This window comes from Citrobacter sp. MGH103, from assembly GCF_001034475.2.
GTDB lineage: Bacteria > Pseudomonadota > Gammaproteobacteria > Enterobacterales > Enterobacteriaceae > Citrobacter > Citrobacter freundii.
Genome location: NZ_CP073043.1, coordinates 4491366 through 4549036, shown reverse-complemented (window position 1 = coordinate 4549036; position 57671 = coordinate 4491366). Strand labels below are relative to the sequence as shown.

The window sequence follows — 57671 nt, the reverse complement described above, 5'->3', positions numbered from 1 at the left end:
CGTCTCTTCCGGCTCGGCATCCCCGGTATCGCTGATGAATCCTTCGTCACGCAGCGTCAGCACCAGAGAGCTGAACACCGCTTTATCGAAGAATTCCGGCGCGTTAATGCCGTGCAGCACAGAGAGGCGTTGTGCCACGGTGCGGCTCTCTTTCTCCAGCGTGCCACGGTTGATGGACGGGTTGGCGCTCAGTAGCCAGAAGGTGATAGCGTAGCGTTGCAACGTCTCGCGAGCACCCGCAGCCAACAGCTGCAGCGTACGGGAGCGGGCAGGATTAATATGCAGCTCGCCATCCTGTAGAGTAATCAGTCCCTGGCGCTGCATTTCGCTGGCCAGTTCGTCAATCACTCCGGCAAGTTCATCGCGCTCCCAGCGCAGGAACAACTCGGCTTTTAGCATCGGGTACAACGCATCAATATGCTGCTGTAGCGCGACGCGTGAAATACGGCGGTGCTGAGTCACGATGGCTGCCATCAACGAAGGCAGAACTAGCATATGAGCAATGTTATTGCGGTAGTACGTCATCAAGACCGCCTGCTCGCGCGGCAGAATAATGATGTCACCGATGGTGTCTTTCTCGACCTCAAACTTGTTCATCTGCAAGGCGTGGTCGATCAGTTCACTGGCACTTTGCGCAGGAACGGTTGAGTCCGCCGCGTACGGCACGTTGCGCAGCAGGCTCAGGTAGCAGTCGAGCTGCTCGGTTAACTGTTCACGGGTCAGAGAGCGCTGGCGGGAAGCCAACAGCGCGGTACAACACAGGTTCATGGCGTTGGCCGCGCCAGCGTTGTTAATGCGCACCATCAAATCGGCGGCAATGTTATTCACCGTCGGCGTCAGCCAGGCCGGACGGATAGACTCGATAGGGTCAATAGATTCACGCCATTCTGGCACATGCTGGTTGAGGTAAGTCATCAATGGCATTGGTTCACCAAAGTTGACGTAGCCCTGACCCAGGTTACGCAGCTTGCTTAAGCCACGCAGCATTTGTGGCAGACTTTCTTTCTCTTTCGTCGCGCCACGCAGCTCTTTTGCGTAGGTGCCCACTTCCATTACGTGCTCGTAGCCGATGTAGATCGGTACGAGAGTAATAGGACGCGTACCGCCGCGCAGCATCGCCTGAATAGTCATCGACAGGGTGCCGGTTTTCGGGTCGAGCAAACGACCAGTACGTGAACGTCCACCCTCGACAAAATACTCAACCGAGTAGCCGCGGCTGAACAACTCGCCCAGGTATTCGCGGAATACGGTGGAGTAGAGCTTGTTGCCCTTGAAGGTACGACGAATAAAGAATGCGCCCAGACGACGGAAAATCGGACCCGCTGGCCAGAAATTCAGGTTGATACCGGCTGCGATGTGCGGCGGAACCAGACCCTGGTGGTACAGAACGTACGACAGCAGCATATAGTCCATATGGCTGCGGTGGCACGGAACGTACACGATTTCATGCCCATCGTGCGCCAACTGGCGTACACGTTCAGCATTGTGAACGTTAATCCCCTGATACAGACGGTTCCAGGTAAAGCCCAAAATACGGTCCGTCAAACGGATCATTTCGTAGGAGAAGTTGGCTGCAATCTCTTCCATCAGCGCAATGGCATTTTGCTGCGCTTTTTCGTGGGAGATTTTTTTACTGCGCGCTTCATCTTCTACCGCGCGAGCGATCGCTTTTGAAGCTAACAGCTTATTAAACAGATCCTGGCGGGCAGGGAGGCGCGGGCCGACAGCGGCCAGACGCTGGCGAGCAAAGTGCATACGCGCCACGCGTGCCAGCTTCTGGGCAATGATCTTATCCGTACCGTGTTCATCCGCCATACGACGCAGAGAGACCGATGGGGAGAAGCGGACAAAACTGTCGCGACCCAGCCAGGACACCGCAAAGAATTTCTGTACGCCGTTTAGCATACGTAACGGCGGATTAACTTCACCTTTTTCACGCCCTGGCGCACGGCCAAACATCACCGAAACCGGCACCATCTGCACATCCAGGTCTGGATTGCTGCGATGTAAGTCGAGATAGTTATGGAACAGCTTGATGGACTCTTCTTTTGGCGTGTAATAGGTGAACACACGCGGGCCGCCGTGAATAAACACGTAGCGCGGAAGTAAAGTCCCGTCTATCTCCAGCGGTTCCAGGGGATCGGGGAGGTCGTGCACCAGACATTGGGCACGCAGCGTCAGCAAGTCTGCTTTTGAATTGTACGGTAGGACGTACATAATGGGACGAGACGTATCGAGTCCCAATTCCGGGGCAGGTTCTGCCGGAATAGACTTGCTTTTTACCAGGACGCTTAATGGTAAATTCAGTAATTTGTAGTAAATTCGTGGCCAGCCGGACATAAACGATGTAAAGCCTCTGGTTAATAATGCAAATGCGCTGCAAGGATATCAGAAAGTTTAGTGAATTTCTGTGGTATCCGGTCATACTTCGCGCTGCTTTGCCACACCCTGAAAAAAACGGGGTAACGTTACAATGACATTGACGCTAATAATGTAAAAAGGTTCTTTTTGATGGCCAATAATACCACTGGATTTACCCGAATTATCAAAGCTGCAGGCTATTCCTGGAAAGGTTTTCGCGCCGCATGGATCAATGAGGCGGCATTCCGCCAGGAAAGCGTTGCCGTACTACTGGGCGTAGCCATCGCCTGCTGGCTGGACGTCGATGCGATTACCCGCGTGCTGTTGATTGGTTCCGTGATGCTGGTGATGATCGTTGAAATCCTCAACAGTGCGATTGAGGCGGTGGTTGACCGTGTTGGCTCTGAGTATCACGAACTTTCCGGTCGGGCGAAAGATATGGGGTCGGCGGCAGTGTTGCTGTCTATTTTCGTTGCTCTGATCACCTGGGGCATCCTGTTGTGGTCGCATTTGCGATAAGGATTCCACATCTTTATAAATCTCCTGTTTTTTGTGCAGTTTGCGGTTCCAAAATCGCCTTTAGCTGTATATACTCACAGCATAACTGTATATACACCCAGGGGGCGGAATGAAAGCGTTAACGGCCAGGCAGCAAGAGGTGTTTGATCTCATTAGAGATCACATCAGCCAGACAGGTATGCCACCGACGCGTGCGGAGATCGCGCAGCGTTTGGGGTTCCGTTCCCCAAACGCAGCTGAAGAACATCTGAAAGCGCTGGCGCGTAAAGGTGTGCTGGAAATTGTATCTGGCGCATCGCGCGGTATTCGACTGCTGCAGGAAGAAGAAGAAGGATTACCGCTTGTCGGCCGCGTGGCGGCAGGTGAGCCCCTTCTGGCGCAGCAGCACATCGAAGGCCATTATCAGGTCGATCCTTCACTGTTTAAACCGAACGCCGATTTTCTGCTGCGCGTTAGCGGTATGTCGATGAAAGATATCGGTATTATGGACGGCGATTTACTCGCTGTGCATAAAACTCAGGACGTGCGTAACGGTCAGGTTGTTGTTGCCCGTATTGATGACGAAGTTACGGTTAAACGCCTGAAAAAGCAGGGCAACAAGGTTGAACTTCTGCCAGAAAATAGCGAATTTAAACCTATCGTTGTCGACCTGCGTGAGCAAAGCTTCACCATTGAAGGGCTGGCGGTAGGTGTCATTCGTAACGGTGAATGGCTCTGATTTTCTGCTGAATCTCTGTAGGCCGGATAAGACGATTACGTTGCCATCCGGCAATGTGCCCGGTAGCGCTGCGCTTGCCGGGCCTGCATCACATTGTCCAGTACGTCTAACTTCTTCTCAGGCCCTCCTGTATGCCTTTCTTTACCTCTTCTGATAAAGCACTCTGGCACCTCGCCTTACCGATGATCTTCTCCAATATCACTGTTCCCCTGCTGGGACTGGTGGATACCGCGGTGATTGGTCATCTGGATAGCCCGGTCTATCTTGGCGGTGTTGCGGTTGGTGCTACGGCAACCAGTTTTCTCTTTATGCTGCTGCTTTTCCTGCGCATGAGCACCACGGGTCTTACTGCGCAGGCATTTGGTGCGAAAAATCCTCAGGCGCTGGCGCGCGCACTGGTGCAGCCGCTAATGCTGGCGCTGGGCGCGGGGTTGCTTATCGCACTGTTTCGTACGCCGATTATCGATGTAGCGCTGCATATTGTCGGGGGAAGTGAAGCGGTACTGGAACAAGCCCGGCGTTTCCTTGAAATCCGCTGGCTCAGCGCACCCGCCTCGCTGGCTAATCTGGTGCTGCTCGGCTGGCTGCTTGGCGTTCAGTATGCGCGTGCGCCGGTTATCCTGTTGATTGTTGGCAATATTCTTAACATTGTGCTCGATTTATGGCTGGTGATGGGTCTGCATATGAACGTGCAAGGTGCGGCACTGGCGACGGTGATTGCTGAATATACCACCTTACTGATCGGCCTGATGATGGTGCGCAAAGTCCTGCATATGCGCGGAATTTCGCTGGCAATGCTGAAGCAGGCGTGGCGTGGCAACTTCCGCCGTTTGTTGGCGCTTAACCGTGACATCATGTTGCGCTCGCTGCTGCTGCAGCTCTGTTTTGGCGCTATCACGGTGCTGGGTGCACGTCTGGGAGGCGATATTATTGCGGTTAATGCCGTTCTGATGACTCTGCTAACCTTTACCGCCTACGCGCTGGATGGATTTGCCTATGCCGTGGAAGCGCATTCGGGCCAGGCCTATGGGGCGCGAGATGGTAGCCAGTTACTGGACGTATGGCGGGCGGCCTGTCGGCAGTCCGGTATTGTGGCTATTCTGTTTTCGCTGGTTTATGCCCTGTTTGGCGAGCAGATTGTTGCGCTACTGACCTCGCTGCCGCAAATCCAACTACTGGCCGATCGCTATCTCTTCTGGCAGGTGGTGTTACCGCTGGTGGGTGTCTGGTGTTATCTGCTCGACGGAATGTTTATTGGCGCGACGCGCGCGGCAGAAATGCGCAACAGTATGGCCGTTGCCGCAGTGGGATTCGCCTTAACGCTGCTGACTTTACCGTGGCTGGGAAATCATGGCTTGTGGCTGGCGTTAACCGTTTTCCTCGCGCTGCGTGGGCTTTCACTGGCCTTTATCTGGCGACGCCACTGGCGTAATGGAACCTGGTTCGCCTGATCTGGATGGTTAAAAATTCCGAATAGTAAATAAAACCCAGAATCACTGACTACACTTATTCTCACGTCCAGCAAAAACAGCATGTGTCTGGACATGGCACTCTCGCTATTCACAACCTAACGATGAGGACTTGATGATGAATAAAGACGAAGTCGGCGGCAACTGGAAGCAGTTTAAAGGTAAAGTGAAAGAGCAATGGGGCAAACTGACCGATGATGATATGACGGTCATTGAAGGTAAACGTGACCAACTGGTCGGTAAAGTCCAGGAACGTTACGGTTACGCGAAAGATCAGGCGGAGAAAGAAGTTAACGATTGGGAAAAACGTAATGATTACCGCTGGTAATTAACCCCTCCCTCCTGAGAGTACAAGGATGTACGCTCTCCCGCTTACCTAGCGCCCAACTTTCTTCTTCACCTGAATCGTATGGTCATGCTGGCACTCGCCAGGATGGCGGCATGACTCAACTTCTACACAGGCCGGACACAGCCCGTGTGCTTCAATAACATTATGTCGCAGAGCAAAGCCCATTTTGGCCGCCAGCGTATGCATGATGTCTTCCACACCTTCTGCGCACTCTTCTTTTACCACACCACAGCGGTCACAAATGAACATCGCGGAACTGTGCGTTGGCTGATCGAACAGATGGCAAAGGACATAGCTGTTGGTGGATTCCACCTTATGCACAAACCCTTGTTCCAGCAGAAAATCGAGCGCACGATATACGGTTGGCGGCTTGGCCTGCGGCTCGGTTTCCCGCAACAGGTCGAGCAGGTCATAGGCGCTGATAGCCCCTTCCTGCAGGCTCATCAGGCGCAGCACTTCGAGACGCTGTGGCGTAAGCCGCACGTTGCGTTGCGCACAGAGTTTTTCAGCTTGAGCCAATAACTCTTGCGTAGTGGTTTTGTCCATTTGGCGCCTCGATTTGCGTGGAAGGTTAATCCCTTACTTTAACATGTTCTGCTTAAAACGCCGAGATCCACCGCGGTGTGCTATACCTGACGCATCGCAATACTGGAAAATAACCATGAAAAGACCCGATTGTATTCGCCACTGGCGTGAGGTTGAGGGGGCTGATGACTCCACTTATCCCGACAGCGATGAGCTATTTGCTATTGGCGCGCCGCTTGCCCGCAAGTTGGGGTTAGGACGACTCGGCATTCATCATGAACGCCTGCCGCCGGGTCGGCGCACGTCGTACCCGCACGCTGAAAGCGATGAGGAAGAGTTTATCTATGTACTGGAAGGTTATCCTGAGGCCTGGATTAACGGGTATTTATGGAAGCTAGAACCGGGCGACAGCGTCGGTTTCCCGGCAGGTACAGGCGTGTGCCATACCTTTATCAATAATACCAGTGAAGAGGTGCGTCTGTTAGTCGTGGGTGAGGCGAACAAAAAATATAACCGCATTTATTATCCGCTTAACCCGGTCTATGCCGCTACACGTGAGGATCGCTGGGTCGACCATCCGCCGCAGTTTTTCGGATCACATGACGGAAAACCGGGGCGTAAATAGCGTTTGTTGAGGGGCAGGGGGAGTGAGCCGCGAGGATGTGGCTCACTATCGTAACGGTCTATGCTATAGTAGCGCCCCTTTTTTAACCGGATGCTTGAATATTCGCCATGCTGCCTGAATCTCAGTCTACCGCTTTTCCCGCTCATCGTTTTTCTATCGCGCCGATGCTCGACTGGACGGACAGACACTGCCGCTACTTTTTGCGCTTACTGTCCAGCCAGACGTTGCTCTATACGGAGATGGTAACCACCGGCGCGATCATTCATGGTAAAGGCGATTATCTGGCGTATAGCGAAGAAGAGCATCCGGTCGCATTGCAACTGGGCGGGAGCGATCCTGCGGCGCTGGCGCAGTGCGCAAAGCTCGCTGAACAGCGGGGTTATGACGAAATCAATCTCAACGTGGGTTGTCCTTCCGACCGCGTGCAGAATGGCATGTTTGGCGCTTGCCTGATGGGGAATGCGCAACTGGTCGCCGATTGCGTCAAAGCAATGCGCGACGTGGTGTCGATTCCGGTAACGGTGAAAACGCGTATCGGCATTGATGACCAGGACAGTTACGAATTCCTCTGCGATTTCATTAACACGGTATCTGGCAACGGCGAGTGTGAGATGTTTATCATTCACGCCCGCAAGGCCTGGCTGTCCGGGTTAAGCCCGAAAGAAAACCGCGAAATTCCACCGCTGGATTATGACCGTGTTTATCAGCTAAAGCGTGATTTCCCGCATCTGACGATGTCGATCAACGGCGGCATTAAATCGTTGGAAGAAGCGAAAATTCATCTGCAACATATGGATGGCGTGATGGTGGGGCGCGAAGCTTATCAAAACCCAGGAATTCTGGCGTCCGTTGACCGCGAGATTTTTGCAGCTACCAGCGAAGATACCGATCCGGTTACCGTGGTGCGCGCCATGTACCCGTACATTGAGCGTGAACTGAGTAAGGGAACCTATTTGGGACATGTGACGCGCCATATGTTGGGTCTGTTTCAGGGGATCCCTGGGGCTCGTCAGTGGCGTCGCTATCTGAGCGAAAATGCGCATAAAGCCGGGGCAGATATTAACGTACTGGAGCACGCGCTGAAGCTGGTGGCAGACAAGCGTTAAGTTTTCACCAAAAGTTAGTTAATTTCACCACGCCCTGTGCTTTGTCGCGGGGCGTTTTCTTTATAAATCAATGCATTATTTTTGGCATGTTTCTTGTAAAGCAATGGAGAGAATTTCATTTCGGGAGAGAGCCATGCTGGAACTACTTTTTGTGATTGGATTTTTTATCATGCTGATGGTCACCGGCGTATCTTTGCTGGGCGTTCTGGCCGCATTGGTCGTAGCCACCGCAGTGATGTTTCTGGGCGGACTATTTGCCTTGATGATTAAACTGTTGCCCTGGCTGCTACTGGCTGTTGCCGTGGTGTGGGTTATCAAGGCGATAAAAGCGCCAAAAGTCCCACAGTATCAGCGCAATAACCGTCGATTTTACTAAGGTATTGAGCGGTGCGTCACAACCTGCAACATTGCCTTTAGAACCAAATAGGAATTGATTATCAAATCTGTCACTATTGCCAGGTTAACGAATTCATCGAGCTGTACCCTACATACAGCCGAACTAAAAAAAGAAAGGGCTTCCCACGGGAAGCCCTAATTCTTTACTTCCCCGTCATAATTCAAACCGCAGGTGTGTTGGCTGCTTTCATTCACCCCAGTCACTTACTCCAGTAAGCTCCTGGGGATTCATTCAATTGCCGCCTTCCTGCAATTTGAATTATTTAGGGGAAGTCGAAGCATTATGGGATTAGCAAACTCGATCCCTGCGTTGCCCGGCTTTCCAGTACTTCATGAGCACGCTGTGCATCGTGCAGTGCGAACGTCTGACCAGGCGCGACATCCACTTTGATTACTCCGCTGGCAATTAGCGAGAATAGCTCATTGCTGGCTTCGGTTAATTCGCGGTGATTGGTGATATACCCCTGGAGTGAAGGACGGGTCACGTACAGCGAACCTTTCTGGTTCAGAATACCTAAGTTCACGCCAGTCACCGGCCCGGAAGCATTACCAAAGCTGACCATTAGTCCCCGGCGCTGTAAACAATCCAGCGAGGCTTCCCAGGTATCTTTCCCCACCGAGTCATACACCACCCGTACTTTTTTTCCACCGGTTATCTCTTTCACTCGCTCAACTATACTTTCTTCACGATAGTTAATGACCTGCCATGCGCCGGCCTGCAGCGCAATTTGCGCTTTTTGCGCACTGCCGACGGTACCAATCAGCTTCGCGCCCAATGCTTTTGCCCACTGGCAGGCAATCATCCCGACGCCGCCCGCAGCCGCATGGAACAAAAACGGCTCATCAGGCTGAATTTCATAGGTTTTACGCAGCAGATAAAAAACGGTTAACCCTTTCAGGAATGAGGCTGCGGCTTGTTCAAATGAGATAGCGTTGGGTAGGATGGCGGCTTTATCGGCCGGAACGTTATGCACTGAGCTGTAGGCACCAAGGGCAGACTGGGCGTACACCACGCGATCGCCAGCTTTAATGTGTGTCACTTTGCTGCCGACTTTGCTGACTACGCCGGCAGCTTCGGTACCCAGGCCGCTGGGCAGAGATGGCGGCGGATAAAGACCACTGCGGATGTAGGTGTCGATATAGTTGATCCCAATAGCTTTGTTCTCGACCTGGATTTCATTTTCCGCCGGGTCTACGGGTGTAAACTCCACCGCCTTGAGTACATCAGGGCCACCATGCTTGTGAAATTCAATACGTGTTGCCATGCTTCCTCCAAAAGAAATGTGGTAATCTTTCGACCCAATCATTATCTCGGTAACTCCATTCACTATGGCAGGAAATAAACCCTTCAACAAACAACAGACTGATGCTCGTGAGCGCGATCCCCAGGTCGCCGGGCTGAAAGTACCGCCGCACTCGATTGAAGCGGAACAGTCGGTGTTGGGCGGTTTAATGCTGGATAACGAACGCTGGGACGATGTCGCCGAGCGTGTGGTGGCGGAAGATTTTTATACCCGGCCGCACCGGCATATCTTCACGGAAATGCATCGCCTGCAGGAGATGGGGAAACCCATCGATCTGATCACGCTGGCAGAGTCGCTGGAGGTTCAGGGACAACTGGACAGCGTCGGCGGTTTTGCTTACCTGGCTGAGTTATCTAAAAATACGCCAAGTGCAGCGAATATTAGCGCTTATGCGGATATCGTCCGCGAACGTGCCGTTGTTCGTGACATGATTTCGGTTGCGAACGAAATCGCGGAAGCCGGGTTTGATCCGCAAGGCCGTTCCAGTGAAGATCTGTTGGATCTTGCTGAATCCCGTGTCTTTAAAATCGCGGAAAGCCGCGCAAATAAAGACGAAGGGCCGAAAAATATTACTGATGTGCTCGACGCCACCGTCGCGCGTATCGAGCAGTTGTTCCAGCAGCCGCACGACGGTGTCACCGGGGTGAACACCGGTTATGACGACCTCAATAAAAAGACGGCTGGTTTGCAGCCGTCAGACTTAATTATCGTCGCCGCGCGTCCGTCGATGGGTAAAACGACATTTGCGATGAACCTCGTCGAAAATGCAGCGATGTTGCAGGATAAGCCGGTTCTTATCTTTAGTCTTGAAATGCCCTCGGAACAGATCATGATGCGTACCCTGGCCTCGCTCTCACGCGTAGACCAAACCAAAATCCGTACCGGTCAACTGGATGATGAAGACTGGGCACGAATTTCCGGAACAATGGGTATTTTGCTGGAGAAACGAAACATCTATATTGATGACTCCTCCGGCCTGACGCCAACGGAAGTGCGCTCGCGTGCCCGTCGTATCGCCCGTGAACATGGCGGTATCGGACTTATCATGATCGACTACCTGCAGCTGATGCGCGTGCCGTCGCTCTCCGACAACCGTACGCTGGAAATTGCAGAAATCTCCCGCTCGCTGAAAGCGTTAGCGAAAGAATTGCATGTGCCGGTGGTGGCGCTGTCGCAGCTTAACCGCTCTCTGGAACAACGCGCCGACAAGCGTCCGGTTAACTCGGATCTGCGTGAATCCGGCTCCATCGAACAGGATGCCGACTTAATCATGTTTATCTATCGTGATGAGGTTTATCACGAAAACAGTGACTTAAAAGGCATCGCCGAAATTATTATTGGTAAGCAGCGTAACGGTCCGATCGGTACGGTGCGCCTGACGTTTAACGGACAGTGGTCCCGCTTCGACAATTATGCCGGTCCTCAATATGATGATGAGTAATTTCTAAGGAATACAAATGCAAGCGGCAACTGTAGTCATTAACCGCCGCGCTCTGCGACACAACCTGCAACGTCTGCGTGAACTGGCTCCTGCCAGTAAACTGGTTGCGGTCGTGAAAGCGAACGCCTACGGCCATGGTCTGTTAGAGACCGCGCGAACGCTCCCCGATGCGGACGCTTTTGGTGTCGCTCGTCTTGAAGAAGCCCTGCGGTTGCGAGCGGGAGGGATCACGCAGCCCATCCTGCTGCTGGAGGGATTTTTTGATGCCTCCGATCTGCCGACTATTTCCGCGCAGCGTCTGCATACAGCCGTCCATAACCAGGAGCAGCTCGAAGCCCTGGAAGCCGCTAATCTGGTTGAACCCGTTACCGTCTGGATGAAGCTCGACACCGGTATGCACCGCCTGGGCGTACGCCCTGAGCAGGCCGAGGCGTTTTATCAGCGCCTAACTCAATGTGAAAATGTGCGCCAGCCGGTCAATATCGTCAGCCATTTTGCGCGCGCAGACGAACCTGAATGCGGCGCGACCGAAAAACAGCTCGATATCTTCAACAGCTTTTGCGAGGGCAAACCTGGGCAGCGTTCGATTGCCGCATCGGGCGGTATTCTGCTGTGGCCACAGTCTCACTTCGACTGGGCGCGTCCGGGACTGATTCTGTATGGTGTGTCGCCACTGGAAAACCACTCTATCGGCGCCGATTTTGGCTGTCAGCCGGTGATGTCGTTGACCTCCAGCCTGATTGCGGTGCGTGAGCACAAAGCGGGCGAGCCGGTTGGTTATGGTGGTACTTGGTTGAGCGAGCGCGACACGCGTCTGGGCGTGGTGGCAATGGGCTATGGTGATGGTTATCCGCGCGCGGCGCCGTCTGGGACGCCGGTACTGGTCAATGGCCGTGAAGTGCCGATCGTCGGTCGCGTTGCGATGGATATGATCTGCGTCGATTTAGGCCCCGAAGCGCAGGATAAAGCCGGCGATTCGGTGATTCTGTGGGGGGAGGGACTGCCCGTTGAACGCATTGCTGAAATGACGAAAGTAAGTGCTTACGAACTTATTACGCGCCTGACCTCAAGGGTGGCGATGAAGTATATCGATTAGCAGAATGATTTGCTGGACAGGCGGTTACGCCGCCTTCCGGCAATATTACCCTCAACATCCTCTCGATCTTCTCCCGCTTCCGGTTTATTGTGTTCTTAACCCTTGCCTGTAAACCTGGAGAACCACACGTGTTTCAGAAAGTTGACGCCTACGCCGGCGACCCGATTTTATCGCTCATGGAGCGCTTCAAAGAAGATTCACGTAGCGACAAAGTGAACCTCAGCATCGGCCTGTATTACAACGAAGACGGAATTATTCCTCAGCTTAAAGCGGTGGCGGAAGCGGAAGCTCGACTTAATGCCAAACCGCATGGTGCTTCGCTGTATCTGCCGATGGAAGGTCTGAACACGTATCGTCATACTATTGCGCAGCTGCTGTTTGGCGCAGATCATCCGGTTCTCCAGCAGCAGCGCGTCGCAACTATTCAGACGCTGGGCGGCTCCGGTGCGTTAAAGGTTGGCGCAGACTTCCTGAAACGCTATTTCCCTGATTCTGGCGTATGGGTCAGCGATCCGACCTGGGAAAACCATATCGCGATTTTTGAGGGGGCTGGATTCGAGGTAAGCACTTACCCCTGGTATGACGACACGACTAACGGCGTGCGTTTCAACGACCTGCTGGCAGCGCTGAATACTTTACCGGCGCGCAGCATCGTGCTGCTGCATCCGTGCTGCCATAACCCGACGGGTGCGGATTTAACTCCTGCGCAGTGGGATAGCGTTATTGAGATCCTGAAAGCACGCGATTTGATTCCGTTCCTGGACATTGCTTACCAGGGCTTCGGTGGTGGAATAGAAGACGACGCCTATGCGATTCGCGCCATTGCCAGCGCCGGATTGCCCGCTCTGGTCAGTAACTCATTCTCGAAGATTTTCTCCTTGTACGGCGAGCGTGTCGGCGGACTGTCTGTAGTATGTGAAGATGCTGATACCGCCAGCCGCGTTCTGGGGCAGCTAAAAGCGACGGTGCGTCGTAACTACTCCAGCCCGCCAAACTTTGGTGCGCAGGTAGTTGCCGCGGTACTGGGTGATGACGCGCTGAAAGCCAGCTGGCTGGCGGAAGTCGAAGAGATGCGTACCCGCATTCTGGCGATGCGTCAGGAGCTGGTTAACGTATTGAATGCAGAGATCCCGGGCCGTAACTTTGACTACCTGCTGCAACAGCGCGGTATGTTCAGCTATACCGGGCTTAGCGCAGCCCAGGTTGATCGCCTGCGCGATGAGTTCGGTGTGTACCTGATCACCAGCGGTCGCATGTGCGTAGCTGGGTTGAATCACGGTAACGTGCAGCGCGTGGCAAAGGCATTTGCCGCCGTCATGTAACCGGCTTTGTATGTTGCCGGATGGCGGCGTAAATGCCTTATCCGGCCTACAAAGGTATATGGATTTTCGTTTGTAGGTCTGATAAGCGTCGTGCCATCAGGCACGCTTTCCTGTGTGATCGTGCTCCTTTTCCAGGGCAAAACCAGAGAAAATCCTTCCTTTCCCTCCCCCTAAGGGGTAAGGTCAGATAGTTTTTTGACCAGTTGTTAATAAAAAATGATAACTAACTGACTACTTAGGGAAAAATATGCGCAAGTTTACGTTGGCACTGAGTGCCGTTTGTTTATTGTTCACGCTAAATCAGCCAGCCCAGGCACTCGTTTCTTCTCCCTCTCAGCTCAATCCAGGCACCAATGTTGCAAAGCTCGCTGAGCAGGCTCCCATTCACTGGGTCTCCGTGGCACAAATTGAAAACAGCCTGACCGGACGTCCGCCGATGGCGGTCGGGTTTGATATTGATGACACAGTCCTCTTTTCCAGCCCAGGCTTCTGGCGCGGTAAAAAAACGTATTCTCCGGACAGTGAGGATTACCTGAAGAATCCGGCCTTCTGGGAAAAAATGAATAACGGCTGGGACGAGTTCAGTATTCCAAAAGAAGTCGCGCGCCAGCTAATTGATATGCACGTGCGTCGTGGTGACAGCATCTTTTTCGTGACCGGGCGTAGCCAGACGAAGACTGAAACGGTGTCGAAAACGTTGTCTGATAACTTTCACATCCCGGCTGGCAATATGAATTCGGTCATTTTTGCCGGCGATAAGCCGGGCCAGAACACCAAAACGCAGTGGTTGCAGGATAAAAATATCCGCATGTTTTACGGTGACTCCGATAATGACATCACTGCCGCTCGCGACGTGGGTATTCGTGGTATTCGCATTTTGCGCGCTTCTAACTCCACTTATAAGCCGCTGCCACAGGCCGGTGCGTTTGGTGAAGAGGTGATCGTCAACTCGGAATATTGAGGACACTGGCTGCGGATTGCTGTTTTTTTAAACAAATTTACATTGCTGGCTTTTACCTTTTGCGGACTTGCTGCACACTGAATAAATGATGTTCTCATTAGGCAATATGCTGGTAAGGGGAATAAAGATGACGAATTCGGAGTTGCTGCAATACTGCATGGCAAAAATGGGCGCGGAGCAGAGCGTTCACAGTGACTGGAAGGCCACGCAAATCAAAGTCGAAGATGTGCTTTTTGCCATGGTAAAAGAGGTGGAAGAACGCCCGGCAGTGTCTCTGAAAACCAGCCCAGAACTGGCAGAGTTGTTGCGCCAGCAGCATAGCGATGTTCGGCCAAGCAGGCATCTCAATAAGGCGCACTGGAGTACGGTGTATCTGGACGGCTCGCTGCCGGATTCACAGATTTATTATCTGGTTGACGCCTCTTATCAGCAGGCTGTGAACACGCTGCCTGCTGATAAACGGCGGATACTGACGCAGCCCTGAACGGTCTTGTTAAGCGTAGCGCCATCAGGCACAACCGTTGCCTGATGCTGCGCAAGCGCCTTATCAGGCCTACAAGCTTTATGCGTGTTCTGTGGGCCTGATAAGTGTTGCGTAATTACAACAGTGGTTTGAGGAAACGTGCCGTGTGTGAGGCTTCACACTCAGCGACCGTTTCTGGTGTGCCGGAGACAAGAATTTCGCCGCCGCCGCTGCCACCTTCCGGACCGAGATCGACAATCCAGTCAGCGGTTTTAATCACGTCCAGATTGTGCTCAATCACCACGATGGTGTTGCCCTGATCCCGGAGCTGATGCAGCACGTCCAACAGTTGCTGAATATCCGCAAAATGCAGACCGGTGGTCGGCTCATCGAGAATATACAGCGTTTGCCCGGTACCGCGTTTTGACAGTTCGCGCGCCAGCTTCACGCGCTGCGCCTCGCCGCCCGAGAGTGTGGTAGCGGACTGACCCAGTCGGATGTACGTCAGGCCAACGTCCATTAGCGTTTGCAGCTTACGCGCCAGCGCCGGAACGGCATCGAAGAACTCGCGTGCTTCTTCAATCGTCATATCCAACACTTCGTGGATAGTCTTGCCTTTGTACTTAATTTCCAGCGTTTCGCGGTTATAGCGCTTGCCTTTACATTGATCGCACGGCACGTAGATATCCGGCAGGAAGTGCATTTCGACTTTGATCACGCCGTCGCCCTGACAGGCTTCACAGCGTCCGCCGCGGACGTTAAAGCTGAAACGCCCCGGGGTATAACCGCGTGCACGTGACTCCGGCACGCCGGCAAACAGTTCGCGCACTGGCGTAAACACGCCGGTGTAGGTTGCCGGGTTAGAACGCGGCGTACGGCCAATCGGGCTTTGGTCAATGTCGATCACTTTGTCGAAATGTTCCAGGCCCTGAACGTCGCGATACGGCGCAGGTTCAGCCAGCGTCGCACCGTTCAGCGCCGTCTGCGCAATAGGGAACAGAGTATCGTTAATCAGTGTCGATTTACCCGAACCGGAAACCCCGGTAATGCAGGTAAATAAACCTACCGGCAGCGTCAGGGTGACATCTTTCAGGTTGTTGCCGCGTGCGCCGGTGAGCTTCAGCACTTTCTCTGGGTCAGCCGCAACGCGCTGTTTAGGCACTTCAATCTTGCGTTTACCGCTCATGTACTGGCCGGTCAGCGACTCAGGCACTGCCATGATGTCGTCGAGCGTCCCTTCGGCGACGACCTGACCGCCGTGAACACCCGCGCCGGGGCCGATATCGATAACGTGGTCAGCGGCGCGAATCGCATCTTCATCGTGCTCGACTACAATGACGGTATTACCCAGATTACGCAGGTGGATAAGCGTACCCAGCAGACGCTCGTTATCGCGCTGATGCAAACCGATAGATGGTTCATCCAGCACGTACATTACACCGACCAGACCCGCGCCGATCTGGCTTGCCAGACGAATACGCTGGGCCTCACCGCCGGATAGCGTTTCCGCCGACCGCGATAGCGTCAGGTAGTTGAGGCCGACGTTGACCAGGAACTTCAGACGATCGCCAATCTCTTTAAGAATTTTCTCGGCAATCTTCGCCCGCTGACCCGCAAGCTTCAGATTGTTGAAGAAATCCATTGCATGACCGATGCTCATGTCAGAAATTGCAGGCAGCGGCGTATTTTCAACAAATACGTGGCGGGCCTCGCGACGTAAACGCGTCCCTTCACAACTGGCGCACGGTCGGTTACTGATGAATTTGGCTAATTCTTCGCGTACCGCACTGGATTCCGTCTCTTTATAACGGCGCTCCATATTGTGCAGCACACCTTCAAACGGGTGACGACGTACGGACGTATCGCCGCGATCGTTCATGTATTTGAATTCGATATTCTCTTTACCAGAACCGTACAGCACCACTTTATGCACGGTAGGATTCAGGCTGGCCCACGGGGCTTCGACGTCAAATTTATAGTGTTCCGCCAGAGACTTAAGCATCTGGAAATAATAGAAGTTACGGCGATCCCAACCACGAATAGCACCACCGGCCAGCGACAGTTCCGGGTTTTGAATCACCCGGTCAGGATCGAAATACTGCTGCACGCCGAGACCGTCACAGGTTGGACAGGCGCCCGCTGGGTTGTTAAACGAGAACAGCCGAGGTTCCAGTTCGCGCATGCTATAGCCGCAGATAGGGCAGGCGAAGTTGGCTGAGAACAGCAGCTCTTCCGCTTTCGGGTCGTCCATATCGGCGACCACCGCCGTACCACCGGACAGTTCCAGCGCGGTTTCAAAGGATTCAGCCAGTCGTTGGGTGAGATCGTCACGAACTTTAAAGCGGTCAATCACCACTTCAATAGTGTGTTTCTTTTGCAGCTCAAGCTTAGGCGGATCGGAAAGGTCACACACTTGGCCGTCGATACGGGCGCGGATATAGCCCTGGCCCGCCAGGTTTTCCAGCGTTTTGGTGTGCTCGCCTTTACGCTCCTTAATTACCGGCGCCAGCAGCATCAGACGTTTGCCTTCCGGCTGCGACAGGACGTTGTCCACCATCTGGCTAACGGTCTGCGCTGCCAGGGGAACGTCGTGATCCGGACAGCGCGGCTCGCCAACGCGGGCAAACAGCAGACGCAGATAGTCGTGAATTTCGGTAATTGTACCTACCGTGGATCGCGGGTTATGGGACGTCGATTTTTGTTCAATTGAGATGGCAGGAGAGAGCCCCTCAATGTGGTCGACGTCCGGTTTTTCCATCAGTGACAGAAATTGACGCGCGTACGCGGAAAGGGATTCAACGTAACGACGCTGCCCTTCGGCATATAAGGTGTCGAAAGCGAGCGAAGATTTGCCTGAGCCCGAAAGCCCGGTGACGACAATCAGCTTGTCGCGCGGGATGACGAGGTTGATGTTTTTGAGATTATGGGTGCGGGCGCCCCGAACTTCGATCTTATCCATTCATCTTTCCCGGATTAAACGCTTTTTTGCCTGGCTGCATGGTGCTACCGGCGATCACAAACGGTTAATTATGACACAATCCGACCTGAATGGATATACAGTATTGGAATGCAAAACGCATGTTCCTGTGCAACAATGTCTGGCGGGGGTTGTTTACTGGAATCAACTTCGCAACGTAGTAAAAGCGCTATTGGAAATGCTACAATCCCGCGCTTACACTTATTCAGTAACGTTTTTCAGGAGACACGATCATGGCCAGCAGAGGCGTAAACAAGGTGATTCTCGTCGGTAATCTGGGCCAGGACCCGGAAGTACGCTATATGCCGAATGGTGGCGCAGTTGCCAACATTACGCTGGCTACTTCCGAATCCTGGCGTGATAAAGCGACCGGTGAAATGAAAGAGCAGACTGAATGGCACCGCGTTGTGCTGTTTGGCAAACTGGCGGAAGTGGCCAGTGAATATCTGCGTAAAGGTTCCCAGGTCTATATCGAAGGTCAGCTGCGTACCCGCAAATGGACCGATCAGTCCGGCGTAGAAAAGTACACCACTGAAGTTGTTGTTAACGTTGGCGGCACCATGCAAATGCTGGGCGGTCGTCAGGGCGGTGGTGCTCCGGCAGGTGGCGGCCAGCAGCAGGGTGGTTGGGGTCAGCCTCAGCAGCCGCAGGGCGGCAATCAGTTCAGCGGCGGTGCGCAGTCTCGTCCGCAGCAGTCCGCTCCGGCAGCGCCGTCTAACGAACCGCCGATGGATTTCGACGACGATATTCCGTTCTAGCGTGTACCAGATAGTAGATTTTGTAAAAAATCACGAAATACTTATTTAAAATTAGAAAGTTAATTGAAACTTACGAATAGATATTAAAAATATTCGTAAGTTTTTTTTGTCTTTAAATCAGGTTATGAACTACCTTGTAAGAATGTTAAGGGGGTTCAGATGAATATTAAACGATTCCAGTTTAATTCAGGCGAAAGCTACTCCATTCTTTTGGATGATGATTTATTGCCCATGTATTATCCCAATCTGTTTGTAACCCTTTATCATCGTAATCGTTCTGATACTGCTAACACCTGTTACAAAGAATTTGAACATATTAAACTCTTTTATGAAATTATGGATATTCTTGATATTGATATAGAGAATAGATGCAAGCGGGGAGTATTTCTCGAGAGGAATGAGGTGGAGGGGATAACTGGACTGGCTAAGTATCATAGTGCAATATTAAAAGAAGTGAATTTTACATTTCTGAATAACTCTCTAAAGAAGAAAAAGCCATCGCCAGGTAAAATAGAAGGAGCAAGATTTTCCCCAGTCATTAATAAAGAGAATTTAGTATCATCCAAAACATGTTATAACCGATTAACTACATTTGCTAATTATATTGGATGGCTTGAAAACATGCTATTCCATTCAACGCAGGCGGATACAAAACATCTTTTTATAGTGCTGAGGCCGAAACGCAAGGAAAGAATAAACATTATTGATAACCATGCAGTGAAAGTGGTCGATCTTTTGGATAAAAACGGTGTGAAAATTCCTCTTGAAAATAGCGATTATAATGATGACTATCGATCATTATCCGAAAACCAATTAGCTCAGATTTTTGAGGTGGTTAAAGTAGAAAATAACAGAAATCCATGGCAAAGATCGGACGTTCGTTTTAGAAACCAGTTGTTGATTCATTTACTCTCATCCACAGGGATGCGAAGAGGGGAAGTAATACGTATAAAAATCACTGATCTGGGGCGCAGTACGACTACTGGCCGATATTATCTTTTAGTACGAGTAGGTGAGGATATGGAAGATAAGCGAATAAACAAACCTTCAGCGAAAACATCCGGGAGACGAGTTCCGTTGCACCAGAACCTCTATCATATGATCGAAGAATATATCATTTTTCATCGTAGTAAGATCACCAACGTTGAAAAAACACCATACCTCCTAGTTGCACATTCTTCAGGGAGAAATCAAAAAGGTGATAACGGTTTATCTCTTGTCTCAGTGAATAAAATTTGTCTTCAAATTTCAGTTGTAGTTGGATTTACTGTTCATCCTCATATGTTCCGCCATACATGGAATGATCGTTTTAGCAAGCATGTTGAGAATCTCATAAGAGAGGGGAAAACAACTGAAGCAAAAGCTGAAAGTGATCGCAGGAAATTAATGGGCTGGAGCAGTGAATCTGAAATGGGGGCAAGATATGCCAGAAAATATGAAGAAGAGAGGGCCATTAAAACGGGGTTGAAGTTACAGGATAAAAGCTATAACCAGGAAGATGATAGTCAGTAAGGATATTTAGCAATGACTTCATTATCAAATGCGTGGTTTCTAATATGAATAAATCGAATGTAGAAAATAAAGACCAATATCTTACCACTGCAGTATCGCTGAGAGGCTACGGTTTTAATTATCTTGATAGCGAATGGAAACTAGATAGAAACCATATTGTTCCTGTGCAATTCCTAGATAAATTAGATGTGCATATAGGTGGTGATATACGAAAAGTATTGGTTTATTATGCCGAAAATTATTCTGCTGGTTATACATCCGTTCACGCGCAGACACTCTATGCCTATTTTACATACTTCGGATGCAATACGTTTTCTGAAAAAGATTTAATTACATATAAATCAACAATGGGATTTAAAAAAAGGTATAAGATAAGGCTTCTAAAGATATTCATTTCACAAATGATTGTATTGAAGTTAGATGGAAATCTTTCTAAGAACATTCCTGATTTAGTGAATAAATGGCGTATTTCTGCTGGGGCAAAATACAAATATATTTTAAATCTTGATCCCAAAATGGGGCCGTTTAGTGATATTGAATTCGAAGCTATTGGACATGTTTCGGCAAATAAATTCGCAAATGATCTATTGTCACTGGAAGAATATGCTTTGTTATTGACTATGAAATCAACAGGCCGAAGACCAGAGCAAATAGCGACACTTAAAATCAAAGATTTTGTTATTAGCAATAAATATACTCAACAACCAATATTTTGTTTGAATATACCACGGATTAAAATAAGAAATGCACCATTCAGAACTCAATTAGCGGCTTTTGGTCTGGTAAATTCTACCGGCCAGATTTTAACTGAATATATTAAATGGTATATTCAGGAAACAGAGACTTTGCTTAGTACAACGTTAACACCAGAACAAAAAAATGAGATGCCATTATTTGCTAATAAAAGTTGTATTCGTTTTCTCATGACCCATCCTCAGGAGGAATGGACTGAGGGTTTAAGATCTGAGCGTGTTCATATGAAAAGCGTATACTTTTCAAATTGGATTAGAAAAATTGTTGAATCTTTGGATGTTATTTCAGAACGAACCGGAAAACCTGTTCATGTTACAGGATATCGCTTTCGTTATACATTAGGTACCCGTGCGGCACGTGAAGGATCGGGAAAATTAACTATTGCTAAACTGCTTGATCATACAACGCTCAGTAGCGTTGAGCATTATGTGAAAAATATTCCAGAATTTGCTCTGGAGATCTCCAGAGTAATGAATGATTCATTGATAAACTATGCCAGTGCTTTTGCAGGCCATCTTACAAAAAATGAGGAAGCTGCAAATCTGATTCATCCAGGATGCGCCAGAATTCCATTTCAGGAAAAAAATTGTGATGTGGGTTCATGCGGGGCGGAGACTTACTGTACCGACTATGCGCCCATCGCATGTTATACCTGTCCAAAATTCAAGCCTTGGTCTGATGCTCCACATCACTTTGTACTTGAGTGGTTACTGGAAGAACGCCGCCGTATTAACGAGTTAACAGGAGATATAACAATTTCAGCTATAAATGATCGTTCAATCATTGCCGTTATGCAAGTGATGAATGCCTGCGCGGAGTATAAAAAAAATGCCTGATGCTTACATATTCGTACCGAAAAGCAAAACTAATAAAAAGAGAAATTTTGAAGAATTTATCCACTTTGTGGAGAAAAATTTTCCGCCAATCAATAACAACTTTTATCAAAGTAACTACTGGTGTCGGGTATGTAATTTTACAAAACTTGGAGTGAGTAGCAGAACACGTTCACCCGATACACTTTTACATCCTTCTCTTATACGGTTTGCTAAAGCTTATATCACATATAGCCAGACATTAAACCTTACACGACATGCTAACGAAATTTATGCCTTTAGAGCTTTAGATCTAAGTATAGAAAAAAACGCTAATGGAATCGATTTTACGTCATTGACGCCAGCTGATTTTGAACGTGCCCTGCAGATATCACGGCAATTCGTAGCCCCTGACGTTGCCTACCTCATAGGACGAATGTTGCAAAATCTCCATGCTTTTCTTAAGGATAAGGGTATTATAGATAACTATATATGGACTAATCCTCAATCCAAAGATCCCTATTGCTCGACTGCATCAGATGAAGCGAACAGGCGCAGGCAGGAAAAAATGCCGGATGAACAAACATTGTTAGCTCTGGCTTCGGTATTTTCACAATCCACTGAAATGCTTTCTGCGAGGGATATATTTACGACGTCATCTGTAGCATTATTGTTGTCAGCGCCGGTAAGAGGTTCAGAGTTGTTCTATCTTCAGCATGATTGTTTATATAAAGAAAAGATGACTGTCAGACGGGCTCTTGAATGTGGTTTTTCCCTGGGCGAATTGCAGGCAATGTTAGCATTTCGGAATAAGGTTTATGATAATTCGGACGTAATTTGTTTAAGTGATTCTTGCGAGACTGATTTTAGTCACACTTCAACAGACAACGAAGTTTTACAAGATGATGATGTTATTGAATTGACGGGGATAAGGTGGTTTTCCGGAAAGGGATATGGTTATGCGAATAAGTGGATCCCAACAGTCATGATTCCTATTGTAGAACGTGCGATTGAACGTTTGAAAATTATATCAGCGCCTGCTCGTGAATTTGCAAAAAAACTTGAAGAGTCCACTGATTTTCCCCGACATCCACTTTGTCCTGATGTAAATGAGGATGCATTATTGACGCAATATGAAGTTGTGGCAGCATTTGGCTTTGATATTTCTGAATTGAATTTAAGACAAGCTGGTATTAGCAGTCGTCAAATTTTAAAAAGAAAAGGCGTTATTTCACAAGATTATGCAGTGAACTTAAGAGATTTGAATAAAATAATCAGAAACGATTTAAACAAAGAATTTCCGTATGTTCCTTACGGTAATCCATTGAATAATGTACAGCTTCGATGGTCAGAAGCATTGTATGCAGGTTTTTCTAATATTTTCGCCTCAAAAAAGACGCAGATATGCACAGAGTTATGGATTGCAACAATAAACACTTTAGCTAAAGACTTTGGCTCATCTCATAACAATGCGGACTATAAAAAACCGCAAAATCCTTCGAAAACAATTTTCGAGCGATGGGGGTACGGCAATCTTTCCTTACGTTCACACCAGTTGAGGCATATGCTGAACACGATGGCACTGGTGAATGGCATGAGTGAAATGGCCATAGCGAAATGGGCCCAGCGTGCAGACTCGCAGCATAATCACTATTACGATCACACAACACCAGATGAATATGGTGAGGACTTTGCACAGTCTCAGGATATCGAAAATTTTCTTCCGGAAGTTGTTGTCGATGTTCTCATTTCCACTCCAAAAACGATTCAGGAATTGAAAACTAAAGCCAGCCTGACTGCGCATACCACCGAATTCGGCATGTGCATATCATCTTATCTAAGTGAGCCTTGCGGGAGATATCGGGATTGTATCAACTGCAACGAACATGTTTTACTTAAAGGTGACAGCATAAAATGTGAGCGCCTGCGTCATAAATTAAAAATGGAAGAGGGCCTCTTGTTGAAGGATCAAAAAGCTGTCGATAACGGCGTTCCCGGAGCAGCACAGTGGCTGGCAAGGCGCATTCTTACCGTTGAACGTTGCAGGGAAGTCCTGCGCTTACTGACCAGTCCTGATATCAGGGACGGTTCACTCGTGAAACTTGATATTCAGGATTATTCCCCTTGACCTGCCCCCACGATTAGATACAACACTCAGTTAGTAACGTCGGAATCTTCATTCTCAGAATGACCCTTTCTCCAGCCCGCTGCAAATTCAGACGGTGTCTGATAATTCAGCGTGGAGTGCGGGCGGCATTCGTTATAATCCTGCCGCCAGTCATTAATAATTTTCCTGGCATGAACGATATCGCTGAACCAGTGCTCATTCAAACATTCATCGCGAAATCGTCCGTTAAAGCTCTCAATAAATCCGTTCTGCGTTGGCTTGCCCGGCTGGATTAAGCGCAACTCAACACCATGCTCAAAGGCCCATTGATCCAGAGCACGGCAAGTGAACTCCGGCCCCTGGTCAGTTCTTATCGTCGCCGGATAGCCTCGAAACAGTGCAATGCTGTCCAGAATACGCGTGACCTGAACGCCTGAAATCCCAAAGGCAACAGTGACCGTCAGGCATTCCTTTGTGAAATCATCGACGCAGGTAAGACACTTGATCCTGCGACCGGTGGAAAGTGCGTCCATGACGAAATCCATCGACCAGGTCAGATTGGGCGCCGCCGGACGGAGCAGCGGCAGACGTTCTGTTGCCAGCCCTTTACGACGTCTTCTGCGTTTTACGCCCAGGCCACTGAGGTGATAAAGCCGGTACACGCGCTTATGATTAACATGAAGCCCTTCACGGCGCAGCAACTGCCAAATACGACGGTAGCCAAAACGCCTGCGCTCCAGTGCCAGCTCAGTGATGCGCCCTGATAAATGCGCATCAGCAGCCGGACGGTGAGCCTCATAGCGGCAGGTCGACAGGGATAAACCTGTAAGCCTGCAGGCACGACGTTGCGACAGACCGGTCGCATCACACATCAACATCACGGCTTCCCGCTTCTGGTCTGTCGTCAGTACTTTCGCCCAAGAGCCACCTGAAGCGCCTCTTTATCCAGCATGGCTTCGGCAAGCAGCTTCTTGAGTCTGGCGTTCTCTTCCTCAAGCGACTTCAGGCGCTTAACTTCAGGCACCTCCATACCGCCATACTTCTTACGCCAGATGTAAAACGTGGCATCGGAAATGGCATGCTTGCGGCAGAGTTCACGGGCGGGTACCCCAGCTTCGGCTTCGCGGAGAATACTGATGATCTGTTCGTCGGAAAAACGCTTCTTCATGGGGATGTCCTCATGTGGCTTATGAAGACATTACTAACATCGGGGTGTACTAATCAACGGGGAGCAGGTCATCAATAAGATAACAGATCTTGTTGATGTGATTACTAAGTTAGAAGGGCTGTTTTATTCTCTAAACGAATGGCTTAAAATTGAGAAAGATGCCTTTAACAGACAAAATTTATTAGATGACTATAAATCTCAAAAACAGAATAAAGAAGGAGAACTAAAAAAAGGTGCTGAAAACATTACGAGCTTAAATAAATCATTGGAAGATGCACTTGAATATTTTCCTGAGTTAGCGAGCAGCAGTATAAATAATGATATACTCAACGATATGTTTATGTATATTGAACCACATTTAAAGTATGATAAAATAAAGTTTAAGGTTGATTTGAGTAGTGGTAATAAAGGTATTTATATACAAGCTCACTCAGATGAAAATAGTGAGAGTACAACGCCTGTATATTATTTAAGTGAAGCGCAAATAAATATTCTTTCAATTTGTATTTTTCTTGCTGACCATGCGAGAAAAATAGACTGTGGGATAAATGCTATAATAATCGACGATCCGGTTCAAAGTATGGATGATTTGAATAGCTATGCGTTAATAGATTTATGTAAGTTATTTGCAAGACGATTTGGTAAGCAAGTTATTATAACTACGCATAATAGAAGTTTTTTCAATTTATTCAAAGAAAAACTTCCAGAATTCAGATATGCGACGAAATATATTAGCTTGTGATTAAAAATAGCTGAGTTATATTGAGTAGCTCAGCATTTATTTATTCCATTTTAGTAATCATCTTTCATGATGGGATTTAATAATGTTCCCTATCGTTTTTGATTCATAAACATATAATTCTTACCTTGAACAAAAATGTGATTAAGTCAATAGAAGCATGTCATTTGGAGTCGACTACCCCCACTATCTCTGGGGATTACTGACAGCAATACCTAGAATCATACGGTGTTACGGTTCCAAAATGTAAATTTTTTCCTATGGCGACACATAAAATATTACGTAAATCATTACATAAATATAAATATGCAATACAATGCCATGATTTTTATGAAATTTAATTGAAAATATTATTCACAGGTGTTCATAACCGCAGTTAAGATAGCTGAACGTATTAACGTTCGTACTAATGAAAACCCCGTTGCGACGGGGTTTTTTTACATCTCTTATTCAGAATTAATTATTCGGTATTTTCTGGTTTATCATCGCTGCTTGATGATTCATTTAATGCGAGTTGATAGGCGCTAACATTCGATAATATTTATTTATAACCATGGGAAATAAAAATAAATGTAGGTATTGTCGAATAATAAAAGAAAATATGAAGATAATAATTGGTGGATATGTGTCGTACATTCAAATTCTTCTTTTTGAGATAGTTTCCCGGCGAATAATATTTAATTAAATTAATGGAAAAAATGTATTTTATTGCATGGTAAATATTGACAAATTAATGTCTGGCTTTAAATAATACTTTTGGCTAATCAATTCTTCGTTAATGAAAATACGTTTATTATCCGCTGCTTTTTATTAGTGGGGGGTTGATAAATGCTTTGATAAACTATTTATTATGGAGCTGATTATGTATCAACGGAAGATAAACCCTAAAGCAATAATACCCTTCGCACTTTCATTTACCGCGGCACAGTTGGTTTGTGCTGGATTAGCGAGTGCAAAAAACTATGAACTAAATTATATAGATGTTGATGGTGGTCAGGAAGGGATCATCATTCGGGATACGATTGCTGATGACAAAAACTATGACATCACGGTGAATATTGATAACCCTGTGCGAGATGAAAACAACGGTCTTGAGGTGAAGATTGGCAGCATCACCAAAGACCAGGCGGGAGAGTATCATATTGGCAATTACAACGTTAATATTAGCGGAACCACACAGCAGGAACACCGCGCAGGACTGGCTTTTTTTGGCTTATCCGCCGAAGGTCAGGACACCAACGTCACCATTGATAACTTTAGTCTGAAAAATACTTTCTTAATCGGTTCTAAATATACCCATAACAATACCGCGTTGTATGCGGGAAGCGGCGCGAATATCTCTGTAAACGGCAATGTGTACATCCGTTCAGAGGTTGAACATACCAACGATGGGGAAGATGCCACGCTGGCAAATAATGGAATCTATGCTCGCGGTGCAGGTTCAACTATTACGGCGAACGGTGGCGATGTTTACATTAATACTTACGCCAGTAATTTTAAAGAACTGCTGGAGAACAACAGCGGTTATCCTGATGGCTCATCAAAAAGCGATGCAGTCAGTGCTAAAGATGGTAGTATCGTTAATATTAATCAGTCGGGCGAGAACAAGGTTAATTTATTAGGAAATATAGACTTCGGCGATAAGTTATATACTCACACCAGTCAGATGAATATTACCCTCAATGGCGCAGAGTCATTCTGGCATGGGCATGAAGCGAATTACCTGGATACCGACAGCGGTAAATGGACGGGAGATTTGAATCTGACGCTGACGAATCATGCCTACTGGATCCCGGATGGCCAAGACGCTCTGATAAGCGCCATTACGTTGCAAGACGGCGGGATGGTAAACCTGCACGGTTTTAACCTGCATACTAATCAGAGCATCAACGAAACCGTGAAGATTCACGATCTGAAAGGCAACAACGGTATTTTCCTGATTGATGTAAACACCAATAAAACCGATGAGCAGCGGCGTAATGGTAGCGACTTTATCGAAGTCGTTAAGAGCAGCACCGGGGGAACTCATGCCATTGAGGCGTTAAATATTAATAAGCTCAGCGATCTGCAAGACGATATCTGGGTTGCCGATGCTGCCAGCAATGTGACGTTCGAAGCGTACGATAAAGTCGATATCACTAACGAGTATGTATATGACTATAAACCGCTACTGCGTTCTGATATCCGGGAGGGCGATCCGGCAAGTCAGTATGGCACAAACTGGTATATCACGGGGGTTTCAACGAAAGCCAGTGCGGCGAGCAACACCGCGATTGCCAATGCCGGGTTGAACTACGCGGCGGCCACCGCTCGTCTCGAAATCGACAGCCTGAATGAGCGTTTAGGGGAATTACGCCAGAATCAGCAGCAAAATGGTCTGTGGATACGCTACAAAGGTGGCGAAATGGAAAGCGATAATGGCAGCTATTTCAAAAACCTGTATAGCTTCTGGCAGCTTGGCTATGACAATAAAGAGGAAGGTGAACACTCAGTCTGGACGCGAGGCATTGCGGCACATTACATGAGAGGTAACGCTGACTTTACTTATGGCACGGGTGATAACAAGAGCTACGGTGGTTCACTTTATGCTGCATGGAATCGTCCGGAGAAACAGGACTACCTGGATCTGGTGCTGAAATATAGCCGCCATGAGAGTGATTTTAACTACCGAAATGTGTACGGCAACACGGGGATGGCGGATAGCAGCACGTGGTCAATCAGCGCCAGCGCAGAATACGGTCGTGAGTTTAGTCTGGGAGAGTCCTCTTTCATCGAACCGCAAGCGCAGCTCGTATATACCCGGTTGGATGAAGCTCGTTATACCACCAGCAGCGGGCTGCGGGTTCGTCAGAACGATATCGACAGCGTGATTGGTCGCGTCGGATTGCGCGGAGGTTATCGCTTTGAAGAACGCCCGGACAGCGACATTTATGTGAAGCTGGCTCTGCTGCACGAGTTTGCCGGCGATCGTGATGTCACCGTGTGGGGTAAAGATGCGTCCATGACGGTTCGCGAGGGAGGAAGTGACTCGTGGATTAACTACGGTATTGGTACCAATATCCATCTTACTCAGAACAATAATTCCCGACTGTACGTTGACCTGGAAAGATCGGCTGGAGGCGACATTGATATGAACTGGCAGGTGAACGCAGGTTTCCGTATGGAGTGGTAAGCGGTTAGCGGAATGTCAGTTCCATCGTTATCGCTTAAAACCGTGTCCGACCGGGTATGTTCCTGGTCGGACACGCTGTTGTTATCAGTTCAACACCATCGGCCAGTCTGGCGGTGTGTGGCTCATCACATCAACCATCACGGTTTCAATGTTCTGCCAGATAGTGGACATATCCACCAGGGTTATGCCGAGCAATCCAGTCGCAAACCAGCAGGCAAACACCAGCCCCAAACCGCTGCTAATGACGGCCAGGCCAATATAATCTGATTTACGAAAACGGATATTGAGCGTACTGGCTAAAAACATCAGTACCGCGCTGAGTAGTTGCCACCGCAGAAGAACCACGCCAGTTGTTATTGTTGCCATGAAAAACGTCCTCAGAAAGTCTGGATGCCCAGGACAGCGCGGGGGTGTTCACCGAGGGTGTAGTACTCTGGCTATCGACGGGCAATAACATCAATGAAACATTGTTTCTGTTACATTATTTTGTGAACTATATCACATATGGTCGTTTGTTCACCACTATCGGATGCTATTTTTGTAGGCCTAAAACCACTCTGAGTGTGTGGTTTAATTTAATGAAGGGTTGATAGTAAATAACCATGTTTTAAACATGTATGTAATCTGCTTGTTATATTTATCCTAAATTAAACGTTAAAAAACTTTAATGAATTTCTTAAACGCAGCCAGGATAATGCTCATAAAAAATTACTCCGTGGGGATAATCACGTTATGAAATAAGCATAACTTTAAGTTTGCCTTACGGAAAAATAATATCATCATCAACTATTATCAGACTTTTACATAGAGAAGTCTGTTGCTAATACTGATAGATTCATGCAACTTAATCAGTCGGTGTTTATAGCATCCTGCCTTGATGGGTTCTGGCATATACGAAACAGGGAAATAGGGCTGACATGAATCACAGTGCGCGACGCAAGATGCTGAAGTTCCTGGGAACATTCATGGTGGTATTGTTCCCCGTGGTGCTGGCGATTTGGTTTGCACATATCCGGGCGATGACCGAAACCCATAACCAACTCCGCTCTTTTGCTCAACTGGTGTTAAATAAAACAGAATTGGTAATCCTACAAGCCGATTTGGCGCGTGATATGGCCCAGTTGTATCAGGGTAAGATGTGTACCCCGGCACATCAGAAAAGTATGCTGAATATTATTCGCGGTCGTTTATATATCAGTGAGCTAATTTATGCGCAGGGCGATCATTTTTTGTGCTCTACGTCTATGGCGCCGACTGTTACTTATATTATGCCGACAGCCGACTATAAACGTACGCCGGATATCGCCATCTATTACTACCGCGATACCCCTTTTTTCGCTGGCTACAGAATGACGTACATGCAACGTGGGAACTACGTCGCAGTCATAAATCCATTATCCTACAGCGAAGTCATGTCAGATGATCCGGATCTGTCCTGGGGCGTATATGACACAGTAACAGATACGTTTTTCTCTGCCAGCGAAGCGGCAAATATTGCGCAATTCGCGCCTCTCGTACGCGGTGAAGCCTCGACCTTTCAACAAGACGATCGCTTTTACACCATCGTGCATTCAGAAAAACGCCCAATTGCGATCATTGTGTCGACCTCAGACAACCGCGTAAGTCAGATTTTCTATCACGAGGCGGTGTTAACCATTCCCTTCGGGATTATCTGCAGCATCCTGATACTGCTAATGTGGTGGCGCACGCGCCAGGAATACTTATCTCCCCGGCGCTTACTAAAACGCGCGATCAAAAAACGTCAGCTTTGCCTGCATTACCAGCCGATCATTGATATTAAGAATGGGCAATGTGTTGGTGCTGAAGCTCTGCTGCGCTGGCCGGGTTGTAAAGGTGAGGTGATGAGCCCGACGGAGTTTATTCCGTTGGCTGAAAAAGAGGGAATGATTGAGCGGATCACGGATTATGTCGTTGAAGAGGTGTTCAACGATTTGGGGTATTTTCTTTCGGCGCATCCTCAGCTTTATATCTCGATTAACCTTTCCGCTTCTGACTTTCATTCATCCCGATTGATTGCTCTGATTAACGACAAAAATCGTGAGTACTCCGTGGCGGCCCAGCAAATTAAAGTCGAAGTGACGGAGCGGGGGTTCATAGATGTACATAAAATGACCCCAGTAATCCAGGCGTTCCGCAAGGCGGGTTATGAAGTGGCATTTGATGATTTTGGCACGGGATATTCCAATCTGCATAATTTGTCAGCGCTGAATGTCGATATCCTGAAGATCGACAAATCGTTTATTAGCACGTTGTCCACTAACAGCACCAGTCACTTGATTGCCGAACATATTATTGAGATGGCGCAAAGCTTACACCTGAAGACGATTGCGGAAGGGGTGGAAACGAAGGAACAAATCGAATGGCTGCTTGAACGCGGCGTACAGTATTGTCAGGGCTGGTATTTTGCGAAGGCGCTGCCGTCTCAGGAGTTCATGCACTGGATACAACGGTCGCCCGCCATACTGACGCAGAGCGGGCAATAAGCTTACAGGCGGTGGCGGTAATCGCTGGGGGTACGATCAAACTCGCGGCGAAACACGCGCGAAAAGGTTTGTTGCGATACATAACCAAGATCCATCGCGATATCGAAAATAGGTCGCTCAGTCGTCCTCAGTTCAACCGCCGCCAGCAGAAGTCGTCGCTGGCGGATGTAGTCACCCAGCGTCTGGCGCGTCACCGTGCGGAACATTCTCTGTAAATACCACTTCGAGTAACCTGATTTTTTCGCAACCGCCTCAATGTTCAGCGGCTGATCGATATGTTCATCAATCCATTCAATAAGGGTCTGAATAATCTGCTGATGGGACATAGGGCTGCCTCTTTCTCAGTATTCGATTCGTCGTTTTGTCTGTGGGCGAGTATAATTCCTCAAGTTAACTTGAGGTAAAGCGATTTATGGAAAAGAAATTACCCCGGATAAAAGCGCTGCTCACGCCAGGTGAAGTTGCAAAGCGTAGCGGCGTGGCAGTTTCGACCCTGCATTTCTATGAAAGCAAAGGGTTAATCAGCAGCATGCGCAACAGCGGTAATCAGCGTCGCTACAAACGTGATGTGTTGCGTTACGTGGCGATTATCAAGATTGCTCAACGTATTGGGATCCCGCTGGCAACGATTGGCGACGCGCTGGGCGTATTACCTGAAGGACATTCACTTAGCGCTAAAGAGTGGAAACAGCTCTCTTCGCAATGGCGTGAAGAGCTGGACCGACGCATTCATACTTTGGTGTCGCTACGTGATGAGCTGGATGGATGTATTGGTTGCGGCTGCTTGTCGCGCAGCGATTGCCCGTTGCGTAACCCAGGCGATCAGCTGGGCGAGCAAGGAACCGGGGCGCGACTGCTGGAAGATGATTGATTGGTTTAAATATATGACGGGTATAAAACTAAAGCGCCACAGAGGGCGCTTTAGTTTGGTTCCGGTCTTTGTCTTTCACTCTATCCCGCTGGTTCACGGGAGGGTTTCCCCCGACATCAACACCCCTCAGTCGAGCACATTAGGGGAGGTTCCGGCCTGTGTTGATAATGTAAGTGTAAGCTACCTCCCTCCATTTGCCAGTCAAATGATGATTTTTTAGCCAAAAAAATTACCGCATCTTCACCGGTTTTCTTGCGCGAGTTTGCGCGAAAAATAAGAACGATTGTTGCGACAATCTGGCGAAATTTGTTACCAGATTGCGCATTGACGATAACGTTTGCGCATCGACTGGTTGTTTATTGTGCGTTATAAGAAGAAATGAGTAAAAAGCGGCAAAGTTCAGTTGAAAACCGGCGTATGATCGCTGGATAATCGTTTGCTTTTTTTTACCACCCGTTTTTTATGCGCGGAGCTAAACGTTTGCTTTTTTGCGACACCCCTAATGACGCAAACCTGGCACATGGAGAAAACGTTTAGCAGGCAGTGGATTGTCCAGCACGCATAATGACGAAAAAATAAACTCTCAGGGGATGTTTTCTATGTCTACGCCTTCAGCGCGTACCGGCGGTTCACTCGACGCCTGGTTTAAAATTTCGCTTCGCGGCAGTACCGTTCGTCAGGAAGTCGTTGCCGGATTAACGACGTTCCTCGCCATGGTTTACTCCGTTATTGTGGTTCCAGGGATGCTGGGTAAAGCCGGATTCCCGCCTGCCGCTGTATTTGTGGCAACCTGCCTGGTCGCGGGCGTCGGTTCTATTGTCATGGGCCTGTGGGCAAATCTGCCGCTGGCGATTGGTTGCGCCATTTCTCTGACGGCGTTTACCGCATTCAGCCTGGTATTGGGACAACATATCAGCGTGCCCGTTGCGCTGGGCGCGGTGTTCCTGATGGGCGTCCTGTTTACCATCATTTCCGCGACGGGTATTCGTAGCTGGATCCTGCGCAATCTGCCGCAGGGCGTTGCGCACGGTACGGGAATCGGTATCGGCCTGTTCCTGCTGCTGATTGCGGCAAACGGCGTTGGTCTGGTGATTAAGAATCCGCTGGACGGTCTGCCGGTTGCGCTGGGTGACTTCGATACCTTCCCGGTGATTATGTCGCTGGTTGGTCTGGCGGTGATTATTGGCCTCGAAAAACTGAAAGTACCGGGCGGCATCCTGCTGACTATTATCGGTATTTCCATTGTTGGCCTGATTTTCGACCCGGCCGTGCATTTCTCCGGTATTTTTGCCATGCCGTCTCTGAGCGACGAAAACGGCAACTCGCTGATCGGCAGCCTGGATATAATGGGCGCACTGAATCCTATCGTTCTGCCGAGCGTGCTGGCGCTGGTTATGACCGCCGTCTTCGATGCGACCGGCACCATTCGTGCCGTAGCCGGACAGGCGAATTTGCTGGATAAAGACGGACAGATTATCGACGGCGGCAAAGCGCTGACCACCGACTCCCTGAGCAGCGTGTTCTCTGGTCTGGTGGGCGCTGCTCCTGCGGCGGTATACATTGAATCCGCAGCGGGTACGGCGGCAGGCGGTAAAACTGGCCTGACGGCGATCACCGTTGGCGTCCTGTTCCTGCTGATCCTGTTCCTCTCTCCGCTCTCGTATCTTGTACCGGTATACGCAACGGCGCCTGCACTGATGTATGTGGGCCTGTTGATGCTGAGCAACGTTGCGAAAATCGACTTTGCTGACTTTGTCGACGCAATGGCGGGTCTGGTAACGGCCGTATTTATCGTGCTGACCTGTAACATCGTTACCGGCATTATGATTGGCTTTGCTACCCTGGTGATTGGCCGTCTTGTCTCTGGCGAATGGCGCAAGCTGAACATCGGCACGGTGGTTATCGCTATCGCGCTGGTGGCCTTCTACGCGGGCGGCTGGGCTATCTGATTTTTGTTCGATAAAGATCCTCAAAACGGGTGGCTTTGGCCGCCCGTTTTTATTTTCAGAACACACTCGTTGTCTTTTGCGTTACTCTCAATTAGATAGAATTGAGGCACGACGCCTCTCATCACCAATCATAAGAAACATCGCAAACAGGGAACGCATGGAAATCTTTTTCACCATACTCATCATGACCCTTGTGGTCTCGCTGTCGGGGGTATTTACTCGCGTATTGCCCTTCCAACTCCCTTTACCCCTAATGCAGATCGCCATCGGCGCCTTGCTGGCGTGGCCGACGTTTGGTTTGCATGTGGAATTCGATCCTGAGCTGTTTTTGGTGCTGTTCATCCCGCCGCTGCTCTTTGCCGATGGCTGGAAGACGCCAACGCGTGAGTTTCTCGAGCATGGGCGAGAGATCTTCGGCCTTGCGCTGGCGCTGGTGCTGGTCACTGTGGTCGGCATTGGATTTATGATTTACTGGCTGGTGCCGGGGATACCACTTATCCCAGCCTTTGCGCTGGCCGCCGTCCTTTCGCCAACCGATGCTGTTGCCCTTTCCGGCATTGTGGGGGAGGGGCGCATACCGAAGAAAATCATGGGCATCCTGCAGGGCGAAGCGTTGATGAACGACGCCTCCGGTCTGGTCTCTCTGAAGTTTGCCGTCGCCGTGGCGATGGGGACGATGGTATTTACCGTTGGTGGCGCAACGCTTGAGTTCTTCAAAGTGGCGATTGGCGGCATCCTGGCTGGTTTTGTCGTCAGTTGGCTGTATGGGCGCTCCCTGCGCTTCCTCAGCCGCTGGGGCGGTGACGAGCCGGCAACGCAAATCGTCCTGCTGTTCCTGCTGCCGTTTGCGTCTTACCTGATTGCGGAACACATCGGTGTTTCCGGTATCCTCGCGGCGGTCGCTGCCGGGATGACGATCACCCGTTCCGGGGTGATGCGCCGCGCACCGCTGGCGATGCGTTTACGTGCTAACAGTACCTGGGCAATGCTGGAGTTTGTGTTTAACGGCATGGTCTTCTTGTTGTTAGGGCTACAGTTACCGGGGATTCTGGAGTCTTCCTTAGCAGCGGCAGAGGTCGATCCGAACGTTGAAATCTGGATGCTGTTTACCGATATCGTGCTGATTTACGTGGCGCTGATGCTGGTACGTTTTGGCTGGCTGTGGACGATGAAAAAATTCAGTCTGCGCTTCCTGAAGAAAAAACCAATGGAATTCGGCTCCTGGACAACGCGTGAAATCCTGATCGCCTCCTTTGCCGGTGTACGCGGAGCAATTACCCTCGCCGGTGTGCTCTCCATTCCACTGTTGTTACCGGATGGTAGCGGATTCCCGGCGCGATATGAGCTGATCTTCCTTGCCGCAGGCGTGATTCTGTTCTCGCTGTTTGTTGGCGTGGTGATGTTGCCGATTCTGCTACAACATCTGGAAGTGGCAGACCACTCGCAGCAGCAGAAAGAGGAACGTATTGCTCGCGCTGCTACGGCAGAAGTGGCGATTGTCGCGATCCAGAAAATGGAGGAACGACTGGCCGCGGACACCGAAGAGAACATCGATAACCAGTTACTCACCGAGGTGAGTTCCCGCGTGATTGGTAACCTGCGTCGTCGCGCCGACGGACGCAACGATGTGGAAAGCTCGATGCAGGAAGAAAACCTCGAGCGACGTTTCCGCCTGGCAGCGTTGCGTTCAGAACGCGCAGAGCTTTATCACCTGCGCGCGACGCGGGAAATCAGCAATGAAACGCTGCAAAAGCTGCTGCACGATTTGGACTTGCTGGAAGCGCTGTTGATCGAGAATCAATAAACGAGAGAGCCTGATGCGCTACGCTTATCAGGCCTACATAAAATATTCATCGTGTAATTTGCGAGCCGCTTTCCTGAACTGATCTGTTTGTCTTGTCTGTTCCCTCTTTTCTCCATACGGTTGAGGAAAGGGGGAAACATGTCCAACTATCGACGAAATTACATCAACGGAGGAACCTGGTTTTTTACGGTAAATCTGCAGGACCGTCGAAGCCAGCTTCTGATATCAAAAATTGATCGGTTACGTTGTGCTATTTCTGCGGTACAAAAAATGAAACCTTTTTATATCAATGCGTGGGTCGTATTACCTGAGCATATGCATTGCATCTGGACGTTGCCTGAAAATGACGCTGATTTTTCATCCCGCTGGCGGGAAATTAAGAAGCATTTCACGCGATCGTTATCTGCCCGACATATCTGGCAACCTCGCTTTTGGGAACATACCATCCGCGATGAGCACGATTATCGACAGCATGTTGATTATATTTACATTAACCCAGTGAAGCACGGGTGGGTAAAACAGGTACAGACATGGCCTTTTTCAACATTTCATCGCGATGTGAGGCGTGGTTTGTTCCCACACAATTGGGCAGGTGAAATAATGGATTTTAATATGGGTGAACGTGCCTGATGGCGCTACGCTTATCAGGCCTACAAAACCGATGTAGGCCGGATAAGGCGTTTGCGCTGCATCCGGCATTTTACGACGCTTGCGGTAGCCAAAACCCTTCACAGCATTTGAGCCACGCCTGGGCGCTGTGCGACAGATACACGCCTTCGCGCCAAATCATGCCCAATTGCCAGCGTAAATCACTCTCCAGAGGGATCCAGCGCAACGTTTGCTTATCCAGGCGCTGGCAAATCGGCTCCGGTAAAATGGCAATCCCGACTCCGGCTTGTACCATCGCAGCCAGAAAATCCCACTGCCCGCTGCGCACCGCGATGCGGGGCTTGACGTTGTGTTGGCTAAACAGCTCAAGCAATTGGCGGCTCAACGCGAAATCTTCGTTGTAGATCAGTAGCGGATGTTCCGCCAGTGCCTCGGGGGAAATGGATTCGCATGTTGTCCACTGACCGGAGCGGGGGACCAGCACGCAGAGCGGATGACTGAAAAGCGGTAGGGTCGCCAGACCACTCTCTTCTTCAACCGGCAGCGCGGTCATCGCGACATCCAGATCGCCGTTCATCACCGCCTGCTGGACGGTTAAGCCGCCAAATTCAGAGACCTTCAGCTCAACGCCGGGATAGCGCTGGCGAAACAGGCTGATAGGCCCGGCCATCAACATACCGACCATCGGCGGGATACCGAGGCGCAGCACACCCCTGTTGAGGTGATTAATGTCGCTAAGTTCAGCTTCAAGCTGGCGAAACTCAGCGAGGATCGCCAGGCCGCGTTCGAAAACGACCTGTCCGGTGTCGGTTAACAACAACCGCCGCCCGTCGCGGATGAGCAATGTGCAATTAAGCTCGTCTTCAAGGTTCTTCAACATCTTGCTGATGGTGGGCTGGGTGACAAAAAGCTTCTCCGCTGCGCGAGTAAAGCTCTGCTGACGAACCACCTCAACAAAATATCGCAGCGTTCTGATATCCATGATTATTCCTTAAGACTATGCCTGCAATGAGTTTAATTCATTTCAGTCCTGGACGGGGGCTCTCTATACTGGCGCTCTCTATTTTTTAAGGACATACCCTCATGGCTGTGGCGATAAGCCGCGTGACGCCTGCTGTTATTCATCGACTCCAGATCCCCGTTCAGGTTCTGTTGTACGCAGGTCTCTTTGTATTTGCTCAATATCTTGTCTCCTGGCTGCATCTGCCGCTTCCTGCCAACCTGGTAGGGATGGTGCTGATGCTGGCGTTAATTGTCTGCCGGGTTATCCCGCTGAACTGGATTCGCGCAGGTGCTCGCTGGTTACTGGCTGAAATGCTGCTGTTTTTTGTCCCGGCGGTGGTCGCCGTTGTGAACTACACGCAGCTGTTGCTGGTTGATGGCTGGCGTATATTTGCCGTCATTGCGATCAGTACGCTGATGGTGCTCGGCGCCACGGCGTGGGTGGTGGATAAAGTGTATCGCTATGAAATGAGCAGGTTAAACCGTGAGTAATTTCCAGCTAAGCGTGTTGTGTCTGGTGATTACGCTGGGTATCTACTTTGCTAATAAGCGTTTGTATCGCCGTTTTCGTAAATTACCGCTGATGCCATTAGTTCTCACCCCGGCCCTGCTGGTGCTGATGCTAGTCTTCGGCCATATCTCCTGGCAAAACTATATTGGTGAATCGCACTGGTTGCTGTGGTTGTTAGGACCGGCGACCATCGCCTTTGCCGTTCCGGTGTATGACAACCTTGCGGTGATTAAGCGTCACTGGATGTCGCTGACGGCGGGCGTGGTAACTGCAACGCTGGTAGCCGTCACCAGTTCCGTGTGGCTGGCGCGCCTGTTTATGTTGCCTGATGAGATCCAACGCAGTCTGGCTGTGCGTTCCGTCACCACGCCATTTGCGCTGGCAGCGGCAGAGCCATTGGGCGGGCAGCCGGACCTGGTGGCCTTGTTCGTGGTGGTGACCGGCGTATTCGGCATGGCGGTCGGCGATGTGCTGTTTTTACGCCTTTCCATTCGTGAAGGAATGGCGAAAGGCGCAGGATTTGGCGCTGCATCGCATGGCGCAGGCACGGCGCGCTCTTATGAGCTTGGTCAGCAGGAGGGCGTGGTTGCCAGCCTGGTAATGATGCTTTCCGGTGTGGTGATGGTATTGGTGGCGCCGCTGGTCGCGAGGCTGATGTTCTAAGAAAGGATGTAATCCTCCGGCCCGAAAGCCGGAGGAGAGGGGAGGTTAGTGCGCGCGACCTTGTTCTACGCCGTACCCGGTCTGGGAGCGGATGAACTGAGCACGGAACTGCTCGCGTTCGCGGTTGCCTTCTTCTGAGTTGTCGGTAGCAGAGAAGAACCAGATCCCGAGGAACGCTATGCTGATGGAGAACAGCGCTGGATATTCATACGGGAAAATGGCTTTTTCGTGACCGAGGATCTGGACCCAAATGGTTGGGCCGAGAATCATCAATACTACCGCTGTTAACAGACCTAACCAGCCACCCAGCATTGCGCCACGGGTGGTCAGACGCGACCAGTACATGGAAAGCAGGATGATCGGGAAGTTGCAGCTGGCCGCGATGGCGAACGCCAGACCCACCATGAAGGCGATGTTCTGGTTCTCAAACAGCACGCCGAGCAGGATGGCTATCACACCCAGTACCAGTACGGTGATTTTTGACACCTTCAGCTCTTCACGTTCGGTTGCGCCTTTGCGGAATACGTTGGCGTACAGGTCGTGAGAAACTGCCGAAGCGCCAGCCAGCGTCAGCCCGGCAACCACCGCCAGGATGGTGGCAAACGCCACTGCAGAGATGAAGCCGAGGAACAGGTTACCGCCCACCGCATTCGCCAGGTGAACCGCCGCCATGTTGTTACCACCGATCAGTGCGCCTGCAGCATCTTTGTACTCTGGATTAGCACCTACCAGCATGATCGCGCCAAAGCCGATGATAAAGGTCAGGATGTAGAAATAACCCATAAAACCGGTGGCATAGAATACGCTCTTACGCGCTTCGCGGGCATCGCTGACCGTGAAGAAACGCATCAGAATATGCGGCAAACCTGCTGTACCGAACATCAATCCAAGACCTAACGACAGGGCGGATATCGGATCTTTTACCAGACCGCCCGGGCTCATAATCGCGGAGCCTTTCGGGTGTACTGCCATCGCTTCAGTGAACAGGTTGTTGAAGCTGAAGCCGACGTGCTTCATTACCATGAAGGCCATAAAGCTGGCGCCGAACAGCAGCAGAACAGCTTTAATGATCTGTACCCAGGTGGTTGCCAGCATGCCGCCAAACAGAACGTACATCATCATCAGTACGCCAACCAGCACGACGGCGATGTGATAGTTCAGACCAAACAGCAGCTCAATCAGTTTACCTGCGCCGACCATCTGGGCGATCAGATACAGCGCGACCACCACCAGGGAACCACAGGCCGACAGAATACGGATTGGACCCTGCTTCAGACGATAAGAAGCAACGTCAGCAAAGGTGTAACGACCGAGGTTACGCAAACGCTCAGCAATCAGGAACAGGATAATTGGCCAGCCGACCAGGAAGCCGAGTGAGTAAATCAGCCCGTCATAACCGGAGGTAAATACCAGCGCGGAAATTCCAAGGAACGATGCCGCCGACATATAGTCGCCCGCAATCGCCAGCCCGTTCTGGAAACCGGTGATGTTACCGCCGGCGGTGTAGTAGTCATTACGCGAACGTACGCGCTTAGACGCCCAGTAGGTAATGCCGAGCGTAAAGATGACGAAAATCAGGAACATAACAATCGCCTGCCAGTTGGTTGGCTGGCGTTGGACTGCACCGCTAATAGCATCCGCCGCGTTTGCGGCGAAGGGCAGCGTGGCGGCAAGCGCCGTCAGAACTCTCTTCATGATGCTTTAACCTCGTGCAAAACCGCATTGTTCAGGCGATCGAATTCACCGTTTGCCCGCCAGATGTAGATCCCGGTCAGGATGAAGGAGATGAGGATCACTCCGACCCCAATCGGAATACCGCGGGTGACGCTGGTTCCTGCGTGGAGCGGCGTACCCAGCCAGCCAGGCGCAAAGGCAATCAATAAAATAAAGCTGATATAAACTGCCAGCATGATGATGGACAGAATGGTGGCAAACCGTTGCCGTTTTTCTACTAACTCCCTGAAACGCGCACTGTCTTCTATCCGCTGATAAATAGAGTCATTCATCACAGAGTCTCCAGAGATACCCCCTTCGTCTTTCACGCCGCAGGTGCGTTGGCCGCACTCGCCCACCCCAGTCACATAGTGAACTATGCTCCTGGGGATGTGCTCGCTTGCCGCCTTCCTGCAACGCGAAATCCTTTGGGGGAGGGTTTTTATATTTCCCTCCCGGTCAGGGGAGGGGTAGGGATAGGATTTGTAGGCCCGATAAGCTGCGCGCCATCGGGCATTTCACAGTTATGGTTATGATGGCATCGCGATGGCCTGCTTCTCTTCGAGCAGTTTCTCCACGACGCCAGGATCGGCGAGGGTCGAGGTATCGCCCAGATTGCTGGTATCGCCCGCCGCGATTTTACGCAGAATACGGCGCATGATTTTGCCGGAGCGGGTTTTCGGCAGTGAGTCGGTCCAGTGCAGCACGTCTGGCGTTGCCAGCGGGCCAATTTCTTTACGCACCCAGTTGCGAACCTCGGCGTACAACTCAGGTGACGGCTCTTCACCGTGATTCAGCGTGACGTAAGCGTAGATCGCCTGGCCTTTAATATTATGCGGAATCCCTACCACCGCGGCTTCGGCAATCTTCGGATGCGACACCAGCGCCGATTCGATTTCAGCTGTTCCCAGACGGTGGCCGGAGACGTTCAGCACATCGTCCACACGTCCGGTGATCCAGTAATAGCCATCTTCGTCACGGCGCGCGCCGTCGCCGCTGAAGTACATATTCTTGAAGGTAGAGAAGTAGGTTTGCTCAAAGCGTTCGTGATCGCCAAACAGCGTTCTCGCCTGGCCCGGCCACGAGTCGGTAATCACCAGATTGCCTTCGGTCGCGCCTTCCAGCGGATTACCTTCGTTATCGACAATCGCAGGCTGTACGCCAAAGAATGGACGGGTTGCAGAACCGGCTTTCAGTTCGGTGGCGCCCGGCAGCGGGGTGATCATGAATCCACCGGTTTCAGTCTGCCACCAGGTATCGACGACCGGGCATTTTTCGTTGCCGATCTTCTTCCAGTACCACTCCCATGCTTCCGGGTTGATCGGCTCGCCAACTGAACCCAGGATATGCAGTGACGAACGGTCAGTGCCTTCAATCGCTTTATCGCCTTCCGCCATCAGGGCGCGAATGGCGGTCGGTGCGGTATACAGTATATTGACCTGATGCTTGTCCACAACCTGCGACATACGCGCCGGGGTAGGCCAGTTTGGCACGCCTTCGAACATCAGCGTGGTTGCGCCGCAGGCCAGCGGACCGTACAGCAGGTAGCTGTGCCCGGTTACCCAGCCTACGTCAGCGGTACACCAATAGATATCGCCCTGATGGTAATCAAACACATACTTAAAGGTAGTTGCAGCGTAGACCAGATACCCGCCGGTAGTGTGCAGTACGCCTTTCGGCTTACCGGTTGAGCCGGAGGTATACAGGATAAACAGCGGATCTTCCGCGTTCATCTCTTCCGGCTGGTGTTCTGAGCTGGCCTTCTCGATAAGATCGGACCACCACAGGTCGCGACCTTCCTGCCATTCCGTTTTTCCACCGGTACGTTTGAGAACGATCACATGTTCAACGGTTTTCACATTTGGATTTTTCAGCGCATCATCCACGTTCTTTTTCAGTGGGATAGCACGCCCGGCGCGTACGCCTTCGTCGGCGGTGATCACCAGGCGTGAATTGGAGTCGATAATACGTCCGGCGACGGCTTCCGGTGAGAAACCACCGAAGATGACCGAATGCACCGCGCCAATACGGGCACAGGCCAGCATGGCGACCGCAGCTTCCGGCACCATCGGCATATAAATGGCCACCACGTCACCTTTTTTAATGCCTAAATCCAGTAGCGTATTGGCGAAACGGCAGACATCGCGATGCAACTTGCGATAGGTAATGTTTTTGCTTTGGGTTGCGTCATCGCCTTCCCAGATGATGGCGGTACGATCGCCGTTTGCCTGCAGGTGGCGGTCAAGACAGTTTGCGGCCAGATTCAGGGTGCCGTCTTCGTACCATTTAATCGACACGTTGCCTGGTGCGAAGGAAGTGTTCTTCACCTGGCTGTACGGCTTGATCCAATCAAGAATTTTTCCCTGTTCGCCCCAAAATGTGTCGGGTTCGTTAACGGATTGCTGGTATTTCTCTGCGTACTGCTCCGGATTTATCAGGCAACGATCCGCAATGTTTGCGGGAATAGCGTGTTTATGTATTTGGCTCATGGCTTTTGTTCTCCTTGTAGGATGTTAATAATATGTCTCATAAACGTTAAATGTAGGGGCTTTGAGAGTTTTGTTTAGTATTTGCGCGGCAGATCACGCAATAAACGAATTGTGCAAATTAGCGACAAACTGAATTTTGAAGGGAGCTAGCAAAATTGACTAAATCTCGCGATAACATGTAGTTATCTAAAGGATTGTTGAAAAGGTGATCTGTATCTGAATTAGACAAAAGAGGGAGCAATCAAAGGGTGTTACTAACTCTAAAGTGGTATTTTACATACACTTACAATTGATTAAAGACAACATTTTCAGTGTGGTTTCTTGTTACAAATAGGGTGGAGCAATGTCATGACAGTGTCAAAGCAAGTTTAAAATGTCACCTCTTTGTGCAAGATAGAAAGGGCACTTTCAGCCTATGTAATCATATTAATGTGACTGCTGCGTTATCCCACTCAACCAATTAATAAAGCAAAAGTTAAATATGAAAGACTGGAATAAAAATATAACGAAAACATCTTAATATGGAAATATCTGTGTCAACGGGATCTTTAGTTATTGAATATCTGGTTCTAAATAGGTTCTACATTCAACGGGAAGGGAAACCAAATATCTATATGTTTTTTATAAATACCATTACGTGGCAAACAACAATCTGCATATTTTTTTAAAGAATCTCCACATGGACAAATATTTTCTGGCGATAATACTCCATCATGTTCTTTCGCCTTAAATCTCCAGGTCGTAATATTGAAAATTTGATGTGGGGATTGTATGTATTTGACAACACTAATTAAAGTTGAATAGTTATAATGATCACCATCATTGGAGAAAAAAACACTACATTTGTTAACGGGATTACTAACTATGTCATAAGTAATTAATTCAAAATCGATCACTTCATCAAAGCAAAGAACTCCATTATAAAGTTTATTTTTAACATGACCACAATCATTAATAAAACTACGGGTTGTATTACATACTGAACATTTCACTTCTTTTATTATTTCACGAGAACTACCGAAGATTTTATATGGGAATAACGCCTGCCAATTACATACCATTCTCGCTAAGAAGTTAACACCATAGAAATTAACCTCAGGCAGAAACTCATTATTTTCTTTAATATGTATTAAATCTATTTCTATCCTTTCAAGTTCTACCCATGCTTCATAAAAATCACCTCTTGTAAGTAAATTAATGACTTGAATATATTTTAAATGGGCTAGTAAAATTGTTTTGTATAAAAACAATCTGTTTGATTCATTATTCAAGCTCAAGGATTGAGCTTTTTTTAACTCAGCATTAAGATAATCAAGAATAGCACTATCTTCTTGAGTAATACACATCCAACGCTTTAACTTTTCGTGAATATTCATAATATCTATATAGATTTTTATTTGATTTTGTTAATTACTTTTAAAACATCGTCTACTTTTCCAGAAACAGTGTATTTCACATGTTTTCCTGATTTATTTTTTTTAATTATAGAGACTTTAACGTCTATATCTCTAGTTCCAAAGTTATCAATTTTTTTCTGAATATAATTTGAAACAAGATTTACTAAAAAAGGTATCATTACTGATGTGGCAAAGAAAGTGCCTAACGCTAACGTTATACTGTTTAATTGCAGGTACGAAACACCATTAGAATCTCCGTACACTTTAACATTAGAATGTGATTGCTTGGTGAACTGGAAAAAATCCAGTGCATTACCTCCAGTAATTTTTGAACTATCAAAAACGATCGCAATCTCATCATCTTGAGGTTCATATGAAGAAATGATTTTTACCTCTTCATCTTCATCACTCATTTCACTCAAAGTAATGGGGTTCATTCTCAACTCCTTGTTTTATATTTTTACATTCAAATTTTACTATACGACTGGTTAATTGCTCCTGTCCAACACACACCAGAGTTCATATGCTTAGCATACAAGGGACCAATGCCAGTAGCGACAGGCTAGTGTGTCAAAAAACCACATGAAGATCAATCTCCTGCGGAAAATTTGGCCGCAATTAGTTTCATTGTCCTTTCCATGCCTTGATAAACTGTCGCATCTGTAATGTTTAACCTTGCGAGTTCCTTAAGTATTCTAGCTTTGTTTCTGATCACTATTTTTTCTACTTTAAACTCTTGCATAGCATCATCAGGGTTTGAAACTAAATCGGGATAAACAGCATTATTCCCAAATAATAAGAATGCACCTGACTGTGATGACATCCTTTCATTATTATTTCTTCCTTTAACGAAAATTAACCTTTCCAAATCTGATGGTATAATTACATCTTTAAAATAAGGTTTTTCATCTTTAATGTAATGTATGAGTTTTTGACAAGCTTCAGTTTTATTGAAAGCCTCCTTGTCCATTTTACAATCCAGCTGATCTTTCAGTGTTTGACTTAGCATTGATATATTTGATATGCAACTTACTGTATCAGAGTCAAAGAATTTTATACGATCCCTTTTTGTTTTGAAAATAATAACATGTCCATCAACCTCATTTGTATTTTCATTATTACTAATGTCGCAACAAGCGAAATACAGAGCGATTAGTGGATTTGATGTTATATCCAACAAACGAGTTGGTAGTCCGTAGTGTTGCATCCTTACTAACTTGTCTAGCATTGTTTTATCATCAACAAACTCAGTTGGCCTTGCTGTTAGGGCTTCACGGACTAAATTTGATTCACTGTGCAAATGCTTGAAGTTACCTTTTTTGTTTTTCCTGAAAACTGATGGAGCCAACTCGTAAGATACATCAGAATGTCCACGATAAAATATTTCTGCATCTTCTTCATGATCTTGTTCTAAAACACGCGCCATGAAACTTTGAACATTATCTATTATTGGGTAGTTATCAACTTCATCAGGAAGTGCTTCAGTAGGAGGAAGTGGTGTACTTCTTGTCGTTATATTTAGAAGTGCTAATGTTTGATTTAAATCACGTGCTTTTATTCCCCAGTGAGTCCGTTTCAGCCCATATGCACCTAATTCTAAAGCTGTTTGATATAACTCTTTGTTTATCACTACGACATCATCTTGTGAGTGAGTGATTCTGAAATCAAACTCAACATTTTTGTTAACTGTTCGTAGATTTGAAATTACACCAAGTCGCAAAGTAATGTATTCAACATTGTCTCGGGAATAAAGTTCTGACATAAAAAGCGTAGGTAATTTCTCAATATAAGATAATGCTTTATCATTCAAAGGCGTTAACTTCAACCGGATGTCATCAGAGGTGCCTTCTAACATACGTGATATAGGAAAATCACAACTCCCACTAACCCGTTCATACATGGGCCAATGTTCAAAATAGTCAGGTTCTCCGCCCATAATTAGATTAAACATTAAAACTAAATCCTTATATTTTACTTAATGAATTATTTACAATCCAATCAATTGCGCCAGAGGTGCGAATCCAAGGCTTTATATTATGATTCACATAATAAATGGCTTCATCCATTCCACCTAACGTGATATATCCACTGTTAGACTTGATCTGTAATCTGCACTTCGATAACAAGCCGGGGATGTGTCTATTAGAATCAATCGCAGCTTTAGCGATATCATCGGCATCCGGGGATGACTGTCGGTAGGCGAGTAGGGCGCGTGTATACTGAAAAAACGAACGCATATCCCCAGGATAATCGTCCAGTAGCAAGGCCAGATCATCCACCATTTCAAGCTCAAGGTAATAGTTCGCTAATAAATGACGAATCCCCTGGTTATCGTTCGGGTTGAGCTTCAGCATTTCGCGGCTATGAGCCATAGCCGGATAAAAATTACCAGACTCCCATAAGGCCTCAGCCAAAGCTGCTTTTGCTCTCATATATGGACGTGTTTCGACAAATCCCCAGAAACGTCCTGCGAACTCCTGAAAATCCTCGCCAAGTGCAATGCTGGCTGCGTACAAAGCAGTCTCCAGCTTCCCGATTTTTGACTCAGGAGGTTCTTGAGATATCTCGCAGTAGAATGAGTATGCGTCAGCACAGAGCGGGGATTTCTTGATAGCTTTTCTGATGAGTTTCAGCACAACTTCCAGGTCATCATTTTCCCAGGCATCGAACATGAACTCCTGAGCCGCAACCAGATCTAGATGTAATTGCTCAGAGCTGACAGCAGTTTTATACAAATCAACGCGCTTTGTAGTCGGGAATTTAATCATCTCAAGTATCCTTTTGGGGACTCACTGTTCCGGTACTTTGCAGCACTGATGGTCGATTCTATCGCTTTGAACTTGCCACAAACAAGCTCGGGTCTGCCAGAACGGGATTGATAGCCCGGAGCTGTTCCTGGATGCGCACCTGAGCCTTACGGCTGGGCGATTTTTTGCTTCGTTCCCGTTTGCCTTCGCTTTCCCGCTCATCCTGTTTTACCTGAGCCAGTCGGAGTACAGTCCCGAGACGTTTGTTATCAACAATCTGCCCCTGGTCGACACAGGCCAGCTTATCAAATGCCTGGCACTTAAGGCTCCGGTGCCCATAGAGGAAGGCGAGGGTGCCATCGGGATAATCCAGTACTTTAATTTTTTCACCGGCAAGACGGCTATTTTCTTCTGTGGTGTCCATGAGATAAAGGATCTTATCGTACTGGAAGGTCAGTGATTTCGACACGGTACGAACATCATGCCAGGCAAAGATGTCTCTTAATTCATCGGGGCTTTCCTGCACCGGACGATGCAAATCTTTGGGGAACTTAGCCGGTCGTGAAAACCGGCTGTTAAAGTCAGCGATGAAAGTGGCAAGCCAGGCATTTGCGGCCTCAATGCCGGTTATACCTTCCAGACGCATTTCTTTGATCAGCCGATCCTGAAGTGTCTGATTCGCACGTTCCACGCGGCCTTTAGCTTCAGAGCTGTTGGCACAAATAAGCTCGATTGCCAGGTCATAAAGCACACGTCCGAACTGGGTAACGGTGGTATTGCGTTTCTCCGGACCACTGACGCGAAATATTGCGTGTTTGTCACTGTACAGCGATACCGGCTTCCCATGCTGCTCGATGTATTCCCGGGTTGCCAGCATGTAGTCAAAGGCTGTTTCTGACTCGCTGAACCGCAAATGCATCAGACGCCCGGTGGCATCATCGATAAAGACCAGCAGGCAGCATTTTGGCGCACGGCCTTCAAACCAGTCATGGTGGGAGCCGTCGATCTGGATAAGTTCACCCAGACAATCACGCCGATGTCGGGGTTGATAAACCCGTGACTTACGGCGAGCATGCGGGACCCAGAGTCCGTCAGACGTCATCCAGTTGCGGACGGTCTCGATTGAAAGCCGGATATTATGGCGCTCTCTGAGTTTTTCTGCGGCCAGTGTGGGCCCAAAGTCACTGTAGTTTTCACGTATCAGCGTGAGTACTCGTAGTTTGAGAGATTCGGTCAACCGGCGGTTGCTGGGCTGGCCGCGTTTGCGGCTGACAAGTCCTTCAGCACCAGAAACTCGGTAACGATTGATAAGTCGTTGCGCCTGACGTTCTGAAATGCCAAGCTGTGATGCTGCATCACGACGGCGTAGACGCTTTTCACAAACTGCCTGTATCACCGGTAGGCGGTGGATCTCTTTATCTGACATGGTCACCAACATGCGTTGAGTCCCTTAGAATTGCATTCAGTTTAGCTTACTCTAAGGTGACGTTTCTATCTGGATAAAAAGTGACATTACTAAATGGTTCTAACAGACAGTATTCGTGTGGTTGCTGTTATGGAAAACAATAAAAGAACCGCCATTGCAGATAATGGCGTCATCTGGATGAGACCCCTATGGCAAGGATAAAATCACGCGTACGCCGTTTCTTCAGCCTGTTAGTACCTTTATTATTTATCTCTGCAGTTCACGCTGAACAAACCCCCGTACCCGCAAAAACCGTCACCGTTGAAGCGAAGAATGAAGTCTTCGCCCCTCAGCATCCCGATCAATATCTCTCCTGGAAAGCCACGTCTGAGCAATCAGCCCGTGAAGATGCGCTGGCAGAAGATCCTCGTCTGGTGATCCTGTGGGCGGGATATCCCTTCTCGCGCGATTACAACAAACCGCGCGGGCACGCGTATGCAGTGACCGATGTTCGTGAAACCTTACGTACCGGCGCACCCAAAACGGCAGAAGATGGTCCGTTGCCGATGGCCTGCTGGAGCTGTAAAAGCCCGGATGTGGCGCGTCTGATCCAGAAAGACGGTGAAGATGGCTACTTCCACGGTAAATGGGCGCGCGGCGGTCCTGAAATTGTTAATAATCTTGGCTGCGGCGATTGCCATAACACCGCGTCACCAGACTTTGCCAAAGGCAAGCCAGAACTGACGCTGTCGCGTCCTTATGCTGAGCGCGCGATGGAAACCATCGGCAAACCGTTTGAGAAAGCCGGTCGCTTTGACCAGCAATCCATGGTCTGCGGCCAGTGCCACGTGGAATACTACTTCGACGGTAAAAACAAAGCCGTTAAGTTCCCGTGGGACGACGGCATGAAAGTCGAGAACATGGAGAAGTACTACGACACCATCGCCTTCTCTGACTGGACCAACTCCCTGTCTAAAACCCCGATGCTGAAAGCGCAGCACCCGGAGTATGAAACCTGGAGCGCAGGCATTCACGGCAAGAACAATGTGACCTGTATCGACTGCCACATGCCGAAAGTGCAGAACGCGGAAGGCAAGATTTACACCGACCATAAGATTGGTAATCCGTTCGATAACTTCGCTCAGACCTGTGCGAACTGCCACACCCAGGACAAAGCGTCCCTGCAAAAAGTGGTCGCCGAGCGTAAACAGGCCATTCATGACCTGAAAATCAAAGTTGAAGACCAGCTTGTTCGTGCGCACTTCGAAGCGAAAGCCGCATGGGATGCGGGTGCGACCGAAGCGGAAATGAAGCCGATTCTGGAAGATATCCGTCACGCGCAATGGCGTTGGGACCTGTCTATCGCCTCACACGGTATTCACATGCATGCCCCGGAAGAAGGTCTGCGGATGCTGGGTAGCGCAATGGATAAAGCCGCTGACGCACGTACCAAACTGGTCCGTCTGCTGGCGACCAAAGGCATCACGCATGAAATCCCGTTACCGGATATCTCTACCAAAGAGAAAGCCCAGGCGGCGATTGGTCTGAACATGCAGCAAATCAATGCTGAAAAGCAGGACTTCATCAAAACGGTGATTCCGCAGTGGGAAGATCAGGCGCGTAAAAACGGTCTGTTAAGCCAATAACCCCATTTCGCCCCGCAAGGGGCGGATAACTCAACGGAGTGAATATGAGCGTATTACGTTCGTTATTAACTGCTGGGGTGCTGGCGTCAGGCTTGTTATGGAGCCTGAGTGGAATCACTGCCACGCCAACGCCGCAGGAGTCGGATCAACGCTGGACGGTTACCCAACAGCGTAATCCGGATGCCGCCTGTCTGGACTGTCACAAGCCGGATACCGAAGGCATGCATGGTAAGCATGCGGAAGCCATCAACCCGAATAACAAACTGCCTGTCACCTGCACCAATTGTCACGGCCAGCCGTCACCGAACCACCGCGAAGGGGTGAAAGATGTGATGCGCTTTAATGAGCCGATGTACAACGTGGAGCAGCAGAACAGTGTCTGTATGTCCTGTCACCTGCCTGAGCAGTTGCAAAAAGCGTTCTGGCCGCACGATGTCCACGTAACCAAAGTGGCGTGTGCCAGCTGTCACTCACTGCATCCGAAGCAAGACACGATGCAGACGCTGAGCGATAAAGGACGGATCAAGATTTGCGTCGATTGCCACAGCGATCAACGTAACAATCCGAACTTTAACCCGGCGTCGGTTCCGTTGCTTAAGGAGCATCCATGAGTTGCTCTCGTCGCCAGTTTATCACCGGCGTCGGCGCGCTGGTGGCAGTGAGCGGGACGGCGGGGCGCGTTGTGGCGAAGACGCTGAACATCAATGGCGTGCGTTACGGTATGGTTCATGATGAGTCTTTATGCATTGGCTGTACGGCCTGCATGGATGCTTGTCGGGAAGTTAACAACGTGCCGGAAGGCGTATCGCGTCTGACGATTATCCGCAGTGAGCCGCAAGGGACATTTCCTGATGTGAAGTATCGCTTCTTCCGTCACTCGTGCCAGCATTGCGACCACGCTCCCTGCGTTGACGTCTGCCCGACGGGGGCATCGTATCGCGATGCCGCCAGCGGCATTGTGGATGTGAACCCGGACCTTTGCGTTGGCTGCCAGTACTGTATCGCCGCGTGTCCTTATCGCGTACGGTTTATCCATCCGGTGAGCAAAACGGCGGATAAATGCGATTTCTGCCGGAAAACCAACCTGAAAGCGGGCAAACAGCCCGCCTGCGTTGAGTCATGCCCGACGAAGGCGCTGACGTTTGGTAATCTGGACGATCCCAACAGCGATATATCCCGTTTGTTGCAGCAGAAAACTACCTACCGTTACAAACTGGCGTTGGGTACAAAACCGAAGGTCTACCGCGTTCCCTTTAAATTTGGGGAGGTGAGCCAATGACATCCGCTTCTGCATTTCATTTTGAATCACTGGTGTGGGACTGGCCCATTGCCATCTATCTGTTCCTGATAGGTATCTCTGCCGGACTGGTCACGTTGGCGATTCTGCTGCGTCGCTTCCATCCGGAGGCGGGCGGTTCAGACAGCACGCTGCTGCGCACCACGCTGGTGTTAGGGCCGGGGGCAATTATCCTCGGTTTGCTGATTCTGGTGTTCCACCTGACGCGTCCATGGACTTTCTGGAAACTGATGTTCCACTACAGCTTCACCTCGGTGATGTCGATGGGGGTCATGCTGTTCCAGTTGTACATGGTGGTGTTAGTGCTGTGGCTGGCAAAAATCTTTGAAAAAGAGGTAATTGTCCTGCAACAGCGGTTCGTGCCGCGACTGACGATTGTGTCAAAACTACTGACGCTAATCACGCCGTTCCATCGCGCGCTTGAGACGCTGATGCTGGTGCTGGCGGTTCTGCTCGGGGCGTATACCGGGTTCCTGCTGTCGGCGCTGAAATCCTACCCGTTCCTGAATAACCCGATCCTGCCGGTGCTGTTTCTGTTCTCCGGGATCTCCTCCGGTGCGGCGGTGGCACTGATCGCCATGGCGTTACGTCATCGTAGCAATCCGCACAGTACGGAAGCGCACTTTGTGCATCGCATGGAAGTCCCGGTGGTATGGCTGGAGATCTTCCTGCTGGCGGCGTTCTTCGTCGGCCTGGCGCTGGGCGATGACGGAAAAATGCGTGCGCTGGCGGCGGCATTGGGTGGCGGATTCTGGACCTGGTGGTTCTGGCTTGGCGTGGCTGGGCTTGGGTTGATACTGCCGATGCTGCTAAAACCCTGGGCCAACCGCAGTTCGACGTTTCATGGTGTGCTGGCAGTGTGCGGCGCCAGCCTGACCGGCGTACTGCTGCTGCGCTTTTTTATCCTCTATGCGGGTCAGCTAACCGTTGCGTAAGGTGATATCTGGACGTTCTCCTTCCTGAAGCCGGTTTTCTGGCGCTGTTATTAAGCCTCGGGGTCAACGTGTTGACCCCGCTTGCCGTGTTGGTAGGTGTCCGCCAGCGCTGGCAGGGGATGATGCGCCTGGCAAGCGTGGGCGTGTGGACGCAATTTGCCCTGCTGCTACTGGCCTTTACCATTCTGGTATTCTGCTTTTTGACCAGCGATTTTTCGGTGGTCTACGTTGCCCAGCACAGCTACAGCCTGCTGCCGTGGGGATTAAAACTGGCGGCGGTGTGGGGCGGTCATGAAGGATCGCTGCTGCTGTGGGTGCTGTTTCTTTCCGCCTGGAGCGCGCTGTTTGCTCTTCGCTATCGGCGTAATACCAACGCGCTGTTTCCGCTGACGCTCAGTGTCCTTTCAATGATAACGGCCCTGCTGCTGCTGTTTGTGGTGGTATGGTCCGATCCGTTCGTGCGTATCTTTCCGCCAGCCATTGAAGGGCGCGACCTTAACCCGATGCTGCAACATCTCGGGTTAATCCTCCATCCACCGCTGCTGTACCTGGGTTACGGTGGTTTGATGGTGGCGGCAGGCGTGGCGCTGGCCTCGCTGCTACGTAGTGACTTTAATGCGCAGAGCGCCTGGGTGTGCTGGCGCTGGGCCTTGCCCGGTTGGTGCGCGCTGACGCTGGGGATTATCCTCGGCTCCTGGTGGGCCTACTGCGAGCTGGGCTGGGGCGGCTGGTGGTTCTGGGACCCGGTAGAAAACGCTTCCTTATTACCCTGGCTTTCCGCCAGCGCGCTGCTACATAGCCTGTATATCACGCGCCAGCGCGGGATCTTCCGCCACTGGTCGCTGCTGCTGGCGATCGTCACGCTGATTTTATCGCTGCTGGGGACGCTGATTGTGCGTTCCGGCATTCTCGTTTCGGTGCATGCTTTCGCGCTGGATAACGTTCGTGCCGCGCCGCTGTTTGCGCTGTTTACCGTGTTGAGTCTGGCGTCGCTCGGGCTGCACGCCTGGCGGGGCCAGCAAGTCCGGCAGAATGCTCGTTTTGGCGGTTGGTCACGCGAGATGCTGATTCTGGTTGCGCTGCTGCTCTTTAGTGCGGTGCTGCTGATTGTGCTGATTGGCACGCTCTACCCGATGATTTACGGGCTGTTCGGCTGGGGGCGGCTTTCTGTGGGCGCACCGTACTTTAATCGCGCTACGCTGCCTTTTGGGCTGCTGATGCTACTGGTTATTGTGCTGGCTACGGTCAGAAGCCGCAAAGTGTCTTTCCGCATCCAACTTCCGGCACTGCTGGCGCATGCCGGGGTGCTGGTGTTTGCGGCGGGGATCGTCTTTTCCAGCGGTAGCCGTCAGGAGATAAGCCTGAACCTGAGCCCTGGGCAGCAGGTTGAACTGGCGGGTTACATTTTCCGTTTTGAGCGTCTCGACCTGGAAGCCAAAGGTAACTACACCAGTGAAAAAGCGCAGATCACGCTGTGGCACAATGAGAAACGCATTGGCAGCCTGCAACCTGAAAGGCGCTTCTATGCCGCGCGTCGTCAACAGATGATGGAGCCGGGGATCCGCTGGAACCTGATGCATGACTGGTATGCGGTAATGGGTGAAAAAACCGGACCAGACCGTTATGCCATGCGCTTGTACGTGCAGACCGGCGTGCGCTGGATTTGGGGTGGGGGACTATTAATGGTCTTTGGCGCGCTGCTGAGCGGATGGCGAGGGAGGAAGCGTGATGCGTAAATTAATCACAGCGTTGCCGGATGGCGGCGTAAACGCCTTATCCGGCCTACAAGGTGCGCAAACCGTAGGCCGGATAAGCGCAGCACCATCCGGCAGAAAGTTATTACTCCTAACGCTCGTCCTGTTTTTCATTACTTTCGCTACGCATGCCCAGGTTGTGGATACCTGGCGCTTTGAAAATCCGCAACAGCAGGAACAAGCGCTGTCTATTGCCAGCCAACTGCGTTGTCCACAGTGCCAAAACCAAAATTTGCTGGAATCCAATGCGCCGGTAGCAGTCAGTATGCGCCATCAGGTTTATAGCATGGTGGCGGAAGGGAAAAGTGAAGCCGAGATAACCACCTGGATGACCGAGCGTTACGGTGACTTCGTTCGTTATAATCCGCCGCTGAATGAACAAACGCTGCTGCTGTGGGCGTTGCCGTGCCTGTTGTTGTTGCTGGTAGGTGTAGTGGTCTGGCGAGTGAGAAAACGTCAGCATACGGAGGAAGGTGAACAATGAGCCAGTGCGAACCGCCGTTACGCCCAATGCCCGTGAAGCGGCTGACCGCTGCGGCGGTACTGATGGTTGTGGCCTGCATTGGAGGCTACCTGTTGACGCCAAAATGGCAGGCGGTTCGTCAGGAGCAGACGCGACTGGCGGACCCTTTACATGCTTTCTCTGATGAAAATATTCAGGAAAAACAGTTGCTTTTGCTGCAATCGCAGATTCGAGCCAATCCACAGGACGGCGTAAAATGGGCGCAACTCGGGGAGTACTATCTTTGGCAAAACGCGTATCACAATGCGCTGCTGGCCTACGAGCAGGCGCTGCGTGTCGGCGGTGAAAATGCTGAGATCTATTCAGCGATGGCAACGGTATTGTATTACCAGGACGGACAACATATGGCGCCGCCCACTCGCGAGATGATTGATAAGGCCTTGGCGCTGGACCCGGCAGAGGTCACCGCGCTGATGTTGTTAGCCTCAGATGCGTTTATGCAGGCAGACTACGCCCAGGCTATTTCAGTGTGGCAAAAAGTTATGGATTTAAATTCGCCGAGGGTGAACCGGGCACAGCTCGTTGACTCTATTAATATGGCGAAGTTGTTGCAGAATCGGCAAAAATAAATTTGTTTTTTTTGTGATTTGTATCATTTTGCCTGTTTAAAAAACAGGCAAACGAACAGGTGGGCGAAAAAAACTCACGCTATGACTTCTTCATTTTTGAACATATTAAAATTCTTTTATAACAAAAAGTTATTCATCAATACCGCGATAAAATTGCATTTTTATGCATAAATTCAGCCAAAAGCCCTGTTCTTAGAGGGTTGCGCGGAATGCCATGCAGATGATAATGATAATAAGCGTTAAAAAACTCCATAAACGAACGCAACACAATTCATACCCTTTCAGTATGTACTATTCCCACACACCGCATGTGGAATAGCGCTCCATCGAGGAAGTCCGTTGTTATGAAAAATTTGAAAGTCAGCCTGGCATGGCAGATTCTAATCGCCATGGTGCTGGGCATTCTGCTAGGGAGTTACCTGCATTACCATAGCGACAGCCGCGAATGGCTGGTGGTCAACCTGCTGTCTCCGGCGGGCGATATCTTTATCCATCTGATCAAAATGATCGTCGTGCCGATTGTTATCTCCACGCTGGTGGTTGGTATTGCCGGGGTGGGTGATGCAAAACAGCTGGGCCGTATTGGCGCCAAAACCATTCTCTATTTCGAAGTGATCACCACCGTAGCGATTATTCTTGGCATCACGCTGGCGAATGTTTTCCAGCCGGGTTCCGGGATTGATATGTCGCAACTGGCGACCGTGGATATTTCGAAATATCAAAATACGACCGCAGAAGTGCAGAGCCACGCGCATGGCCTGATGGGCACAATTGTGTCGCTGGTGCCGACTAATATCGTCGCGTCGATGGCGAAAGGCGATATGTTGCCGATTATCTTCTTCTCGGTGCTGTTTGGTTTAGGCTTGTCTTCCCTACCAGCAACCCACCGCGAGCCGCTGGTGACCGTGTTCCGCTCGATTTCAGAAACCATGTTTAAAGTGACCCACATGGTGATGCGTTATGCGCCAGTCGGTGTTTTTGCGCTGATTGCTGTGACCGTCGCGAACTTCGGTTTTGCCTCCCTGTGGCCGCTGGCGAAACTGGTGCTGTTGGTTCATTTTGCCATCCTGTTCTTCGCGCTGGTGGTGCTGGGGATTGTGGCGCGTATCTGCGGTCTGAGCATCTGGATCCTGATCCGCATTTTGAAAGATGAGCTGATTCTGGCTTACTCTACCGCCAGTTCCGAGAGCGTACTGCCGCGTATTATCGAGAAGATGGAAGCCTATGGCGCACCGGCTTCAATCACCAGCTTTGTGGTGCCGACCGGCTACTCATTCAACCTTGATGGTTCAACGCTGTACCAGAGTATTGCCGCGATCTTTATTGCGCAGCTGTATGGTATCGACCTGTCGCTGTGGCAGGAAATCGTATTAGTACTGACGCTAATGGTTACGTCGAAAGGGATTGCGGGCGTGCCGGGCGTCTCCTTCGTGGTACTGCTGGCTACGCTTGGCAGCGTCGGGATCCCGCTGGAAGGTCTGGCGTTTATCGCCGGTGTTGACCGTATCCTCGACATGGCGCGTACCGCGCTGAATGTAGTGGGGAATGCGCTGGCGGTGCTGGTTATCGCCAAGTGGGAGCACAAATTTGACCGCAAGAAGGCGCTGGCTTACGAGCGCGAGATGCTGGGTAAATTTGATAAGACCGCTAATCATTAATTAATGAAAGATTGCCGGATGGCGCTGCGCTTATCCGGCCTACGGAAGACGGTGAACTGTAGGCCGGATAAGGCGTTTATGCCGCCATCCGGCAATGCAAATCATTACCCGTTTGTTAACTTTTCAAACTCTTCACAGCCGGTATCGAACCCTTCCATACAGCTCAGATTCAGCCAGTGTAGCGCCTTTTGTTTATTCTTCACGATAAAACCTTGCTCGCCGTTTAAGAACATCATTCCGGCCCAGTACTCGGAATAACCGGTGCGGGAGATGGCGGAGCTGCGTTTGAAATACCACGTCGCTTTTTCATCGTCTGCGGGGATCCCCACGCCGTTGGCGTAAATCAGCCCGAGCAGCATTTGCGCGTCGACGGCTGAGTCATTTTCCAGATCTTCAGAGGCGTTTTGCAGCAAGGTAATGGCTTTGGGGTAATCTGTGTGTCCTGCCTGGGTGTTGACCAGAATCCGCGCCAGGGTGAGTTCTCCTGCTTTACTGCCCGCTTTGGCTGCCTTTTCCGCCAGCGTTTTGGCCTGGGGGTAATCCAGACTGACCGGATTCGTAATTTTGATTTGCGCCAGGAGCGCGCAGGCGTCGGCATCGCCATTGTCGGCGGCTTTTTGCGCCCAATACTCGGCTTTGCTCAAATCGCCCGAACTGAACCAGGTATCGGCAAGAAAGTACTGTGCGCGACGGTCCCCTGCCTCAGCGGCCTGTAAGTACTGGCTTCCTGGCTCAGTATCACTGGCATGGGCAAAGAATGTCATAAAGAACATCAATGCAATGAGTTGTTTCATTTTGAGTTTTATTTAGGGTACGGAATGAACAGTATAAAGAGATCGTATGGATAAAAAAACAGCCTCCGGGCGGAGGCTGTTGCAGAACAGGTACGTAAACGGACTAACCCATCGCGCTTTCGCGCAGACTGGCTTTCAGCTTGTTGTACTCATCAATAACATACTGCTCGGCAGCGCG

The 57671-nt window shown here is 49.8% G+C and carries 49 protein-coding genes and 1 pseudogene (2 of these 50 cut by a window edge); 32 read left to right on the top strand and 18 right to left on the bottom strand.

The window, feature by feature from the left end; genetic code table 11:
• Positions 1 to 2340, bottom strand: partial view of a glycerol-3-phosphate 1-O-acyltransferase PlsB gene (plsB, locus tag SK33_RS21935; protein ID WP_003841366.1) — the 5' portion only. Its footprint begins 81 nt before the window's first position; 2340 of the gene's 2421 nt are visible here — the first part of the coding sequence; the start codon lies at positions 2338 to 2340; the stop codon falls past the left edge of the window.
• A gap of 171 nt (positions 2341 to 2511) precedes the next feature.
• Here plsB and SK33_RS21930 point away from each other — a divergent pair, with 171 nt between their 5' ends.
• The 4 genes from SK33_RS21930 to SK33_RS21915 all read left to right on the top strand — a co-directional run bounded on the left by SK33_RS21930 (position 2512) and on the right by SK33_RS21915 (position 5395).
• Positions 2512 to 2880, top strand: coding sequence for a diacylglycerol kinase (locus SK33_RS21930; protein ID WP_003031701.1), 369 nt, complete (start codon positions 2512 to 2514; stop codon positions 2878 to 2880).
• A gap of 109 nt (positions 2881 to 2989) precedes the next feature.
• The gene (gene lexA, locus SK33_RS21925; RefSeq protein ID WP_003031703.1) at positions 2990 to 3598 is read left to right on the top strand and encodes a transcriptional repressor LexA; all 609 of its coding nucleotides are present in this window, start codon (positions 2990 to 2992) and stop codon (positions 3596 to 3598) included.
• A gap of 131 nt (positions 3599 to 3729) precedes the next feature.
• The gene (dinF, locus tag SK33_RS21920) at positions 3730 to 5049 is read left to right on the top strand and encodes an MATE family efflux transporter DinF (RefSeq protein WP_048220031.1); all 1320 of its coding nucleotides are present in this window, start codon (positions 3730 to 3732) and stop codon (positions 5047 to 5049) included.
• A gap of 136 nt (positions 5050 to 5185) precedes the next feature.
• Complete coding sequence (locus SK33_RS21915; RefSeq protein ID WP_003031706.1) at positions 5186 to 5395, top strand: CsbD family protein; 210 nt, start codon at positions 5186 to 5188, stop codon at positions 5393 to 5395.
• Positions 5396 to 5443: 48 nt separating this feature from the next.
• Here SK33_RS21915 and zur read toward each other — a convergent pair whose 3' ends face one another.
• Entirely contained in the window at positions 5444 to 5962 is a 519-nt protein-coding gene (gene zur / locus SK33_RS21910; protein WP_003031709.1) for a zinc uptake transcriptional repressor Zur, read from the bottom strand.
• A 115-nt stretch (positions 5963 to 6077) separates the two neighbouring features.
• On the opposite strand from zur, the gene SK33_RS21905 reads away from it, so the two are divergent.
• The 3 genes from SK33_RS21905 (at position 6078) to pspG (ending at position 8048) form a co-directional block, all read left to right on the top strand.
• Positions 6078 to 6566 (top strand): cupin domain-containing protein, encoded by a 489-nt coding sequence (locus tag SK33_RS21905; RefSeq protein WP_003031710.1) that lies wholly within the window; start codon positions 6078 to 6080, stop codon positions 6564 to 6566.
• A gap of 107 nt (positions 6567 to 6673) precedes the next feature.
• Entirely contained in the window at positions 6674 to 7672 is a 999-nt protein-coding gene (gene dusA / locus SK33_RS21900) for a tRNA dihydrouridine(20/20a) synthase DusA (RefSeq protein ID WP_048220033.1), read from the top strand.
• 133 nt (positions 7673 to 7805) lie between these two features.
• Positions 7806 to 8048, top strand: coding sequence for an envelope stress response protein PspG (pspG, locus tag SK33_RS21895; RefSeq protein WP_003031713.1), 243 nt, complete (start codon positions 7806 to 7808; stop codon positions 8046 to 8048).
• Between the two features lie 301 nt (positions 8049 to 8349).
• Here the strand turns inward: pspG and SK33_RS21890 are convergent, their stop codons facing one another.
• Complete coding sequence (locus SK33_RS21890) at positions 8350 to 9333, bottom strand: quinone oxidoreductase (RefSeq protein ID WP_003841359.1); 984 nt, start codon at positions 9331 to 9333, stop codon at positions 8350 to 8352.
• Between the two features lie 64 nt (positions 9334 to 9397).
• Here SK33_RS21890 and dnaB point away from each other — a divergent pair, with 64 nt between their 5' ends.
• The 5 genes from dnaB (at position 9398) to SK33_RS21865 (ending at position 14676) form a co-directional block, all read left to right on the top strand.
• On the top strand, positions 9398 to 10813 hold the full coding sequence (gene dnaB / locus SK33_RS21885; RefSeq protein WP_003031715.1) for a replicative DNA helicase: 1416 nt from the start codon (positions 9398 to 9400) through the stop codon (positions 10811 to 10813).
• A 16-nt stretch (positions 10814 to 10829) separates the two neighbouring features.
• Positions 10830 to 11909 carry an alanine racemase gene (alr, locus tag SK33_RS21880; RefSeq protein ID WP_003844721.1) on the top strand — a complete coding sequence of 360 codons (1080 nt, stop codon included), beginning with the start codon at positions 10830 to 10832 and terminating at the stop codon, positions 11907 to 11909.
• 128 nt (positions 11910 to 12037) lie between these two features.
• Positions 12038 to 13231 (top strand): aromatic amino acid transaminase, encoded by a 1194-nt coding sequence (gene tyrB / locus SK33_RS21875; RefSeq protein ID WP_048220036.1) that lies wholly within the window; start codon positions 12038 to 12040, stop codon positions 13229 to 13231.
• A 247-nt stretch (positions 13232 to 13478) separates the two neighbouring features.
• On the top strand, positions 13479 to 14192 hold the full coding sequence (gene aphA, locus SK33_RS21870) for an acid phosphatase AphA (protein WP_032948323.1): 714 nt from the start codon (positions 13479 to 13481) through the stop codon (positions 14190 to 14192).
• Between the two features lie 127 nt (positions 14193 to 14319).
• A complete protein-coding gene (locus SK33_RS21865) occupies positions 14320 to 14676 on the top strand; it encodes an MmcQ/YjbR family DNA-binding protein (RefSeq protein ID WP_003031719.1) in 357 nt (118 codons plus the stop codon).
• Between the two features lie 115 nt (positions 14677 to 14791).
• Here the strand turns inward: SK33_RS21865 and uvrA are convergent, their stop codons facing one another.
• Positions 14792 to 17614, bottom strand: a complete 2823-nt coding sequence (uvrA, locus tag SK33_RS21860) for an excinuclease ABC subunit UvrA (RefSeq protein ID WP_048220038.1) — start codon at positions 17612 to 17614, stop codon at positions 14792 to 14794.
• Between the two features lie 251 nt (positions 17615 to 17865).
• Between uvrA and ssb1 the strand changes: the two genes are divergently transcribed.
• The 4 genes from ssb1 (at position 17866) to SK33_RS21840 (ending at position 23595) form a co-directional block, all read left to right on the top strand.
• Positions 17866 to 18390 (top strand): single-stranded DNA-binding protein SSB1, encoded by a 525-nt coding sequence (gene ssb1, locus SK33_RS21855; RefSeq protein ID WP_003826621.1) that lies wholly within the window; start codon positions 17866 to 17868, stop codon positions 18388 to 18390.
• Between the two features lie 159 nt (positions 18391 to 18549).
• On the top strand, positions 18550 to 19902 hold the full coding sequence (locus SK33_RS21850) for a site-specific integrase (RefSeq protein WP_048220040.1): 1353 nt from the start codon (positions 18550 to 18552) through the stop codon (positions 19900 to 19902).
• Positions 19903 to 19946: 44 nt separating this feature from the next.
• Entirely contained in the window at positions 19947 to 21491 is a 1545-nt protein-coding gene (locus tag SK33_RS21845) for a site-specific integrase (protein ID WP_048220041.1), read from the top strand.
• Positions 21484 to 23595: a hypothetical protein gene (locus tag SK33_RS21840; RefSeq protein WP_053065190.1), complete on the top strand. Its 2112-nt coding sequence runs from the start codon at positions 21484 to 21486 to the stop codon at positions 23593 to 23595. The genes SK33_RS21845 and SK33_RS21840 overlap by 8 nt, the downstream gene beginning before the upstream one ends.
• A 26-nt stretch (positions 23596 to 23621) precedes the next feature.
• Here SK33_RS21840 and SK33_RS21835 read toward each other — a convergent pair.
• Positions 23622 to 24742 (bottom strand): IS3-like element ISSen4 family transposase gene (locus SK33_RS21835; protein WP_096147877.1). Its coding sequence is split into 2 segments (ribosomal slippage): positions 23622 to 24484 and positions 24484 to 24742, totalling 1122 coding nucleotides; the frame shifts between segments, so codons are not numbered across the junction.
• 97 nt (positions 24743 to 24839) lie between these two features.
• Here SK33_RS21835 and SK33_RS21830 point away from each other — a divergent pair.
• Together SK33_RS21830 and SK33_RS21825 are read left to right on the top strand one after the other, a co-directional pair.
• Positions 24840 to 25484 (top strand): AAA family ATPase, encoded by a 645-nt coding sequence (locus SK33_RS21830; protein WP_048220043.1) that lies wholly within the window; start codon positions 24840 to 24842, stop codon positions 25482 to 25484.
• Positions 25485 to 26343: 859 nt separating this feature from the next.
• The gene (locus SK33_RS21825; RefSeq protein WP_048220044.1) at positions 26344 to 28653 is read left to right on the top strand and encodes an autotransporter family protein; all 2310 of its coding nucleotides are present in this window, start codon (positions 26344 to 26346) and stop codon (positions 28651 to 28653) included.
• Positions 28654 to 28737: 84 nt separating this feature from the next.
• On the opposite strand, the gene SK33_RS21820 is transcribed toward SK33_RS21825, so the two are convergent.
• Complete coding sequence (locus tag SK33_RS21820; protein ID WP_044715249.1) at positions 28738 to 29019, bottom strand: YjcB family protein; 282 nt, start codon at positions 29017 to 29019, stop codon at positions 28738 to 28740.
• A gap of 551 nt (positions 29020 to 29570) precedes the next feature.
• On the opposite strand from SK33_RS21820, the gene SK33_RS21815 reads away from it, so the two are divergent.
• Positions 29571 to 31157, top strand: a complete 1587-nt coding sequence (locus SK33_RS21815; RefSeq protein WP_048220046.1) for an EAL domain-containing protein — start codon at positions 29571 to 29573, stop codon at positions 31155 to 31157.
• Between the two features lie 2 nt (positions 31158 to 31159).
• Here the strand turns inward: SK33_RS21815 and soxS are convergent, their stop codons facing one another.
• Positions 31160 to 31483, bottom strand: coding sequence for a superoxide response transcriptional regulator SoxS (gene soxS, locus SK33_RS21810; protein WP_003031731.1), 324 nt, complete (start codon positions 31481 to 31483; stop codon positions 31160 to 31162).
• 86 nt (positions 31484 to 31569) lie between these two features.
• Between soxS and soxR the strand changes: the two genes are divergently transcribed.
• The 4 genes from soxR (at position 31570) to SK33_RS21790 (ending at position 36411) form a co-directional block, all read left to right on the top strand.
• Positions 31570 to 32028, top strand: a complete 459-nt coding sequence (gene soxR, locus SK33_RS21805; protein WP_003031733.1) for a redox-sensitive transcriptional activator SoxR — start codon at positions 31570 to 31572, stop codon at positions 32026 to 32028.
• Between the two features lie 599 nt (positions 32029 to 32627).
• Entirely contained in the window at positions 32628 to 33977 is a 1350-nt protein-coding gene (gene ghxP, locus SK33_RS21800; protein ID WP_003031735.1) for a guanine/hypoxanthine transporter GhxP, read from the top strand.
• 157 nt (positions 33978 to 34134) lie between these two features.
• Complete coding sequence (locus SK33_RS21795; protein ID WP_003031737.1) at positions 34135 to 35781, top strand: Na+/H+ antiporter; 1647 nt, start codon at positions 34135 to 34137, stop codon at positions 35779 to 35781.
• A gap of 138 nt (positions 35782 to 35919) precedes the next feature.
• Positions 35920 to 36411: an REP-associated tyrosine transposase gene (locus SK33_RS21790; protein WP_044715244.1), complete on the top strand. Its 492-nt coding sequence runs from the start codon at positions 35920 to 35922 to the stop codon at positions 36409 to 36411.
• A 70-nt stretch (positions 36412 to 36481) separates the two neighbouring features.
• Here the strand turns inward: SK33_RS21790 and SK33_RS21785 are convergent, their stop codons facing one another.
• Complete coding sequence (locus tag SK33_RS21785; protein WP_003844732.1) at positions 36482 to 37372, bottom strand: LysR family transcriptional regulator; 891 nt, start codon at positions 37370 to 37372, stop codon at positions 36482 to 36484.
• A gap of 101 nt (positions 37373 to 37473) precedes the next feature.
• On the opposite strand from SK33_RS21785, the gene SK33_RS21780 reads away from it, so the two are divergent.
• Together SK33_RS21780 and SK33_RS21775 are read left to right on the top strand one after the other, a co-directional pair.
• Positions 37474 to 37884: a CidA/LrgA family protein gene (locus tag SK33_RS21780; RefSeq protein ID WP_003031742.1), complete on the top strand. Its 411-nt coding sequence runs from the start codon at positions 37474 to 37476 to the stop codon at positions 37882 to 37884.
• Positions 37877 to 38566, top strand: a complete 690-nt coding sequence (locus SK33_RS21775; protein WP_003031745.1) for an LrgB family protein — start codon at positions 37877 to 37879, stop codon at positions 38564 to 38566. The genes SK33_RS21780 and SK33_RS21775 overlap by 8 nt, the downstream gene beginning before the upstream one ends.
• A gap of 45 nt (positions 38567 to 38611) precedes the next feature.
• Here SK33_RS21775 and actP read toward each other — a convergent pair whose 3' ends face one another.
• From actP to SK33_RS21735, 8 genes are all read right to left on the bottom strand, one after another.
• Positions 38612 to 40261 (bottom strand): cation/acetate symporter ActP, encoded by a 1650-nt coding sequence (gene actP / locus SK33_RS21770; RefSeq protein ID WP_003031747.1) that lies wholly within the window; start codon positions 40259 to 40261, stop codon positions 38612 to 38614.
• Complete coding sequence (locus SK33_RS21765) at positions 40258 to 40572, bottom strand: DUF485 domain-containing protein (RefSeq protein WP_016155370.1); 315 nt, start codon at positions 40570 to 40572, stop codon at positions 40258 to 40260. The genes actP and SK33_RS21765 overlap by 4 nt, the downstream gene beginning before the upstream one ends.
• A 237-nt stretch (positions 40573 to 40809) precedes the next feature.
• Entirely contained in the window at positions 40810 to 42768 is a 1959-nt protein-coding gene (gene acs / locus SK33_RS21760; protein WP_048220050.1) for an acetate--CoA ligase, read from the bottom strand.
• 569 nt (positions 42769 to 43337) lie between these two features.
• Positions 43338 to 44144: a hypothetical protein gene (locus SK33_RS21755; protein ID WP_016239971.1), complete on the bottom strand. Its 807-nt coding sequence runs from the start codon at positions 44142 to 44144 to the stop codon at positions 43338 to 43340.
• A 17-nt stretch (positions 44145 to 44161) separates the two neighbouring features.
• The gene (locus tag SK33_RS21750) at positions 44162 to 44602 is read right to left on the bottom strand and encodes a hypothetical protein (protein WP_016239970.1); all 441 of its coding nucleotides are present in this window, start codon (positions 44600 to 44602) and stop codon (positions 44162 to 44164) included.
• 152 nt (positions 44603 to 44754) lie between these two features.
• Positions 44755 to 46116, bottom strand: a complete 1362-nt coding sequence (locus tag SK33_RS21745; protein ID WP_000482601.1) for an FRG domain-containing protein — start codon at positions 46114 to 46116, stop codon at positions 44755 to 44757.
• Positions 46117 to 46129: 13 nt separating this feature from the next.
• On the bottom strand, positions 46130 to 46933 hold the full coding sequence (locus SK33_RS21740) for a hypothetical protein (protein ID WP_000589340.1): 804 nt from the start codon (positions 46931 to 46933) through the stop codon (positions 46130 to 46132).
• Positions 46934 to 46991: 58 nt separating this feature from the next.
• On the bottom strand, positions 46992 to 48338 hold the full coding sequence (locus SK33_RS21735; RefSeq protein ID WP_076611902.1) for an ISNCY-like element ISLad2 family transposase: 1347 nt from the start codon (positions 48336 to 48338) through the stop codon (positions 46992 to 46994).
• Between the two features lie 188 nt (positions 48339 to 48526).
• Here SK33_RS21735 and nrfA point away from each other — a divergent pair, with 188 nt between their 5' ends.
• The 7 genes and pseudogenes from nrfA (at position 48527) to gltP (ending at position 56699) form a co-directional block, all read left to right on the top strand.
• Positions 48527 to 49963, top strand: a complete 1437-nt coding sequence (gene nrfA / locus SK33_RS21730) for an ammonia-forming nitrite reductase cytochrome c552 subunit (RefSeq protein WP_003844735.1) — start codon at positions 48527 to 48529, stop codon at positions 49961 to 49963.
• Between the two features lie 44 nt (positions 49964 to 50007).
• Positions 50008 to 50574 (top strand): cytochrome c nitrite reductase pentaheme subunit, encoded by a 567-nt coding sequence (gene nrfB / locus SK33_RS21725; protein ID WP_003031758.1) that lies wholly within the window; start codon positions 50008 to 50010, stop codon positions 50572 to 50574.
• Complete coding sequence (gene nrfC / locus SK33_RS21720; RefSeq protein WP_003031761.1) at positions 50571 to 51242, top strand: cytochrome c nitrite reductase Fe-S protein; 672 nt, start codon at positions 50571 to 50573, stop codon at positions 51240 to 51242. Before nrfB ends, nrfC begins: the two co-directional genes overlap by 4 nt.
• Positions 51239 to 52195, top strand: a complete 957-nt coding sequence (gene nrfD, locus SK33_RS21715) for a cytochrome c nitrite reductase subunit NrfD (RefSeq protein ID WP_003841070.1) — start codon at positions 51239 to 51241, stop codon at positions 52193 to 52195. The genes nrfC and nrfD overlap by 4 nt, the downstream gene beginning before the upstream one ends.
• Before the next feature lie 8 nt (positions 52196 to 52203).
• Positions 52204 to 54433: pseudogene (gene nrfF, locus SK33_RS21710) on the top strand (heme lyase NrfEFG subunit NrfF).
• Positions 54430 to 55041: a heme lyase NrfEFG subunit NrfG gene (nrfG, locus tag SK33_RS21700; RefSeq protein ID WP_048219917.1), complete on the top strand. Its 612-nt coding sequence runs from the start codon at positions 54430 to 54432 to the stop codon at positions 55039 to 55041. Before nrfF ends, nrfG begins: the two are co-directional and overlap by 4 nt.
• Positions 55042 to 55385: 344 nt before the next feature.
• A complete protein-coding gene (gltP, locus tag SK33_RS21695) occupies positions 55386 to 56699 on the top strand; it encodes a glutamate/aspartate:proton symporter GltP (RefSeq protein WP_003031773.1) in 1314 nt (437 codons plus the stop codon).
• 104 nt (positions 56700 to 56803) lie between these two features.
• Here the strand turns inward: gltP and yjcO are convergent, their stop codons facing one another.
• Both yjcO and fdhF read right to left on the bottom strand, forming a co-directional pair.
• Positions 56804 to 57493: a Sel1 family TPR-like repeat protein YjcO gene (gene yjcO, locus SK33_RS21690; protein ID WP_003031775.1), complete on the bottom strand. Its 690-nt coding sequence runs from the start codon at positions 57491 to 57493 to the stop codon at positions 56804 to 56806.
• 103 nt (positions 57494 to 57596) lie between these two features.
• A protein-coding gene (gene fdhF, locus SK33_RS21685) for a formate dehydrogenase subunit alpha (protein WP_080602221.1) crosses the window boundary here: on the bottom strand, positions 57597 to 57671 show its final stretch. 2073 nt of this gene lie beyond the right edge of the window; the window shows 75 of its 2148 coding nt (coding positions 2074–2148); its start codon lies beyond the right edge, outside the window; it ends in the stop codon at positions 57597 to 57599.

Bases quoted from the DNA above. Each gene is read 5' to 3' on its own strand.
- uvrA (WP_048220038.1), bottom strand. From the start codon at position 17,614: ATGGATAAGATCGAAGTTCGGGGCGCCCGCACCCATAATCTCAAAAAC.
- SK33_RS21825 (WP_048220044.1), top strand. From the start codon at position 26,344: ATGTATCAACGGAAGATAAACCCTAAAGCAATAATACCCTTCGCACTT.
- nrfB (WP_003031758.1), top strand. From the start codon at position 50,008: ATGAGCGTATTACGTTCGTTATTAACTGCTGGGGTGCTGGCGTCAGGC.
- ghxP (WP_003031735.1), top strand. From the start codon at position 32,628: ATGTCTACGCCTTCAGCGCGTACCGGCGGTTCACTCGACGCCTGGTTT.
- SK33_RS21785 (WP_003844732.1), bottom strand. From the start codon at position 37,372: ATGGATATCAGAACGCTGCGATATTTTGTTGAGGTGGTTCGTCAGCAG.
- SK33_RS21845 (WP_048220041.1), top strand. From the start codon at position 19,947: ATGAATAAATCGAATGTAGAAAATAAAGACCAATATCTTACCACTGCA.
- SK33_RS21795 (WP_003031737.1), top strand. From the start codon at position 34,135: ATGGAAATCTTTTTCACCATACTCATCATGACCCTTGTGGTCTCGCTG.
- dnaB (WP_003031715.1), top strand. From the start codon at position 9,398: ATGGCAGGAAATAAACCCTTCAACAAACAACAGACTGATGCTCGTGAG.
- aphA (WP_032948323.1), top strand. From the start codon at position 13,479: ATGCGCAAGTTTACGTTGGCACTGAGTGCCGTTTGTTTATTGTTCACG.
- SK33_RS21865 (WP_003031719.1), top strand. From the start codon at position 14,320: ATGACGAATTCGGAGTTGCTGCAATACTGCATGGCAAAAATGGGCGCG.
- SK33_RS21840 (WP_053065190.1), top strand. From the start codon at position 21,484: ATGCCTGATGCTTACATATTCGTACCGAAAAGCAAAACTAATAAAAAG.
- nrfD (WP_003841070.1), top strand. From the start codon at position 51,239: ATGACATCCGCTTCTGCATTTCATTTTGAATCACTGGTGTGGGACTGG.
- nrfC (WP_003031761.1), top strand. From the start codon at position 50,571: ATGAGTTGCTCTCGTCGCCAGTTTATCACCGGCGTCGGCGCGCTGGTG.
- SK33_RS21745 (WP_000482601.1), bottom strand. From the start codon at position 46,116: ATGTTTAATCTAATTATGGGCGGAGAACCTGACTATTTTGAACATTGG.
- ssb1 (WP_003826621.1), top strand. From the start codon at position 17,866: ATGGCCAGCAGAGGCGTAAACAAGGTGATTCTCGTCGGTAATCTGGGC.
- SK33_RS21905 (WP_003031710.1), top strand. From the start codon at position 6,078: ATGAAAAGACCCGATTGTATTCGCCACTGGCGTGAGGTTGAGGGGGCT.
- SK33_RS21755 (WP_016239971.1), bottom strand. From the start codon at position 44,144: ATGAATATTCACGAAAAGTTAAAGCGTTGGATGTGTATTACTCAAGAA.
- alr (WP_003844721.1), top strand. From the start codon at position 10,830: ATGCAAGCGGCAACTGTAGTCATTAACCGCCGCGCTCTGCGACACAAC.
- SK33_RS21750 (WP_016239970.1), bottom strand. From the start codon at position 44,602: ATGAACCCCATTACTTTGAGTGAAATGAGTGATGAAGATGAAGAGGTA.
- acs (WP_048220050.1), bottom strand. From the start codon at position 42,768: ATGAGCCAAATACATAAACACGCTATTCCCGCAAACATTGCGGATCGT.
- dusA (WP_048220033.1), top strand. From the start codon at position 6,674: ATGCTGCCTGAATCTCAGTCTACCGCTTTTCCCGCTCATCGTTTTTCT.
- pspG (WP_003031713.1), top strand. From the start codon at position 7,806: ATGCTGGAACTACTTTTTGTGATTGGATTTTTTATCATGCTGATGGTC.
- SK33_RS21765 (WP_016155370.1), bottom strand. From the start codon at position 40,572: ATGAATGACTCTATTTATCAGCGGATAGAAGACAGTGCGCGTTTCAGG.
- nrfG (WP_048219917.1), top strand. From the start codon at position 54,430: ATGAGCCAGTGCGAACCGCCGTTACGCCCAATGCCCGTGAAGCGGCTG.
- gltP (WP_003031773.1), top strand. From the start codon at position 55,386: ATGAAAAATTTGAAAGTCAGCCTGGCATGGCAGATTCTAATCGCCATG.
- nrfA (WP_003844735.1), top strand. From the start codon at position 48,527: ATGGCAAGGATAAAATCACGCGTACGCCGTTTCTTCAGCCTGTTAGTA.
- SK33_RS21850 (WP_048220040.1), top strand. From the start codon at position 18,550: ATGAATATTAAACGATTCCAGTTTAATTCAGGCGAAAGCTACTCCATT.
- actP (WP_003031747.1), bottom strand. From the start codon at position 40,261: ATGAAGAGAGTTCTGACGGCGCTTGCCGCCACGCTGCCCTTCGCCGCA.
- SK33_RS21820 (WP_044715249.1), bottom strand. From the start codon at position 29,019: ATGGCAACAATAACAACTGGCGTGGTTCTTCTGCGGTGGCAACTACTC.
- SK33_RS21790 (WP_044715244.1), top strand. From the start codon at position 35,920: ATGTCCAACTATCGACGAAATTACATCAACGGAGGAACCTGGTTTTTT.
- SK33_RS21735 (WP_076611902.1), bottom strand. From the start codon at position 48,338: ATGTCAGATAAAGAGATCCACCGCCTACCGGTGATACAGGCAGTTTGT.
- soxS (WP_003031731.1), bottom strand. From the start codon at position 31,483: ATGTCCCATCAGCAGATTATTCAGACCCTTATTGAATGGATTGATGAA.
- SK33_RS21930 (WP_003031701.1), top strand. From the start codon at position 2,512: ATGGCCAATAATACCACTGGATTTACCCGAATTATCAAAGCTGCAGGC.
- SK33_RS21740 (WP_000589340.1), bottom strand. From the start codon at position 46,933: ATGATTAAATTCCCGACTACAAAGCGCGTTGATTTGTATAAAACTGCT.
- SK33_RS21890 (WP_003841359.1), bottom strand. From the start codon at position 9,333: ATGGCAACACGTATTGAATTTCACAAGCATGGTGGCCCTGATGTACTC.
- SK33_RS21915 (WP_003031706.1), top strand. From the start codon at position 5,186: ATGAATAAAGACGAAGTCGGCGGCAACTGGAAGCAGTTTAAAGGTAAA.
- yjcO (WP_003031775.1), bottom strand. From the start codon at position 57,493: ATGAAACAACTCATTGCATTGATGTTCTTTATGACATTCTTTGCCCAT.
- SK33_RS21815 (WP_048220046.1), top strand. From the start codon at position 29,571: ATGAATCACAGTGCGCGACGCAAGATGCTGAAGTTCCTGGGAACATTC.
- soxR (WP_003031733.1), top strand. From the start codon at position 31,570: ATGGAAAAGAAATTACCCCGGATAAAAGCGCTGCTCACGCCAGGTGAA.
- SK33_RS21780 (WP_003031742.1), top strand. From the start codon at position 37,474: ATGGCTGTGGCGATAAGCCGCGTGACGCCTGCTGTTATTCATCGACTC.
- lexA (WP_003031703.1), top strand. From the start codon at position 2,990: ATGAAAGCGTTAACGGCCAGGCAGCAAGAGGTGTTTGATCTCATTAGA.
- dinF (WP_048220031.1), top strand. From the start codon at position 3,730: ATGCCTTTCTTTACCTCTTCTGATAAAGCACTCTGGCACCTCGCCTTA.
- zur (WP_003031709.1), bottom strand. From the start codon at position 5,962: ATGGACAAAACCACTACGCAAGAGTTATTGGCTCAAGCTGAAAAACTC.